Genomic DNA, 57,671 nt, shown 5'->3' on the forward strand with positions numbered 1-57,671 from the left:
GATCAACCACATAGCCTTTGACTTCTTTACGCACTGGCTCGTACACGGTGGAGTGAGCCACGATCAGCGCCGGAGCCTGGTCGTGCATCACGACCTGAGCCTGTTTGTAGAGTTCAATACGCTTGTTGTGATCGTCGGTCGCACGCGCCGGTTGAATCAGATCTTCAAACGGCTTGTAGCACCAGCGAGAGTAGTTGGAACCGTCTTTTGCCGCCGCGCAGCTGAACAGGGTGGCGAAGAAGTTATCCGGATCCCCATTGTCGCCGGTCCAGCCCATCATAACGGCCTGGTGTTCACCCGCCTTGGCGCGTTTCAGATACTCGCCCCACTCGTAGGTCACAATCTTGGCCTGAACGCCAATCTTCGCCCAGTCAGCCTGAACCATCTCGGCCATACGGCGAGCGTTCGGGTTGTACGGACGCTGTACTGGCATTGCCCACAGCTCAACGGTAAAGCCTTTATCCTGGCCGGCTTCTTTCAGCAGGGCTTTCGCTTTCTCAGGATCGTAGGTGTAGTCCTTAACGTCGTCGTTATAGCCCCACATAGTTGGCGGGATCAGGTTTTTGGCTGCTACGCCAGCGCCCTGGTAAACGGCTTTGATAATCGCGTCTTTGTTTACCGCGTAGGTCAGCGCCTGACGCACTTTGACGTCATCAAACGGTTTCTTCTCGGTATTGAAAGAGAGGTAGCCGACGTTCAGACCCGCCTGCTCCAGCAGGTTGATGTTTTTGTCCTGCTTCATGCGCGCGATATCAGCCGGGTTCGGATACGGCATCACCTGGCATTCGTTCTTCTGCAGTTTGGCGTAACGCACGGACGCGTCAGGCGTGATGGAGAAAACCAGACGGTCGATCTGCGGCTTGGTACCCCAGTAACCTTCGAACGCTTTGTAGAGAATACGGGAGTCTTTCTGATACTGCTGCAACTGGAACGGACCGGTACCGATTGGGTTCAGATCCACTTTTTCCGGCGTACCGGCTTTCAGCATGTTGTCAGCATATTCTTTAGAAAGAATAGAGGCGAAGTCCATCGCCAGGTCGGCAAGGAATGGCGCTTCCGGACGCGTCAGCACGAATTGAACGGTATTATCGTCCACTTTCTTCACTTCACTGATCAGGTCCTGCAGGCCCATGCCTTCAAAGTATTCATAGCTGCCGCCAGAAACTTTATGGTACGGGTTTTGCGCATTTTTCTGACGATCGAAAGAGAACACCACGTCATCGGCGTTCAAATCGCGCGTCGGTTTAAATTCTTTATTGTCCTGCCACTTCACGCCCTGACGCAGGTGGAAAGTGTAGGTTTTACCATCTTCACTGATTTCCCACTTCTCAGCGAGGCCCGGAATCACTTCCGTCGTCCCGGTTTTAAATTCCACCAGACGGTTATAGATAGGTACTGAGCTGGCGTCATAGGTTGTGCCAGAGGTAAACAGCTGCGGGTTGAACCCTTCAGGTGAACCTTCTGAACAATAAACCAGAGTTTTAGCTTGTACACTTGCTGCGACAGTCATAGCCACAAGGCTCAGACCAAGCTTCAGCATCCCTGACTTCTTCAAGGAAATACTCATTCTTCTGCTCCAAATGTGATGTTGTTGTTTTACCCTTTGCAGTGGGTTTGCACCGCCTGGCCTTTTTTCTTTTTTAACCGGCCGGGTCGGCGTTAAGAGGTGGGGATTCCGTTCACATAAACGACTGAGTTGCAGCGCGGATTCTCCATGAAATGCCCCTCATGCCCTACAATCTGTCAACAGAATGTGAAAACGTCAATACAGGCAACCATGATTTACAACAACGGTGAGAATTCGCAAACAAAGATTAAAAAAACTTCAGACGGGTATTTTCAGCAGAGAAATTTATGCTACGCCCTGAATGCCAGAATAAACACCTTAATATTTCGCAACAATTAGTGATTAACAAACGTGCGGAATAGGTAAAATTTCTGACGAAATGCTGCATATCTGAGCGATAAATCCCACGAACGTTAAAACGCACAGCGGAAAATGCTAGCGCCAGCCATAAGTAACGCAAAAAAAGATTTATGCATAGATAAAAAAAGACAATGGAATATGTCACAAAATCGTTAACAGATAGTGAGAAGTGATGCGCACTTTTTTGTTGATGTTCCGTAGGCCGGATAAGGCGTATGCCGCCATCAGGCAATACCCGTAATTATGCACCGAATGCCTGATGACGCTTCGCTTATCAGGCCTACAAATGCAAAAAACCCTGCTCGTTGAGCAGGGTTTTAAATTTGGTCGGTGATAGAGGATGACTCGCCACGTCGTGGCTCGCCCTGCGGGCCGTTGCTGTCGCAACGTTCTCTCGCTTCGCTCGGGTCGAACCTCTTACCCCCGGAGGTTCTCATCCTCTCAGGCGCTGAATGCAAAAAACCCTGCTCGTTGAGCAGGGTTTTAAATTTGGTCGGTGATAGAGGATTCGAACCTCCGACCCCTTCGTCCCGAACGAAGTGCGCTACCAGGCTGCGCCAATCACCGAATGCGGGGCGCATCTTACTGCGCAGGTGCGCGCCCGTCAATCCCTTAGTATCAAAATGCCCTTTGATCGGCGAGAAAGTCGTCAGCCCGCTTACTGCGCGACGCTTTTCTGTCCGTCAGGGATATGACACCAGTTGTTGTTCTCATTAATTCCGCCATCTGGCGAAGAATAACCGAGACAACCCATGATGGTGTCGTACAGCTCCACATGACGGCGCGGCACCTTCATTTCCGCTTCTTTCTTCAGGTGCGCGAACGCCTGGGCGTTGGCCGGGTTCTCCAGGTATTTATCCGACATCCAGACCATCATTGGCACGCGGAACTGCTCCGGGGGTGCCATCTTACGCGGCGTACCGTGCAGGTGCTCACGCTCATTGATTGACTCACCGTGGTCGGCAGCGTAGAACACAATCGCCTTCTTATCGCGCACCTTATCAATCACCGTATCGATAAAATGGTCGACGTAGGTAATCGAGTTATCGTACGAATTAATCATCAGGTCTTTCGGACACTTACGATCGATGGCGTAGCATTCGGGTTTCCACTGGGCAAACTCACGCGGGTAACGCTGGGTGTAGTTGTAGTGAGACCCTTTGGTGTGCAGCACAATCAAATGCTTACCCTGCGGATTTTCCTGCAGCGAACGGTCAACCTCATTGACCAGCAACATGTCGTCCACCGCTTTCCCCCGGTTACGCGGCTCGGCGGCAATTTGCTCACGATAGGCAATGTTGTCAGCCATTGTGTTGCTGTAGAACCACATCTCACTCTGCATTGCGTAGAGATCGGAACTAAAGCCTAACTGCTTGAGCACCGCGAAAACGTTCTGTTCTTTCAGTGTCCGCTGCGGGTTGTCCTCGGCCCCGCCCTGACGAACGAACATGCAGCGCAGCGACAGTTTGGTCGCGGTATCGCAGGAATAACCACGATACATCACCAGGTTCTTCTCTTTGGCGAGCTTCGGCGTGGTGTCACGCTCATAGCCCAACATTCCCATATGGTCCCAGCGCGTGGTTTCACCAATAATGAAAATTACGTAAGTGTCATCCAGATTTTGCGTCGGGGTATATGTGAATTTTTTCGCCGGGTTGAGGAGCGATTTGTTATCAGACGATTCATCCACCTGAGCCCAGGCATACAGGCCCAGTGCAGACAGCCAGTTTGACGGCAGATAAGAGTTCGCCAGAACGCCGCCGTAGCTCGGCATGTCGACGCCGGCAAGACGATCGGCACGCTTCTGATGCATCTCAAGAAGGCGAATCGGCACCCACACCAGCAGGCCTGCCATCAGCACAATCAGCGCGCTGCGCCAGCGCACTTTTGGCGTACAGAGTTGACGCCAGAAGGTGTCCGTCGAGCGGTTAAACCAGATAAAGATCAGCGGGATTATACTCACCGCGACCAGCCAGAGAACAAACGTCCAGCCGACCACCTCTTTGGAGAGGTCGATGTCGGTAGTCATGACCGAGGCGACGATACCGTATCCGATCATCACGTTCATAAAGGTCATGTAATAGCTTGCGCCCGCTGAAATCAGCACCAGTAACGAAGCCAGAACACGCCATACTGCTCTGCCGGACAGTGACAGGAGACGTAAAAAGAAAAACGTTGCCAGCACCGTGCCAGCCAGTTCAACCACCGCAGCGATTCCATTCCAGACGGTAAAATTTTGCGCGTAACCGTCAAACCGACGGAGGTAAACCGCACCATTCATAAACAGACCGATATAGATCGCGAGCAAAAAACTCAGCTTTTGCTGCGACATCGACGTAATGTATTTCATGCAAGCAAGCCCTGGAAATCGAGGGGTTAACACCGCCTGCGCAACGGCGACATCCGCCGGGCAGGTGAAAATGCGAAGGTAGTCAAATAGTAAAATCGACACGCGCGGCTAAGTAGACCACAAGCTGCAAAGAAAGTGGCAACAGAGAATGTGATCGAAAGAGATATTTACAAAAAATCAAGTTTGAAAGCAGACTATTCACAGCAGATATAACAAAAAAAGGCCAGCTCATCGGCTGGCCTGTAGAAAATTTTACCGGATATCAGGCGTGTGCCATTTCCAGTGCTTCACGTGTTGGCTGACGAATGGTAGTAGAGAGCGCCAGTGAAAGAATCAACAGTGCGAAGATAACGCAGAAGGTCACGTAGAACCCGCCGAACAGCGACGCAATAATCGAACCGCAGATGCTGCCAATTCCAAAGCCGAGATAAATCACACCGTAGTTTTTCGCCAGATTATTCAGACCGAAGAACTCGCTGACCAGTGACGGGAAGACGGTGATCGTCCCGCCAAAGTTAAAAGCGATGCAGGCAATGGCAGCAAAGAAAGTCAGCGCATTCAGTGGCGCAAACAGTAGTGCGGCCATTCCTACCAGCGACACCACCTGACCAATGGTGATCACACGGATACGGGCAATTTTGTCGGACAGAATTCCCAGCACCAGACGCCCGGAGAGGTTTGCGATAGAAATCACCGTCACTGCGTTAGCCGCCGACGCCACGTCCATATGCGCCAGCCCCTGGGCGATATCTTTCGCCACACCAATCACATACAGCCCGCTCATGCACGCCGTAAGGAACATCACCGCCAGCATCCAGTATTGCGGTTTACGCATAGACTGCGCCAGGGTGTAGTCATTTTCTACCACGCCATTTTGCGTGTTGACTTCCTGATTGGGTGCATCTTTCATCAGCGTAGAGCCGAAGACGATCATCACCAGCACAATCGCGCCCCAAATCACAAAGGTGTTTTCCAGACCGACGGTCGCCAGAAGTTGGCTGTCGATAAATTTGAAACCCAGGCTTCCCAGGCCATAAGAGCCAATGGCAAAGGCGGAGATCAACCCTTTACGCTCCGGGAACCACTTCACGCAATTAGACAGCGTTAACAGATAGCCCGCGCCATCGGCCAGGCCCACCAGCACGCCCGCGCTCAGCCACAGCATCATCAGATTACTGGAGTGTGCAGTCAGGAAGAACCCCAGCCCGAGCAGAATACCGGACGCCATGGTGACGCGTTTCACGCCAAAACGTTCCTGTAGCTTTCCGGCGACAGAAGAGGAGATCGCCAGGCCTAAGCTCAACAGGCCGAAGGAAAAAGCCACCTGGCTGACGGGCTCGCCTAATTTCTCGGAAAGCACGCCATTGAACAGGCTCCAGGTATACACAGAACCTAAGGCAAATTGCGTAATGATAGTACCGATGAGGGTCAACCAACGGGTGCGCTGATACGATGCGGTTTTCATGGCAGTCTTCCTGCATAAGCAAAAGGGGAAATTCTCTGCCGACAACCATAACGAAATGCATTTTATGCAGGGAAAAAACGGCATGAAGTGCCATCAGAACGGAATGAAATGCCTGGAATGCGGAATGAATGACGAGACAAATATTCATTGAATGAATTTTTACCCCGTGAGTTAGTGCGTACTATCGCCACAGATACTGTTATCAGTGCGTTTAAATTGTAAATCGCTGGTTAAAACCTGGCGCTTACCCCCATCGTATAAAGATAGTCAGTGTTGTTGGTCGTATTTTCCGCCTGTGAGAGCACAGCATAGGCTGCCATGTGCTGATTGAGCAGTACATCTGCGCCTACGGTCACGTCCAGCCAGTTACTGTCCTGCGTGGTCGCCGTCATTCGGCTGAGTCCCGACTGCGCCTTCCAGATATTTTCGCCAAACTGCTGGTTGTAGCTGATTTGCGCCCACGGTCGCAGATCGCCAAATTGCGAATTCAACCGCCAGCCCAGCGTACTGATGCTGGCATGCCATAACGGGTCGGATGACGGACTGCTCACACTGTCGCCAAATTCGTTGTACATGGAGAGGGAAGTGCCATCGTAATGCAACGCCGCAACAGGGCCGGTCGTGACATCGCCCGAAACAGGGAAATTCCAGCCCATGCTCATGCCACTGGTCGCCTCCGTCGGCGAAGCCTGTTCAAGATTCACCGCCAGCCCCGGCACACTTTGTGTCGTCCTGATACGTTCAGCCAGAATGTCGTCATAACGTGGTTGGTGATCGCTGTCCCATGTATAGCGTTCAGTCGTATATCCAGGCGTGTTATCAACGATATATTCTTGCTGCCAGGCGTAGGCTGTGTTGATGTAAAGCGAACAGACCACTACGCTCGCCAGGAGAATAATATCCCGGCGACCACTGCGTTTTTTTATCATCATCAATGCGACTCCAGAAGAGAGCCGAAATCGGCGATATTATTGTCATTGTAATTAAGGATGACAGGCGAAAGCCCTGTATTAAATATTGTCTTTTTCGCTGGCGCGTCAAGGCGCCCGGAACGATATTTTTATGGCAAGTCTAACAGCGAGGGAAAGTATGGAACGTTGCGGCTGGGTCAGTCAGGACCCGCTTTATATTGCCTACCATGATGCCGAGTGGGGCGTGCCCGAGCACGACGGAAAAAAACTGTTCGAAATGATCTGCCTGGAAGGTCAGCAGGCCGGTCTTTCATGGATTACCGTCCTTAAAAAACGCGACAATTATCGTAAAAACTTCCACCAGTTCGATCCCGTCCGCGTGGCAGCCATGCAGGAAGACGATGTGGAAAGATTGCTGCTTGATGCCGGTATCATCCGCCATCGGGGGAAAATACAGGCCATCATCGGTAATGCCCGGGCATATCTGGCGATGGAGCAAAACGGCGAACCATTTGCCGATTTCGTCTGGTCATTCGTGGATAACCAGCCGCAGATCACCTGCGCCGCCGTGTTGGGCGAAATCCCGACCTCCACGCCGGCCTCCGACGCCCTGTCGAAAGCGTTAAAAAAACGGGGATTTAAATTCGTCGGCACAACTATTTGCTACTCCTTCATGCAGGCCTGCGGACTGGTCAATGACCATATCACCGGCTGCTTCTGTCATCCGGGAAATAAAAATGATTCGTGAGTTTCGACACACTGACATGGAGCCACTGCTGGCGCTATGGCTGGAAAGCACCATCTGTGCACACCCTTTCATCCCCGAAAGTTACTGGTACGAGAGCGAGGCGGTTGTGCGTGATGTTTACCTGCCCGCCGCCACAACCTGGGTCTGGGAGGAAGAAGGGGCACTGAAAGGATTTGTCAGCGTTATGGAACAGCGCTTTTTAGGGGCGCTGTTTGTCGCCCCGGACACGTTACGTAGAGGGATAGGGAAAGCGCTGGTACAGCATGTTCAGCGGCGTTTTGACGTGCTGAGCCTAGAGGTCTATCAAAAAAACCAGAATGCGGTGAATTTCTACCACGCGCTGGGGTTTCGGATTGAAGACAGCGCCTGGCAGGAAGATACCCAACATCCCACCTGGATTATGGGCTGGCGGGCGGATCAAACGCAGTAAGCGTAAGCGCTGGCCCGCCGTATTTCTCCAGCCATGCCAGCGCGGTATTGCCCGCGCAGCCGTTCCCCAGACGCGAACTGGGCAGGTCTTTGGTCAGCACGTTTACCGCGCCGTTTTTACAGATGCCCCCCGCGGCAGGCTCAAGGTCCGGCCATGCCCCTTCATGAATGCAGATCACGCCGGGTTTGATACCGTCAGTGACCACGGCGCCTGCAAGGATCTGACCACGGTGATTCCAGATGCGTACCACATCACCCTCCCGGATGCCGCGCGCCTGTGCATCCTGCGGGTGAATCGTCACCGGCTCGCGGTCCGCCACCGCATACCGTTCACGCAGGTGGCTGTAATTAAGCTGGCTGTGCAGACGATGTGCCGGATGCGCCGACACAATCTGTAGCTGCTCCGGTTCAGCATTGCCGTGCCACTCATCCGGTTCCAGCCACATCGGGTGTCCGGGGCAATCCGCATAGCCGTAACCGGCAATTCGCTGTGAGTAAATCTCGATCTTCCCGCTGTCAGTTTTCAGCGGATAGGCGTCCGGGTCACGACGAAAATCCGCAAAGCGGGTAAACTGCGCATTGGCCGGATTTTCGGGCATTTCAATCAGTTGATTCGCTTCCCAGAATTCGGCAAACGGCGGCAACGTCACCTGTTGGCTGGCTCCCCGCTGCCCGGCAATCGTATAAAACGTTTCCAGCCATTCCCGTTCGCTCTTCCCTTCGGTAAAGCGTTGATAACCGCCCTGCTCCCAGCGCTCGCTCAGCGCGGCAAAAACATCGAAATCATTGCGCGCTTCGTACTGCGGCGGCACGACCTGCTTCATGGGCACCAGATGCTGGTTACTGTAATCCCCGGTCATGGTGAGATCATTACGCTCGAAGGAGGTCGTCGCAGGCAGCACAATATCGGCGTGCTTCGCCGCCGCGGTCCAGAAGCATTCGGAAATCACCACCAGCTCCGGTTTTTGCCAGGCGCGAATCAGACGATTGGTGTCCTGGTGATGGGTAAAATTCGCCCCGCCCGCCCACCAGATAAAGCGGATATCCGGGAAGTGACGGTTCATACCGTTATGCTGATACGGCGCTCCGGGGTTTTCCAGCGCTTCAACAATGCGCGCCACCGGAATTTTCTCCACCGCGTCGGTCCCGCCTTGCAGGCTGCCCTGCATTGATGCCAGTACGGCAGAACGGCGCGTCGGGTTTCCACCATTGGCAAAATGATACGAAAGGCCAAAACCACCGCCAGGTATGCCAGGCTGTCCCAGCATGGCGGACAGAGTGACAATCATCCAGTGCTTTTGTTCGCCAAACTGCTGACGTTGCATGCCCCAGCCGGCCATCAACATCGTTGTATTTTTATGGAACAACTCGGCCAGTTCACGGATTTTTGCCGCCGGAACGCCGCAAATCGGCTCCGCCCACTCTGCCGTTTTGGCAATACCGTCGCTCACGCCCAACAGATAGTCTGAAAAGATCTCATAGCCGGTGGTACAGCGGGCAAGAAACGCCTCGTCATGCCAGCCATTTTCCACCAGCGTATGCGCGATGCCGAGCATCAGCGCCACGTCGGTCCCCATGTGCGGCGCAATCCATTCCATTTTGTCGCCAAAGAAATCAACGGTTTCCGATCGCATGGGATCAATACAGATCAGCCGTTTCCCACTTTCGCGCAGCGCATCAAAATAAGGGATCCCCTGTTCATCAGACGCATTCCAGGCGATTTTCAGGGTATTCAGCGGGTTGGCGCTCCACAACACCACCACCTCGCTGTGTTCCAGAATCACCGGCCAGCTGGTTTGCTGTTGGTAAACCTCACTGCCGCCCACCACGTACGGCATGATGGCCTGCGCCGCACCGGTGGAGTAATCCCCCAGATGGCCGGTATAGCCGCCTGCCAGCGCCATATAACGTTGTAATAACGTCGCCGATTTGTGCAGGACACCGTTGGAACGCCAGCCGTAAGAACCGGCAAAAATGGAGGCGGGACCATACGTATCGCGAATGCGTTTATGCTGTGCATGAATCAACGCCAGCGCCTCGTCCCAGCTTACGCGCACATACTCATCCTGCCCGCGCACACCCTGCGGTTGTTCCGGCGAAGCCAGAAACCCTTTACGCACCATCGGATAGCGTACCCGGCTTTGACTGTGTACTTGATCGCGAACCGCGCTTTGCAGTGAATTGGGATACGAGGTGGGCAGTGCCCCCCGGGAAGAGAGCACTTTTTCTCCGTCCGTCTCGACAAGAATGGGACCCCAGTGGGCGGCGGTTAACACTGAATGATGCGTCGTCAAGCTGGCACTCCTGCTGATGGGCTGAGGTATAACGGCGTTCAATGTTACTTACAAATTTCAGAGAGATCCCTGGAATTTTCTTCATCTTCACACGTCATAATCAACCGCCACGGTCGCTGTGGCAAAAAATAAGAATGTCATTAAGGAATTAAGATGAAGAAACGTGTTTTAGTCATTGCCGCTATCGTGAGCGGCGCCCTGGCGGTTTCTGGCTGCACAACCAACCCTTACACCGGCGAACGCGAAGCGGGTAAATCCGGCATTGGCGCGGGCATTGGATCGCTGGTGGGCGCGGGTATCGGCGCCCTCTCCTCCTCGAAGAAAGATCGCGGCAAAGGCGCACTGATTGGTGCAGCGGCGGGAGCAGCCCTTGGCGGCGGTGTCGGTTATTATATGGACGTACAGGAAGCAAAACTGCGCGGCAAAATGCAGGGAACGGGCGTGAGCGTGACGCGAAGTGGCGATAACATCATTTTAAATATGCCGAATAACGTTACCTTTGACAGCAGCAGCGCGACCCTGAAACCGGCGGGTGCAAACACGCTGACCGGCGTGGCGATGGTGCTGAAGGAATACGAAAAAACGGCCGTCAATGTCATCGGGTATACCGACAGTACCGGCGGCCAGGACCTGAATATGCGTCTGTCGCAACAGCGTGCGGACAGCGTGGCCAGCGCACTGATCACCCAGGGCGTTGCCTCCAACCGCATCCGCACCAGCGGCATGGGTCCGGCAAATCCGATCGCCAGCAACAGCACGGCGGAAGGGAAAGCCCAGAACCGCCGTGTCGAAATTACGTTAAGCCCGATTCAGTAACGGTTGCGCCGGGCGGCGGCTCCGCCTTCCCCGGCTTTAAACCCACCAACAGGCCCGGTAAGCGTAGCGTCGCCGGGTCTTTTCGCGCTAAGGTATGCTCACCCAAAGCAAGGAATTCAGCGATGAGCAAATCAGCACGCCCCACCATCAGTGATGTCGCGAAGGCGGCAAAAACCGGTAAAACCAGCATTTCACGTTATCTCAACGGCGAAAAACACCTGCTCTCCGATGCCCTGCTGGCGCGTATTGAAAAAGCCATTGCCGACCTCGACTATCGCCCAAGCCTGATGGCACGCGGCCTGAAACGCGGCCGCACCCGCCTGATTGGTCTTATCATCGCGGATATCACCAACCCCTATTCCGTTCACGTGTTAAGCGGTATCGAGGCCGCCTGTCGCGAGAAAGGCTTCACGCCCCTGGTCTGTAACACCAATAACGAGGTGAACCAGGAACTGCACTATCTCGATTTGCTGCGCAGTTATCAGGTCGAAGGCATTGTGGTCAACGCCGTGGGAATGCGCGAAGAGGGGTTAAACCGCCTGCAACAGTCTGCGTTACCGATGGTACTGATCGATCGCAAAATCCCTGATTTCGCCTGCGACGTTGTCGGACTGGACAACACCCAGGCCGCCACGACCGCCACCGAGCACCTGATTGAACAAGGCTTTGAGGCACTACTGTTTCTCAGCGAGCCGCTGGGCATGGTCAATACCCGTCGCGAACGCCTGAGCGCTTTTCGGGCTACGCTTGCGCGCTATCCGGGCATCGTCGCCGAGAACGCCGAAGTCCCGCTCAGCGAGAATACGCAGCTCGATAACACCCTGCGCCAGTTCCACCAGCAGCATCGAGGGATGCGCAAGGCGGTGATCTCCGCTAACGGCGCACTCACCCTTCAGGTCGCCCGCTCGCTAAAACGCATTGGCCTCAACTGGGGCAGCGACATCGGTCTGCTGGGGTTTGATGAGCTGGAATGGGCCGAACTGGCAGGGGTCGGGATCACGACCCTGAAACAACCCACGTGGCAGATTGGTTATGCTGCGGTTGAGCAGGTGGTTCGCCGGATTGAAGGCGGCAGCGATGCCATTCATGAACAGGTTTTTTCCGGCGAGCTGATTGTTCGCGGTTCTACCGCCCGTTAATTTTCCTTCGTGATGGTGATCATAATTTCGACACGTCGCCCTTTTCTTTGGAACCGGTTCCATCTAGCGTAATACTATAAGCGTTAGAACTGGAGTCCCCATGCAGAGAAAAATTATGGTGGTCACCGCCGCCTATGGCTATGACACTGTCCGCGCTGCCGGCGGACAAACCGCGATGCTGCCGGTGATTGCCGGTGCGGGTGCAGACGGCGTCGAAATTCGCCGCGAACTGTTTACTGACGCTGAACACAGCGCCCTGACCACACTGGCTTCAGCCATTGAATGCTTCGATCTCCTGGCCTGCTATTCCGCACCACAACCGCTGTTCATAGAAGACGGCAGTCTCAATCCACAACTCCCGTCGCTGCTTCAGGAAGCGCAAACGCTGCACGCACTGTGGCTTAAAGTTTCACTGGGTCATTTTGTCCACACCGAACAATTCGACACCCTGCGCGACTGGCTGGAAAGCAGCGGTATGGCGCTGGTGGTTGAAAACGACCAGACCCTCTGTGGTCGGCTTGAACCGATGCAACGTTTTAACGCCGCCTGTCAGCAACATGCGCTACCTGTACATCTGACCTTTGATATGGGCAACTGGCTGTGGGTAGGCGATTCGCCGGAAGAGGCCGCTCGCCAACTGGCAGCGTCTGTCGGTTATGTTCACGTCAAAGCCGCCACCGCGCACCACGATAGCTATCGGGCGGTTCCCCCGGACGGCGCCGATCCACGCTGGCTTACACTGCTCAACGCATTGCCTGGCGACGTTCCCCGCGGTATTGAGTTTCCACTGGAAGGGGCCGATCTGACGGCGGTTACCCGTCACTACGTCGATTTGTTACGTAAGGAATAAGTCATGAAACACTCACTGGATGTCATCACAATCGGCGAAGCGATGGCGATGTTTGTGGCAACGCAGACCGGCGATCTGGCCGAGGTCGAACAGTTTATCAAGCGCGTTGCCGGTGCCGAACTGAATGTTGCCACGGGCCTGGCGCGACTGGGTCTGAAGGTGGGCTGGGTAAGCCGCGTGGGTAACGACAGCTTTGGTCGATTTGTCCTGAACTCGCTGAAAGAAGAGGGGATTGATGCACAGGGCGTTACGCTGGATGAACGCTACGCAACCGGCTTTCAGTTAAAATCTAAAGTTGAAAATGGAACCGATCCCATTGTGGAATATTTCCGTAAAGGCTCCGCCGCCAGCCATCTGTCCGTTGCGGACTACCACGACGCGTATTTCTCCAGCGCCCGGCATCTGCATCTGAGCGGCGTCGCCGCGGCGCTTTCCGCCAGCTCCTATGAACTGCTGGCACACACGGCGCGCACGATGAAAGCCCAGGGCAAGACGATCTCCTTTGACCCCAACCTGCGCCCGGTGCTGTGGAAAAGTGAAGCCGAGATGGTTGAGAAACTGAATCGTCTCGCGTTCCAGGCAGACTGGGTATTACCGGGTCTGAAGGAAGGGATGATTTTAACCGGACAACAGACGCCAGAAGGGATTGCGGATTTCTATCTCCGTCACGGCGTGAAAGCCGTGGTGCTGAAAACAGGCGCAGACGGCGCCTGGTATAAAACCGCCGACGGCGAAAAAGGCAGCGTTGCCCCGGTCAAAGTGGACAACGTGGTCGATACGGTCGGCGCCGGCGATGGCTTTGCAGTCGGCGTCATCAGCGCCCTACTGGAAGGTCGTTCATTGCATCAGGCCGTCACACGCGGCAACAAAATTGGCGCACTGGCCATTCAGGTACAGGGCGACAGTGAAGGCTTACCCACACGTGAAGCGTTAGGCGAATAACCTTACGTAATGATAACAGCCCCCTGTACCCTACAGACAGCGGCGGCAACACAACAGAGGTTGACTATGGCAAGCTCAACAAATGCAGCAAAACGCTGGTGGTACATCATGCCTATCGTGTTTATCACGTACAGCCTGGCGTATCTTGATCGCGCAAACTTCAGCTTCGCGTCCGCCGCGGGGATTAACGAAGACCTCGGCATCACCAAAGGGATCTCCTCTCTGCTGGGTGCTCTGTTCTTCCTCGGCTATTTCTTCTTTCAGATCCCCGGCGCGGTGTACGCCGAACGCCGGAGCGTGCGCAAACTGATTTTTGTCTGCCTGATTTTATGGGGCGGCTGCGCGTCGCTGACCGGGATGGTCAGCAATATCCCGGCGCTGGCGGCTATCCGCTTTATTCTCGGGGTAGTGGAAGCTGCCGTGATGCCCGCCATGCTGATTTACATCAGTAACTGGTTTACCAAATCGGAGCGCTCACGAGCGAACACGTTCCTGATCCTCGGTAACCCGGTGACGGTTCTGTGGATGTCGGTCGTGTCCGGTTACCTGATCCAGGCGCTCGGCTGGCGTGAGATGTTCATCATCGAAGGGGTTCCCGCCATTTTGTGGGCCTTCTGCTGGTGGGTGCTGGTGAAAGATAAACCGGCACAGGTCGGCTGGCTGACCGAATCAGAAAAAACAGCGCTGCAAACGCAGCTCGAACAAGAGCAGCAGGGCATTAAGGCGGTACGCAACTACGGCGAAGCGTTCCGTTCACGAAATGTGATCCTGTTATGCATGCAGTATTTCACCTGGAGTATTGGCGTCTACGGCTTCGTGCTGTGGCTGCCGTCAATCATCCGCGAAGGCGGCGCGAATCTGGGAATGGTTGAAGTGGGCTGGCTCTCTTCCGTACCGTATCTGGCGGCTACCGTGGCGATGATTGTCGCGTCCTGGGCCTCGGATAAATTACAGAACCGTAAGCTGTTCGTCTGGCCTCTGCTGCTGATTGCCGCATGTGCTTTTATCGGTTCCTGGGCCGTCGGCGCGAATAACTTCTGGGCCTCTTATACCCTGCTGGTCATTGCGGGCGCGGCGATGTATGCCCCCTATGGCCCGTTTTTCGCCATCATTCCAGAGATGTTGCCACGCAACGTTGCCGGCGGCGCGATGGCGCTGATCAACAGTATGGGCGCGCTGGGTTCGTTCCTCGGCTCGTGGTTTGTCGGTTACCTCAACGGCGCCACCGGTAGCCCGTCCGCCTCGTACATTTTTATGGGGGTGGCGCTTTTCGCCTCCGTATGGCTAACTTTAGTGGTTAAGCCCGCGAATAATCAGCACGTCCCGGTTGGCGCACGCCACGCGTAAATTTTAACTCACGGAGAGTCGCATGAAGCCGTCCATTATTCTCTACAAAGCGTTACCTGACGATTTACTGCATCGCCTGGAAGAACATTTCACCGTCACGCAGGTGCCGAACCTGAGCCCGGAAACGGTTGAACAACATGCGCAAGCCTTTGCCAGTGCCGAAGGTCTGCTGGGCTCCAGCCAAACCGTCGATACCGCGCTGCTGGAGAAAATGCCGAAGCTTCGTGCCACCTCCACCATCTCCGTGGGGTATGACAATTTCGATGTGGATGCGTTGAACGCACGTAAGGTACTGCTGATGCATACGCCCACCGTGCTGACGGAAACCGTTGCCGATACGATCATGGCGCTGGTGCTATCGACCGCTCGCCGCGTCGTGGAAGTGGCCGAGCGCGTGAAGGTCGGGGAATGGACCTCCAGCATTGGCCCTGACTGGTTTGGGATCGATGTGCACCACAAAACGCTGGGCATTGTCGGGATGGGACGCATTGGCCTTGAGCTGGCACAGCGCGCGCATTTCGGCTTCAACATGCCGATTCTCTACAACGCCCGCCGCCACCATCAGGAAGCGGAAGAGCGCTTCAATGCCCGCTACTGCGACCTTGATACGCTGCTGCAGGAATCGGACTTTGTCTGCCTGATCCTGCCGCTGACCGACGAGACGCATCATCTGTTTGGCGCAGAGCAGTTCGCTAAGATGAAGTCCTCTGCCATCTTCATTAACGCCGGCCGCGGTCCGGTGGTCGATGAAAACGCGCTGATTGCCGCACTGCAAAAAGGCGAGATTCACGCTGCCGGTCTGGATGTATTTGAGCAAGAGCCGCTGCCGGTTGATTCACCGTTGTTGTCACTAAACAACGTGGTGGCAGTACCGCACATCGGCTCAGCGACACATGAGACACGCTACAATATGGCGGCCTGCGCGGTAGATAATCTGATTGATGCGCTGCAAGGGAAGGTCGAGAAGAACTGCGTGAACCCGCAGGTTGCGGGGTAATAAAAATAGCCGGGAGGCGCTATCGCCTGCCCGGCAACTTCATCACTGGATAGCGTTTACCGCCGCAGTCCAGGCCTGATTAAATGCCTGATGCTGCGAGGCCAGCGGCCCAATCAATGTGTTGTACTGACTTGCCTGTTGCGAAGTCGGGAACTGAATACCGTTCGCCACAAAGCTCACCTGCGTATCCTGCTGCGCGACAAAGTCACCCACCTGGACCAGTTGCTGGGTGAAGATCTGTGCGGCCGGGATCAGCGGCTGCAACGCGTCTGCTGGCGTGGTCACCACTTTCTTGTACACCTGGTCAAATACCGGCTTCAGGTCATCGGCCTGTTTCAACGCGCCATGCGCCGCGTCCGCCTGCAGTTTCGCATTTTGCAGTTGCTGACCCAGTACGCCGAGAGAGCCGTTCAGATCGCGCAGGGGCCCACGTTGCGTCACATAATCTTGTGGCGCCCGGATGGCGTTAACGCTATCCACAACCGGACGCAGAGTAGAATCCATCGCCTGGTTCACCTGCTGCGAGTAGCCATACAGAATCGCGTAATCAGAAACAAACGGACCAAACTGTTTTTTCTGATCGGCAGTCAGGGTGGGTAGACGCTCACCGCTACGCATTACCGTATTCTGTAGAAAATCGACAAACGCTTTACGCTGATCGCCTTCTTTATCAAAACACCCACTCAGGCTAACTACCATTAATAACGCCGCAAGTGGCGCAAACCAGCGAGAGCAGGACTTTCCTGTCGCCATTTCAATACTCCTTTCACCCAAAAATGCGCACAGCGCAATACGCGTGCCTTACGGCTTACAAGGATAGTCCAGGTCAGGCTCGCAGGATACCCCTTGTGCATAATCTTGTGGCGGAAATTCGCAGGGCGTAACGATGATAACCAGCTTGTTACTTTATTGTTAATTGCATCACATTTACCGCCTCTGCATCGCGGGCAGGAGCGGGAAGTAGTTCTATGATTTTAATAGAGTTTCATTGCTCATACAGTCAGTGAAGAGGCAATTCGTACGATTATCGCACGTTAACCACGGTGGGATGATTGCCGAACCAGGGCTTCAATGTTTTGATTAATTGAACGATTAACGAATAAACGTTCGATAATCGCACAATTAATTCTAACGCTTGCGGTGACGAAAATAAAAATATCCTCTGTCCCCGCTTCGCTTTTGCAGGAATGACCCATGACAAACAGAACGACTGATATTCAAGCGTTTATTAACGAGCATCCCTTTTCCAGATACCAGTGGATGATTCTCGTGCTGTGCTTTGTGACCGTCGCGATGGACGGGTTCGATACCGCGATTATCGGCTTTATCGCCTCCGATCTCGTCCAGGAGTGGGGGGTGGAAAAATCCGCCCTCGGCCCGGTCATGAGTGCTGCGCTGGTAGGGCTCGCGGTGGGGGCGCTGACTGCGGGTCCAATGGCTGACCGCATCGGTCGCAAAAAAGTCCTGATCATGTCGATTCTGGTGTTTGGCGGCTTCAGCCTGCTCACTGCCTTTGCCAGCACGCTGAATCAACTGACGGCGCTGCGCTTTTTAACCGGCTTAGGACTGGGGGCGGCGATGCCCAATGCCGCGACCCTGATGAGCGAATATGCGCCGGAACGCCGTCGCGCGCTGCTGGTGAATCTGATGTTCGTCGGATTCCCTATTGGTTCGTCGATGGGCGGGTTTGTCTCCGCCTGGCTGATCCCGCACTACGGCTGGCAAAGCGTGCTAATCCTCGGTGGCGTGATGCCGCTGGCGCTGGCCGTGGTGTTGATCTTTCTGCTGCCAGAGTCTGCCCGATATCTGGTTGTAAAGAACAAATCACAGCAGCAGATTGGCACCATTCTGCGCCGTATCGCCCCGCTGCCAGAAACCACACATTTTGTACTGCACGAAACCGGTCAGGTTCAAGAGAAGTCCGCGCTGGGCGTGATCTTCTCGCCGCGTTACGCGCTGGGTACGGTGATGTTGTGCCTGACTTACTTTATGGGGTTACTGATCTTCTATCTGCTGACCAGTTGGCTGCCGCTGCTGATCCGTGAAACAGGGGCTACGCTTAGTCAGGCATCCATCATTACCGCCCTGTTCCCGTTGGGCGGCGGAATTGGTGTGCTGGCGCTGGGCGCGCTGATGGACAAGTTGAATCCGAACAAAGTGGTGGCGGTTGGCTGGTTGCTGACCGGGGTGTTCGTCTGCCTGGTCGGGTTCTCCACCAATAATCTGCTACTCATGGGGGTAATGGTCTTTATCGCCGGAACGATCATGAACGGCGCCCAATCGTCTATGCCCGCGCTGGCGGCGGGTTTTTACCCCACCCAGGGGCGTGCGACCGGCGTAGCATGGATGTTAGGCCTGGGTCGTTTTGGCGGCATTCTCGGCGCGTTTAGCGGTGCCTTCCTGATGCAGGCGCAGCTCGCATTCGAAACCATCTTTACACTTCTGGCGATCCCGGCCCTGGTTTCCGCCTTTGCTTTAATGGTGAAATACTGGGCTGGTAAACGACAGTTCTCTGGCGGTACTACACCAGCAGAATCGCCGACTCCCGGCGTGCAAAAAGCCTGATGCCCCTCCTGGCAGGTATTGGCCTGCCAGGAAATAGTCAGATTTTCGTAATCTTTACAATTTTTTTACGACGCGGGATATAGTGCTCGTTTTCAAATCCTTAGCAGGCTACAAATCCGCGACCTGCTTGTCGCTGAAACGAGTCTTGTTCCCCTCTTAAACTGTGACGCCCTCCATACTTTCTCATTTGCGACTATTCTTAACTGGCTTCGATGAAATTCACGATCCCGCTGTGTGATTTAGAGGAGTTCTCAATGGAATCTAAAGATCCGATGTTTGAGCTGCTGAGCAGCCTGGAACAAATTGTTTTTAAAGAAGAATCATCAAGAATAACCCTGACACATAAGCCAAGCCCCTTTAGCGAATATGAACAGTTGCGACGGGGGAGTGGTCTGGAAACAGATGATTTCGCCAGAGTGTTAGGCGTATCGGTTGCACTGGTACATGAGTGGGAATCAAAACGCGTTAAACCCTCCAGTACCGAATTGAAGCTGATGCGCCTGATACACGCTAACCCGACGTTGAGCAAACAGTTGATGGAATAACCGACAATTTTTGATTAACGGTCCTGATACAGGGCCGTTTTTTGACCACTTAACCCATCGGGTGAAAAATAACAGTTGCATCACCCGGCGTTACATGAGTTAATGCGCTCCACGGTTTGACGTACAGACCATTAAAGCAGTTTAGTAAGGCAGTCCCCTTCAAGAGTTATCGTTGATACCCCTCGTAGTGCGCATTTCCTTAACGCTTAAAAAATCTGTAGAGCACGCCATCTCGCCGAAAGGCACACTTATTTTTTAAAAGGTAATACACTATGTCCGGTAAAATGACTGGTATCGTAAAATGGTTCAACGCTGACAAAGGCTTCGGCTTCATCACTCCTGACGATGGCTCTAAAGACGTGTTTGTACACTTCTCTGCTATCCAGAATGATGGCTACAAATCTCTGGACGAAGGTCAGAAAGTTTCCTTCACCATCGAAAGCGGCGCTAAAGGCCCGGCAGCTGGCAACGTAACCAGCCTGTAAGCTTAAATAAGCTCAGAATTCAAGATCCCTGCCAGACGGCGGGGATTTTTTTTATCTCTTACCCGCCTTAATTATCTCAGTTTCCCTTCTTTGCATTACTTTACCTGGCCAGGCTTTGACCTTTCCCTAAGGGTAAGCTTTATAGTGAAGACCCTGTTTTTCACATGGAATTGACGCTATGTCCAGACTTCCTTTGTTCTTCACTCTAGGTTTACTCACCAGCGGCGCCGCGTTTGCTGCATCGCCAGAAGCCACATTCCTTGCCGAACATGGTCTTGCCGGTAAGTCAGTCGAGCAGATCGTGGATACCATCGATCAAACGCCACAATCCCGTCCACTACCGTATTCGGCTTCCATCACCAGTACCGAGTTGAAACTCGCTTCTGATGGGCAGATGTATACCCTGCCGTTAGGTGAAAAGTTCTATCTCTCCTTTGCGCCTTACCAACAACAGACGCACCCGTGCTTTAACCACAGCTTGTCCGGCTGCCAGGGTGAAATGCCGGAGACCACGTTCAACGTTAAAGTGACGGATAAAAAAGGCGATGTGCTGATTCAGAAACCACTCAAAAGCTATCAGAACGGGTTTATCGGCGTCTGGTTACCGCGCAACATCGAAGGGACAATAGAAGTGAGCTACAACGGCAAAACGGCATCACACGCGATTGCCACGATGGATGACAGCCAGACTTGCCTGACGGAATTGCAGTTGCAGTAATCCTTTCTGTTCCGTCCATAAAAAAACCTGCCCGGGGGCAGGTTTCAGAGTCTTGAAAACGCATACGGTAGTTTTTGCCGGATGACGGCTGACGCCTTATCCGGCCTACACGATATTCTGTAGGCCCGATAAGCTTGCGCCATCGGGCACTTCAGCGTTTGTCTGCGATAGCGACTTGCTTATTGCAACAGCGAAATATCCGCCACGCGCAGGAAAAGCTCGCGCAGTTTTTCCAGCATCGAGAGGCGGTTAATGCGCAACTCTTTATCCTCGACGTTCACCATCACTTTTTCGAAGAACAAATCGACCGGCTCGCGCAGTTCAGCCAGTTCCACCAGCGCGTCCTGGTAGCGACCTTCGGCAAAGTACGGTTCGAGCTTGTCACGCAGTACCACAACCTGCATCGCCAGCGCGATCTCTTCTGGCTCTTTCAACGTTGAGGCATTAACACGCTCGTTCAGCGTCTCGTCGGATTTCGCGAGGATGTTAGAGACACGCTTGTTGGCTGCCGCCAGCGCAGATGACGCTTCCAGCGTGCGGAAGTGCGAGACCGCCTTCATACGCGCATCGAAATCAGCCGGACGGGTCGGACGACGTGCCAGCACCGCCTGGATGGTATCCACGGTGTAACCTTCATCCTGATACCAGGCACGGAAACGACCGAGCATAAAGTCGATAACGTCATCAACGACCTTCGCGTTGGTCAGCTTGTCGCCGTAAAGACGCACCGCTTCTTCCGTCAGGGTCTGCAGGTCGAGGTTCAGGTTCTTCTCAACGATAATACGCAGTACGCCCAGCGCCGCACGACGCAGCGCAAACGGGTCTTTATCGCCTTTCGGATGCTGACCAATACCAAAGATACCCGCCAGAGTGTCCATTTTGTCCGCAATCGCCAGCGCGCAGGCAACCGGGTTAGACGGCAGATCATCACCGGCAAAACGCGGCTGATACTGTTCGTTCAGGGCAACGGCAACATCTTCCGCTTCGCCATCGTGGCGAGCATAGTGCATGCCCATTACGCCCTGGGTGTCGGTGAATTCGAACACCATGTTGGTCATCAGGTCACATTTCGACAGCAGGCCCGCGCGAGTCGCGTGGTTAACGTCTGCGCCAATCTGACCGGCAATCCAGCCCGCCAGCGCCTGAATACGATCGGTCTTGTCGCGCAACGTGCCCAGTTGCTGTTGGAACAGCACGGTTTGCAGACGCGGCAGGTTGTCTTCCAGACGTTTTTTACGGTCGGTGTTAAAGAAGAATTCTGCATCCGCCAGGCGCGGGCGCACCACTTTCTCGTTACCGGAGATGATTTGCTGCGGATCTTTCGATTCGATGTTCGCAACGAAGATGAAGTTCGGCAGCAGTTTTCCATCGTTAGCGTAGACCGGGAAGTATTTCTGGTCACCTTTCATGGTGTACACCAGCGCTTCAGATGGCACCGCGAGAAATTTCTCTTCGAATTTCGCCGTCAGTACCACCGGCCATTCCACCAGCGAGGTCACTTCCTCCAGCAGACTTTCGCTCAGATCGGCATTACCGCCAATAGTACGTGCTGCTTCTTCGGCGTCCGCTTTGATTTTGGCTTTACGCTGTTCGTAGTCGGCAATGACCTTACCGCGCTCCAGCAGGATTTCAGGATACTGATCGGCATTGTCGATGGTGAACTCCGGCTCGCCCATAAAGCGATGGCCGCGAATGATGCGATCGGACTGAATACCCAGAATGGTCGCCGGAATGACTTTGTCACCCAGCAGCAGGGTTACCGTATGAACCGGACGCACGAAATGCACGTCGCTTGCGCCCCAGCGCATTAGTTTCGGAATAGGCAGTTTTGCCAGCGAGGTCGCAATCATGTCTGGCAGCAGCGCTTCGGCGCTTTCGCCTTTCACATGCGCGCGATACAGCAGCCATTCGCCTTTATCGGTGGTCAGACGCTCGGCCTGGTCAACGGTAATCCCGCAACCCCGCGCCCAGCCTTCTGCCGCTTTGCTCGGTTTGCCTTCGGCGTCAAAGGCCTGGGCAATCGCCGGACCGCGTTTTTCAACTTCGCGATCGGGCTGGGATTCAGCCAGATTAGCAATTTTCAGCGCCAGACGACGCGGCGCCGCAAACCATTTAACATTGCCGTGTGCGATGCCGGCGTTGTCCAGCTCCGCAGTCACATTCGCAGCAAAGGATTCCGCCAGGCTGCGCAGGGCTTTTGGTGGCAGCTCTTCAGTGCCGATTTCCACCAGGAAAGTTTTCTCAGACATGGCCGCCTCTTATTTGTCTTTATTGCACATCGGGAAGCCGAGGGCTTCACGGGAAGCATAGTAAGCTTCTGCCACTGCTTTGGTCAGGGTACGAATACGCAGAATGTAGCGCTGACGTTCGGTGACGGAGATGGCTTTACGCGCATCCAGCAGGTTGAAGCTGTGGGCGGCCTTCAGAATACGCTCGTAAGCGGGCAATGGCAGCGGATTTTCCAGCGCCAGCAGCTGCTGCGCTTCTTTTTCATACTGCTCAAAGCAGGTGAACAGGAAGTCCACATCCGCGTATTCGAAGTTGTAGGTGGATTGCTCCACTTCGTTCTGATGGAAAACGTCGCCGTACGTGGTTTTACCCAACGGGCCGTCGCTCCAGACCAGGTCATAAACGCTGTCTACGCCCTGAATGTACATGGCCAGACGTTCCAGACCATAGGTGATTTCACCGGTGATTGGCTTACATTCCAGTCCGCCAACCTGCTGGAAGTAAGTGAACTGCGTCACTTCCATCCCGTTCAGCCACACTTCCCAGCCCAGCCCCCAGGCACCCAGCGTTGGGTTTTCCCAGTTATCTTCCACGAAACGAATGTCGTGAATGGTCGGGTCCATCCCCAGCTCTTTCAGCGACCCGAGATACAGCTCCTGGATATTGTCCGGAGAGGGCTTAATCACCACCTGGAACTGATAGTAGTGCTGTAAACGGTTTGGGTTTTCGCCATAGCGTCCATCGGTCGGACGACGAGAAGGTTGCACATACGCGGTTGCCATCGGCTCTGGCCCCAACGCACGCAGGCTGGTCATCGGGTGCGAGGTGCCTGCGCCCACTTCCATGTCCAAAGGTTGAACAATGGTGCAGCCCTGACGAGCCCAGTAATCCTGTAATGTCAGGATCAGGCCCTGGAAGGTCTTGGTATCAAACTTTTGCATAGTATTTCGTGCTGGATACGTGTGGTTTTAAAAGGAAGGGATCAGTATACCCGCTGACTGCAAGATAAACAGTACGTAACGGGAAAAAGGCAGGACTTAACGCATGGAAAGATGTAAAAACTGCCCATCCGCGTCAAAAGAGCAGACAAAACTCTCTTTACGGAAGGTATAGCCACGCATCTCGTAGCTTCCCTGAAATTGTTCAAAGCCTGTTACATCAATTTTCTGCGTGCCAGTGTTATAGCGCCGAGCGGCCTGGTCTTTGCACAATACTTCCATGTCCAGCGTGCGCGTGGGGCTCACTTTCACTTTCTGCGCCTTTTGCGGCGGCGATGGCTGGGAGGATGTACATCCAGCCAGCAGCAGAATGACCATTGCCGGGAAGAAAGATTTCATCATCATTTTATTACCGCCTAATTAACTGATCAGTCTTATTATTATTACATTCGGTATGGCAGACGCATTTTGCGAATCTCATCGGACCATCACAAGCTTTAGTGTAAAAACTCAGATTAATCCAGCGAGACAGGCTGACGAAATGTGAGTCAGACCATTTTTAAACGAAAACAGAGGAACTGATGCAGCCCAAAATTTACTGGATTGATAACCTGCGAGGGATCGCCTGTCTGATGGTGGTGATGATTCACACCACCACCTGGTACATCACCAATGCACAGAGTGTCAGCCCCGTTAACTGGGATCTTGCCAACGTACTGAATTCAGCTTCACGCGTCAGCGTACCGCTATTTTTTATGATTTCAGGCTATCTCTTTTTTGGCGAGCGCAGCGCCCAGCCGCGTCATTTTTTGCGCATCGCGCTGTGCCTGCTGTTTTACAGCGCCGTCGCCCTGCTCTACATCACGTTATTTACCTCGATTAACGCCGGGCTCTCCTTAAAAAATTTGCTACAAAAGCCGGTGTTCTATCACCTGTGGTTTTTCTTCGCGATTGCGGTGATCTACCTGGTCTCCCCGCTTATTCAGGTAAAAAGCATCAGTGGTAAAATGCTGCTGGTGCTGATGGTCGTTATTGGTATCCTCGCCAATCCGAATACCGTGCCGCAAAAAGTGGACGGGTTCGAATGGCTACCGATCAATTTGTATATTAACGGCGATACCTTTTACTACATTTTGTATGGGATGCTGGGCCGCGCCATCGGCATGATGGAGACACAGAAACGCGCACTTTCCTGGCTAAGCGCGGGGATTTTCATCATCGCTGTTGTTGTGATTTCCAGAGGGACACTACATGAATTGCAGTGGCGTGGTAATTTTGCCGATACCTGGTATCTCTATTGCGGCCCTATGGTCTTTATCTGTGCCGTTGCGCTGCTGACGCTGGTCAAGAACACGTTGAACACGCAAACCGTTCCAGGGCTGGGACTGATCTCCCAACATTCGCTCGGTATTTACGGTTTTCACGCGCTTATTATTCATGCGTTGCGCACCAGTGGCCTTGAAATCAAGCGCTGGCCGCCGCTGGATATGCTATGGATTTTTAGCGCCACCCTCGCGGGCAGTTTACTGCTTTCGATGCTGTTACAACGGGTTGATACGCGCAGGCTGGTCAGTTGAAAATAAAATGCCCGGTTCAGAAGACCGGGCATTTTATTTTAAATTATCGTTCAGCACGTCGTCGCCGACGTCTCAGCAAATAGTAAGCCAGGCAGCCCCAGAGCAACGTTATCTCCTTTTTAATTATCCGATGCGCGAACTACACGTGCTAATCCCCACAATCCGACAAAAAGCGCCGCAGGATAAAGCCCCTTCTCAACCGGCGTTAGTGGTGCATTAATGACGCCGACACAAAGCAGCCCGAGGGTCATGATGGCAACTATTCGACATACGGCGATGAAGCGATCGTCGAGTTGCCCGAACATCATCTCGCGCAGGTATATCCAGGTCACAAACATCGCCAACACCAGAACCCCGAGAAAATAGCCCTTTCCACTCAGTAACGGACATGCCATCTCTAAGCCGATAACGTAAGTCAATGTGCCTGATATGAGCAACAACCATGAAATTAACGTTGAGCTTTTCATTGGGCTCTCCTTATCCAACAGAAGCAGAGTAGGGACAACCTTCTGAAGACAACAATGAAAATTGCAAGTGAGATGGAATTTCAGAATAAATCCATATATTTAATTTATTGATCAATTATTTATATATTTCGAATTAATCCCTCCTGCAAAACAGGAGGGATTCAGCCTCAGGACATGAGTGGAAGGAGCTGCTGATACAGACGACGGAAGGTCTCGCGACGCTGTTGATAAACAGTATGACGTTGTGCATCTGGCTGGTGCGTCTGCTCAAGCGGGAGCTGCGGCAGTAACCCGGCTAACGACTTCTGCGGATTCATCGCAATTTGTGCCAGCCGAGCAGCACCCAGTGCCGGCCCTACATCACCGCCGGTGCGATAATCGAGTTGCAGACCGCTGATATCCGCCAGCATCTGCCGCCAGTACGTGCTACGCGCCCCTCCGCCGATCAATGTGACGCTTTGCGGCTTCACACCGCAGGCGTGTACCACGTCCATCCCGTCAGCCAACGCATAGCCCACGCCTTCCAGCACCGCCCGCGCCAGTTCAGCCGGCCCATGCTGGTGGGTCAGGCCAAAGAAAACCCCCTTCGCCTGCGGATTATTATGCGGCGTACGTTCACCGGAAAGGTACGGCAGGAACCAGACAGGATCGGCAGCAACATTAGCCTGTTGCGCCGCATCAATCAGCGCCGGGACTGTCACCAGCCCGGTGAGGTTTGCAGCCCAGTCCAGACAGGAGGCCGCACTTAGCATCACTGACATCAGATGCCAGCGCTCAGGCAACGCATGGCAAAAACTGTGTACCGCGCTTTCAGGTTTACTCAGGAAACCCTCGCTGACGGCAAAATAGACGCCGGAGGTTCCCAGTGACAGCATGGCCTGATCGGCATTCACCATCCCCACACCAACCGCACCTGCGGCATTGTCGCCGCCTCCCGCGACGACAGAAACCGCAGGCATATCCCACGCCATCGCCACATCAGGTAGCAACCTGCCGGTAATCTCACTCCCTTCAAACAGCGCGGGCATATGGTCACGGGTCAGCCCGCAGGCATTCAGCATCACGTCACTCCAGTCACGTTTTTCCACATCCAGCCACATTGTTCCCGCCGCGTCTGACATATCGCTGGCAAACTCACCCGTCATACGTAAACGCAAATAATCTTTCGGTAGCAGTACCTTCGCCACCTTGCGAAACACCTCCGGTTCGTGGCGCTGTACCCATAACAGCTTTGGTGCTGTGAATCCGGGCATCATCAGGTTACCCGTGATGACCCGCGACTGCGGTACCATTGATTCCAGCAACGCACACTCTTCGCCACAGCGCCCGTCATTCCACAGAATGGCCGGTCGCAGCACCTGTTGCTGGCTGTCGAGCAACGTCGCGCCGTGCATCTGCCCGGCAATGCCCAGCGCTTTCACTTCACTTAGCGAATGTTGCTTGCTGAGTGCCTTCATGGCGCGATCCGTCGTCTGCCACCACTGTTCGGGATCTTGCTCCGACCAGAGCGGATGAGGACGGGAGACGGTGAGTTTTTCCGTTTGCGATGCGACCACCTCGCCTTGCTCATTGAGCAAAATTGCTTTCACGCCCGAGGTGCCTAGATCGATCCCGATATACATAACGTGGGTTCCTTAAACTGAAAATGCCCGGTAGCGCAACGCTCACCGGGCCTGTAAAACGATCGACCGGGAAAACGTTGCGTCACCCGGCGATGTCGATTACTTATCGAACAGGTAATGGTTCACCAGGTTTTCCAGTTGTTCCTGATGGCCACTCTGATGTACCGGCGCCAGGTTATGCTGCTCAGCATAATGCGCCAGTTCGCTTAACGACATCTGTCCTTTCAGGATCTGCTGGCCCAACTCGCTATTCCACCCGGCATAACGCTTCGCCACGCGTTTATCCAGTTCACCCTCTTCGATCATGCGCGCCGCAATTTTCAGTGACAGCGCCATGGTGTCCATCGCGCCGATATGACCGTAGAACAGATCGTATTTATCGGTGCTCTGACGGCGAACTTTCGCGTCAAAGTTCAGGCCACCGGTGGTGAAGCCGCCCGCTTTGAGGATTTCGTACATCACCAGGGCGTTCTCTTCCACGCTGTTCGGGAACTGGTCGGTATCCCAGCCCAGCTGTGCGTCGCCCCGGTTGGCATCCACAGAACCGAACAGGCCCAGCGCAATCGCCGTGGCGATTTCGTGGTGGAATGAGTGACCCGCCAGCGTTGCGTGGTTAGCTTCGATATTCAGTTTGATCTCTTTTTCCAGACCGAACTGTTTGAGGAAGCCGTAGACGGTGGAGGCGTCGTAATCATATTGGTGCTTGGTTGGCTCCTGCGGTTTTGGTTCGATCAGCAGCGTGCCCTGGAAGCCCGTTTTGTGCTTGTGCTCTACGACCATCTGCATAAAGCGGCCAATCTGCTCGCGTTCCTGACGCAGATCGGTATTCAGCAAGGTTTCGTACCCTTCGCGACCGCCCCACAGCACGTAGTTTTCACCGCCCAGTTTGTGCGTGGCGTCCATCGCCGTCACCACCTGAGTAGCCGCCCAACTGAACACTTCCGGATCCGGGTTCGTTGCTGCACCCGCACCATAGCGTGGATTGGTGAAGCAGTTTGCCGTACCCCATAACAGCTTCACACCGCTCTGCTCTTGCTTCTCAGCCAGCACATCGACCATTTGAGCAAAGTTGTTTTTGTACTCTTTCAGCGACGCGCCTTCCGGCGACACATCGACATCGTGGAAGCAATAGAACGGAACGTGCAGCTTGTGGAAAAACTCAAACGCGACGTCCGCTTTACGTTTTGCCAGCGCCAGCGCATCGCCCGGTTGCTGCCACGGACGATCAAACGCCCCGACACCAAACATATCAGCGCCGTTCCAGCAGAAGGTATGCCAATAGCAGGCCGCAAAACGCAGATGATCTTCCATCCGTTTGCCCATGACGATCTCATCAGGATTGTAATGACGGAATGCTAACGGATTAGTGGATCGTGGACCTTCATAACGAACGCGATCGAGTTGGTCAAAATATGCCTGCATAATGAACTCCATAATCAAGGAATACGGCGGAAATAGGTTATGCCGTAATATTGAGCACTCCCTTACCGTTGCTCAATTATGTTATTTCACACTGCTATTGAGATAATTCACAAGTGTGCGCCACCTCGCAAAATAAAAATATCCATTTGCAAAAAATGGAGGCTCTGCTGGTATAAGTGCAACTTTCAATACCCACGATAAAAAGTAAGATCCCGGTCATAATTCGGGAAATAAACCAAATTTCGTAACCGCAAGATAAAAATCTGTAATTGTCTTCCCCGTATGAATTGCTAAATTCTGCAACGTCTTATGCTGTGATTGTTACTTTTATTGTTACTCCCTCTAACAAAAGGCATCACGATTATGAAGATGAAGAATCTCTTACTCACCATCTGTACCTCCCTTTTGCTTACCAGCGTAGCAGGACATGCCAAAGAAATAAAAATCGGCATGGCGATTGATGACCTGCGGCTCGAGCGCTGGCAGAAAGATCGCGATATTTTCGTCAGTAAGGCTGAATCTCTTGGTGCAAAAGTCTTTGTCCAGTCCGCGAATGGGAATGAAGAAACCCAGATGTCGCAGATTGAAAATATGATCAACCGAGGAGTGGATGTCCTTGTCATTATTCCTTATAACGGACAAGTATTAAGTAACGTAGTCAAAGAGGCGAAACAGGAAGGTATTAAAGTTTTAGCTTACGACCGTATGATCAATGATGCTGACATCGATTTTTATATTTCATTTGATAACGAAAAGGTCGGCGAATTACAGGCCCAGGCATTAGTTGAGCGCGTTCCTCAGGGGAATTATTTTCTGATGGGCGGTTCCCCCGTAGATAATAACGCTAAACTCTTCCGCGCCGGACAGATGAAAGTCTTAAAACCCTATATCGATTCCGGGAAAATAAAAGTGGTTGGCGATCAGTGGGTAGACGGCTGGCTGCCGGAAAATGCGTTGAAAATTATGGAAAATGCCTTGACCGCAAACAATAACAACATTGATGCCGTTGTCGCCTCCAATGACGCGACGGCAGGCGGAGCGGTTCAGGCGCTCAGTGCGCAGGGGCTTTCAGGGAAAGTGGCAATTTCAGGCCAGGATGCTGACCTAGCGGGAATTAAGCGCATTGTCGCGGGAACACAAACAATGACCGTTTATAAACCGATTACGCTGCTGGCCAATACCGCCGCCGAAATCGCCGTTGAACTGGGCAACGGACAGCAACCAAAAGCCGACGCCACGTTAAACAACGGTCTGAAAGATGTTCCCTCCCGCTTATTGACGCCAATTGACGTTAATAAAAACAACATCAATGAGACCGTGATTAAAGACGGATTCCATAAGCAGAGCGAACTGTAAGCGCTGCGCCCTGGCAACCGCTGAGGGCGCGCATTTCCCACTACGCCCGGTTCTCTCATTGGCTACTGCGGAGTCGCTATGTCCTGTCTACTTGAAATGAAGAACATCACCAAAACCTTCGGTGTCGTCAAGGCGATTGATAACGTCAGCCTCAGACTGAATGCCGGTGAAATTATTTCATTATGCGGCGAGAATGGCTCAGGTAAATCGACGCTGATGAAAGTACTGTGCGGTATTTATCCCTATGGCAGTTATGAAGGTGAAATTGTTTTTGCGGGAGAAACGCTGCAGGCCAACCATATTCGTGATACCGAACGCAAAGGGATTGCCATCATCCATCAGGAGTTAGCGCTGGTTAAACATTTAACCGTGCTGGAGAATATTTTCCTCGGAAGTGAAATAAACCGTCATGGTGTGCTTGATTACGACATGATGACCCTGCGCTGCCAAAAATTGCTCAGGCAGGTCAGTCTGGCGATTTCTCCCGATACCCGGGTGGGTGAGCTGGGCCTTGGTCAGCAACAGCTGGTTGAAATTGCGAAAGCGCTGAATAAACAGGTGCGCCTGCTGATTCTGGATGAACCGACAGCGTCACTCACCGAACAGGAAACAACCGTGCTGCTGGAGATCATTCGCGATCTGCAACAGCACGATATCGCCTGCATCTACATTTCACACAAGCTGAACGAAGTGAAAGCCATTTCCGACACGATCTGCGTGATCCGTGATGGCAAGCATATTGGTACCCGCGAGGCGGCTGGCATGAGCGAAGACGATATCATCACCATGATGGTGGGTCGCGAGCTCACCGCGCTCTACCCCAGCGAACCACACACCGCAGGTGAAGAAATTTTACGCGTTGAGCATCTCACCGCCTGGCATCCCGTCAATCGTCATATCCGGCGCGTGAATGACGTTTCCTTCTCACTAAAGCGCGGCGAAATCCTGGGTATTGCCGGTCTGGTAGGCGCAGGGCGCACGGAGCTTGTCCAGTGTCTGTTTGGCGTCTGGCCCGGACGTTGGGAAGGAGAAGTGGTGATTGACGGCCAGCCCGTCAACATCCGCAACTGTCAGCAGGCTATTGCTCACGGGATCGCCATGGTCCCGGAGGACCGTAAACGCGATGGCATTGTGCCAGTTATGGCGGTGGGGAAAAACATTACCCTCGCCGCGCTTGATCAGTTCACTGGCAAGGTAAGCCAGTTAGACGATGCCGCCGAATACAAATGCATTCTGGAATCCCTGCAACGCCTGAAAGTCAAAACCTCCTCTCCGGAGCTGGCGATCGGACGTCTGAGCGGTGGGAACCAGCAAAAAGCCATTCTGGCACGCTGCCTGTTGCTCAACCCGCAAATTCTCATCCTCGATGAGCCTACCCGGGGCATTGATATCGGCGCGAAATATGAAATCTACAAACTCATTAACCAGCTCGTTCAGCAGGGTATCGCCGTGATCGTCATCTCGTCGGAATTGCCCGAAGTGTTAGGGCTCAGCGACCGTATTCTGGTGATGCATGAAGGAAAACTGAAAGCCAACCTGGTCAATCATAATCTGACGCAAGAGCAGGTGATGGAAGCCGCTTTGAGGAGCGAACAACATGTCGAAAAACAATCCGTCTGAAGCTAAACTCACCGCCCCACTGACGGGCGTTTTTCCTGGGATTAAATCGCTGAATCTACAGGTGTTCGTGATGATCGCGGCCATCATCGTGATCATGCTGTTCTTTACCTGGACCACGGACGGTGCGTATCTCAGCGCACGTAACGTCTCTAACCTGCTTCGCCAGACCGCGATTACGGGGATCCTGGCGGTCGGTATGGTGTTTGTCATCATCTCAGCGGAAATCGATCTCTCCGTCGGTTCGATGATGGGACTGCTGGGCGGCGTCGCGGCTATCTGCGACGTCTGGCTGGGCTGGCCATTGCCGTTTACCATTATCGTCACGCTGGCGCTGGGATTGCTGCTCGGCGCCTGGAATGGCTGGTGGGTCGCTTACCGCAAAGTTCCCTCATTTATTGTGACTCTGGCCGGGATGCTGGCGTTTCGCGGTATCCTCATCGGCATCACCAATGGTACAACCGTATCGCCGACCAGTTCTGCCATGTCGCAGATTGGGCAAAGCTACTTATCCAATGGATTGGGCTTTACCCTCGGCGCGATCGGTTTGATGGCGTTTATCGGCTGGCAGTGGCGCGGGCGCATGCGCCGGCAGTCTTTGGGTCTTGACGCCCCGGCGTCAACCAGCGTAGTGGGCCGCCAGGCATTAACTGCCGTTATTGTGTTAGGCGCCATCTGGCTGCTGAATGATTATCGCGGTGTGCCGACACCTGTTCTGCTGCTGGTATTTTTGCTGCTCGCGGGGATGTTTATGGCGACACGAACGGCATTTGGCCGGCGTATTTACGCCATCGGGGGCAATCTGGAGGCCGCCCGTCTTTCCGGCATTAACGTCGCGCGGACCAAACTGGCAGTGTTCGCCATCAATGGTCTGATGGTGGCGATTGCCGGGTTGATCCTCAGTTCGCGTCTCGGTGCCGGCTCGCCTTCTGCGGGAAACATCGCCGAACTGGATGCCATTGCCGCCTGTGTCATTGGCGGAACCAGCCTGGCGGGTGGCATCGGTAGCGTTGCCGGCGCAGTGATGGGCGCATTTATTATGGCTTCTCTGGATAACGGAATGAGTATGATGGATGTCCCAACGTTCTGGCAGTATATCGTGAAGGGCGCGATTCTGTTGCTGGCAGTATGGATGGATTCAGCGACAAAACGCCGCGTCTGATCTACTGAAAAATAGGGCTATTTTTTATGCCGGTCACTCCTGTCCGGCATTGTCGTTTATGAAAGAGTGAGCAGAGACAGAACCATGTTTGATAAACGTCACCGTATTACCCTGTTATTTAATGCCAATAAAGCCTACGACCGTCAGGTGGTGGAAGGGGTCGGTGAATATCTACAAGCCTCGCAATCCGAATGGGACATCTTCATCGAGGAGGACTTTCGCGCCCGCATTGATAATATCAAAGAGTGGTTAGGTGACGGCGTGATTGCTGACTATGACGACGATGAGATCGCACGGTTGTTAGTGGATGTGCATGTGCCCATCGTCGGTGTCGGAGGCTCCTATCATCTGGCGGAAAATTATCCTCCTGTCCATTACATTGCCACTGATAATCATGCGCTCGTTGAGAGCGCCTTTCTGCACCTGAAAGAAAAAGGCGTTAATCGTTTTGCCTTCTACGGCCTGCCCGCCTCCAGCGGAAAGCGCTGGGCGGCGGAACGCGAGTATGCCTTCCGCCAGTTAGTTGCGGAGGAGAAGTATCGTGGCGTGGTGTATCAGGGACTGGAAACCGCGCCTGAACTCTGGCAACACGCGCAAAATCGACTGGCGGACTGGCTGCAAACCCTGCCGCCGCAGACGGGTATTATCGCGGTCACTGACGCCCGCGCCCGCCATGTTCTTCAGGTCTGTGAGCACCTGCATATTCCGGTACCCGAAAAGTTGTGCGTCATTGGTATTGATAATGAGGAACTGACCCGCTATCTGTCACGGGTTGCGCTGTCGTCGGTGGCTCAGGGCGCGAGGCAAATGGGCTATCAGGCGGCAAAGCTGCTGCACCGCCTGCTGGCCAATGAGGAATTGCCGCTCCAGCGTATTCTGGTGCCTCCGGTGCGCGTCGTTGAACGCCGTTCGACAGACTACCGCTCCCTCTCCGACCCCGCCGTTATTCAGGCGATGCATTATATCCGTAACCACGCCTGCAAAGGCATCAAGGTAGATCAGGTACTGGATGCGGTCGGGATTTCACGTTCCAATCTGGAAAAGCGCTTTAAAGAAGAAGTGGGAGAGACCATTCACGCGGTGATCCACGCTGAAAAGCTGGAGAAAGCGCGCAGCCTGTTGATTTCCACGACGCTGTCGATCAACGAAATCTCGCAGATGTGCGGTTATCCGTCGCTGCAGTATTTCTATTCCGTCTTTAAGAAAGAGTACGACACGACCCCAAAAGAGTATCGCGATCTGAACAGTGAAGTATTAGTGTGATGCACCAGGACCGAAACAAAAACGCCTTCTTTGCAGAAGGCGTTCGGGGATTACATATGGGCTGCGATTAATCGCTGGTTATCCTGGTACATCGCGAACAGATAGTTGTTGTAACTCTGCCCCTTTGTTGAATAACCCTTCAGCTTATGAATCATCGCCGTCGCCGTTACTTCCTGATCCGCTTTGCGCAGTTGCGCGCGCGATTTACGGAAGGAGGCGTAAGCCGGATGCGTGTTCAGGTTAATCACATAGGCGCTGACCGACTCTTTAACGGAGTCAAACTGAGAGTACCCTTTCACTTTACCTGGCGCATTGTTACAACTTCCTTTCGCGCACTTCATGCCGAACAGGTTGTTATTGCTACGCGCAAGCTTAGAGGTACCCCAACCGCTTTCTGCCGCAGCCATCGTCGCCACCATACTGGTCGGGATGATGTCTACGCGCTCCAGCAACGTATTCCACGGAATACTCCGGGTGTTGCCAGACCACTTCACCTTGTAGCGCGTCGCAATATCTTTCATGCGCTTACGCTCAGTCGGTGACCAGCGATTCTGATACTGCTTTGAGATCAGCCAGTTACGATCGGCAGTGATCGCCGCATTTTGACTGGTAATATAAGGCATAACCGTCCGGAGAAACGCTTTTTTCCTTGGTGTTCCGGAAGGGTATTTTCGCAAATCAGGAAGTGAACTGCTCTTTGCACTATTGCGAGAATACTCTTGTTTACTGCTTACCTGTTTATTACTGGTCTTGGTTACGTGGGACTTTTGACTCGATGTTGATGTGTGCGTCTTTGCCAGCACCTCACCCGAAAATACGATGGTGAGTAACATAAGAATCATTGCCCCATATCGTCGTATGGGAGTCAATATCATTAGGTCTCCTGGTCGGATTGAATCATTCCAACACCTTTTATTTTTCACAATTTTGAGAGTTGAATCTCAAATCATATCAAAAATAGCGTTCAAGAGCACCCTAAGGAATAGGCCAATTCCGAAACCATGTCACGCATAAACTATTCCGCGAGGAACTAATTCGAAAGATTTGTGGTGGTTATCGCAAAATAAGGCTATTTTTTGCCCAAAATCACTCATCCGTATTCCTCATCCTCGTTGAGTGCGGTCAAAGGATGAGTTTTGTCAGCAGGTTCTCAGGCAAACTGGTTAAAATCGCCGCAAAAAGGACCGCACAATGAAGCTTGCCGCCATTGCTCTCGCGCTGTTGCCCGCTATCACGAGCGCCGCGACATGGACCTCTCAGGGTTTCCCCACCTTCACCGCCGAAGGAACGGGTAAGTTTACCAGCCATGCTGAGTTGACGAAGGGTACTCGTTCCTTAACGTTAAATTTTGACCAACAGTGCTGGCAGCCGGCTAACGCGATAAAACTCAATCAGATGCTGTCGCTCGTCCCGTGCGAAGGGACTCCGCCGCAGTGGCGTCTGTTCAAAGATGGCCGTTACACGCTGGAAATCGATACCCGCTCTGGCACGCCAACGTTAATAATTACGGTGCCGCGTGAGGCCGAACCTACCGCCAATGTGGTACGCCAGTGTCCAAAGTGGGATGGAAAGCCGCTGACGATAGCGGTCGCGCAGACTTTCCCGGAAGGGAGCGTGGTACGTGATTTTTACAGCGGACAGACCGCCACGGTGAAAAATGGACGGATAACGCTGCAACCCGCACCTGCCAGCAATGGCCTGCTACTGCTGGAACGGGCGCAGACCAACGCATCCGCGCCGTTCGACTGGCACAACGCCACGGTCTATTTTGTGCTCACCGACCGCTTCGAAAACGGCGATCCCTCCAATGACCAGAGTTATGGTCGCCATAAAGACGGTATGGAGGAAATCGGCACGTTTCACGGAGGCGATTTGCGTGGCCTGACCGGCAAACTGGATTATCTGCAGCAACTGGGGGTGAATGCACTGTGGATAAGCGCGCCGTTCGAACAAATCCATGGCTGGGTGGGCGGCGGCACGAAAGGCGACTTCCCGCACTATGCCTATCACGGTTATTACACGCAGGACTGGACAACCCTTGATGCCAACATGGGCAGCGAAGCCGACCTGCGCGCGCTGATTGACGGCGCGCACCAGCGCGGGATCCGTATCCTTTTTGATATTGTAATGAACCATACTGGTTACGCCACGCTGGCGGACATGCAGGAATATCAGTTCGGCGCGCTCTACCTTTCTGGCGATGAGTTGAAAAAAACGCTCGGTGAGCGCTGGACGGACTGGAAACCCGCCGCCGGGCAGAGCTGGCACAGCTTCAATGATTACATCAACTTTAGCGATAAGGTCGCCTGGGAAAAATGGTGGGGGGAAGCATGGATCCGCACTGACATTGGCGATTACGACAACCCTGGCTTTGACGATCTCACGATGTCGCTGGCTTTTCTACCGGATCTAAAGACCGAGTCGACCACCCCATCGGGCCTGCCGGTGTTTTACCAACATAAAGCCGATACGCGCGCGAAAGCCATTGAAGGCTACACGCCCCGGGATTACCTGACCCACTGGCTGAGTCAATGGGTGCGCGATTACGGTGTCGATGGATTTCGCGTCGACACGGCGAAACACGTCGAACTTCCGGCCTGGCAACAGTTAAAAGTGCAGGCCAGCGCAGCGCTGGTGGAATGGAAAAAAGCGAATCCGGACAAAGCGCTTGACGATAAGCCGTTCTGGATGACCGGTGAAGCCTGGGGACACGGCGTGATGCAGAGCGACTACTACCGCCACGGCTTTGACGCCATGATTAACTTTGACTATCAGGAGCAGGCCGCAAAAGCCGTCGATTGCCTGGCGAGTATGGATCTCGTCTGGCAGCAAATGGCGGAGAAGTTACAGGGGTTCAATGTGCTGAGCTACCTCTCGTCGCACGATACTCGTCTGTTCCGCGAAGGCGGTGATAAGGCGGCTGAGTTGCTGCTGTTAGCCCCCGGCGCCGTGCAAATATTCTATGGCGATGAATCCGCACGACCTTTCGGCCCCACTGGTTCCGACCCGCTACAGGGCACCCGCTCTGATATGAACTGGCAGGATGTCAGCGGTAAGTCAGCCGACAACGTTGCCCACTGGCAGCGCCTCGGTCAGTTCAGAGCGCGACATCCGGCCATCGGCGCAGGGCAGCAAACCACGCTCTCGCTCAAGCAGGGGTACGGTTTTGTGCGCCAGCACGGTGACGACACCGTGATGGTCATCTGGGCGGGTCAACGTTAACCTGAACCGGCGTCTGATGGCCAAAGCGCCTCAGACGCTGCAAAATAAAACACCACCCTGAATAAAATTATAAGCATAAAACGTCAAAGCCGTCGTTTCAGCTCGATTTGCACCCTGCCAGTGCTAGCGTTAAGGTAACCCCCTTCGACTCAGCGTTTGACAGACCATCCGTTATGACATTTTCACTTTTTGGCGACAAATTCACCCGCCATTCAGGCATTACCCGCCTGATGGAGGACCTCAACGACGGCTTACGCACCCCAGGCGCAATCATGCTGGGCGGTGGTAATCCAGCGCAAATTCCGGCGATGCAGGATTACTTCCAAACGCTCCTGACAGAGATGCTGGAAAACGGCAAACTCACTGATGCGCTATGCAATTATGACGGTCCGCAAGGGAAAACCGAACTGCTGGACGCGCTCGCTTCGCTACTGCGTGAGAATCTGGGTTGGGATATTGAACCGCAGAATATTGCGCTAACAAACGGCAGTCAGAGCGCATTTTTCTACTTGTTTAACCTCTTTGCTGGCCGCCGCGCTGACGGGACCGCCAAAAAGGTACTCTTCCCTCTCGCGCCGGAGTATATCGGCTATGCGGATTCCGGGCTGGAAGAGGATTTATTCGTTTCGGCGCGTCCCAATATTGAGCTGCTGCCAGAGGGCCAGTTCAAGTATCACGTTGACTTCGAACACCTGCACATTGGCGAAGAGACCGGGATGATCTGCGTCTCACGACCCACCAATCCGACGGGGAATGTTATCACCGATGAAGAGCTGATAAAACTCGATACGCTTGCCAACCAGCACGGTATTCCGTTGGTCATTGATAATGCCTATGGCGTGCCGTTCCCGAGCATTATTTTTAGCGAAGCGCGCCCGTTGTGGAATCCCAACATTGTCCTGTGTATGAGCCTCTCCAAACTGGGGTTACCCGGCTCGCGCTGCGGCATTATCATCGCCAACGAAAAAATCATCACCGCCATCGCCAATATGAACGGCATCATCAGTCTTGCGCCTGGCGGGATTGGACCGGCCATGATGTGCGAGATGATCAAGCGTAACGACCTGATGCGGCTGTCAGAAACGGTTATCAAGCCGTTCTATTTTCAGCGCGTTCAGCAAACCATTGCGATCATCCGCCGTTATTTACCTGAAAATCGCTGCTTAATTCACAAACCTGAAGGGGCAATTTTCCTTTGGCTGTGGTTCCAGGATCTGCCCATCACCACCGAGTTGCTCTACCAGCGTTTGAAAGCGCGTGGTGTATTGATGGTGCCAGGACACTACTTCTTCCCTGGACTCGACAAGCCCTGGCCGCACACGCACCAGTGTATGCGCATGAACTATGTGCCCGATCCGCAGAAAATTGAAGCTGGGGTGAAAATTCTGGCTGAAGAGGTAGAACGCGCCTGGGCGGAAAATCAGTAACGTTGTCCCGGCCTGAGCTGGCCGGGTAACGTGGTTATAAAGGCTGAGCGTGAAGGCGCTGACGCTGCACGCTCGCCGCATCCAGACAATTCAAAGCCCCCGTCGGGCAAGCCTCGACGCAGGCTGGTCCCGTATCACGATGCCAACAGAGATCGCATTTCACCGCCTGAACGCGTGAAGTTTGGGTCACGACGTTCATTGCGCCGAACGGGCACGCCAGCATGCAGCTTTTGCAGCCAATACAGCGCGTCTGCTCTACAAAAATGTGTCCCCTGTCGCGGCGAATGGCCTGTGTCGGGCAGACGTTGGCGCACGGTGCGTCTTCACACTGGTGACAGGCTACGGCGGTGGTAAAGGTATTTTCCTTAATGACCCGAATGCGTGAGACAAAGTGTCCCGCAGACACCGCGGCACAGTCCTGATTTTCCTGATGCGAGACCACGCAGGCGACTTCGCAGGTACGACAGCCTATACACTTTGCCGCATCTGCCATGATAAACCGGTTCATTGCACCCTCCCTCGCCGTAAAACCACAGAGTGCCAGAGAGGATGTTACGGCTGCCTTGATCAAACAGGGGAAATGGTCAAATTTTGTCAGATGCCTGAAGCGTTCAGGAGATTCGCCTAATACTGGCGGCCATTTCCCAGCCTGACGCAGAAAAAAAACCCTGGACGTTGACGACCAGGGGAATAATCCGCAGGCGACATCACGCTACGGAATAAGCTGACACCCGATTGAGTGATATCTATATTTGATAATCTGCCTCATCGACCACACTGTAGAGCGGTTGAATATTATCCAGTGCCAGTATGTATCCGCTTCCTTTTACGCTGACGATGGAATGCTGAGGTAACCCCAGCAAATATAATTTGTTGTTGAGATTTTTTACCATCGTGGACAAACGTTGTGTGGAAGCACTTAATTCATTTTTTTCCCAGATGTTGACGAGTAACTCATCTTTTGAAACATAATGGGTCCGGGCGTTCAGTAAAAGATAAACGAACAACCGTAGCATCGTACGGTTAAAAAAAACGCCGCCAAATGCAATAACACTGTCCATTTTATTTACCGGAAGCCTGAAAATTCTCGACTCATTGATGTCAAAAAATATTTCCCGACCTATCATAAATCCATGTAACTGGTATTCCATCATTACATACTCACGTTTTACTGAACTATCGATAGCTAAACATGTGTAAGTCCTTGTAGATATTGTCTTACGCAAGTTTAAAAAAAACTGAATTAATTTCAATAGATACCTGAAGCGATCATTTTCATCTCGCCGCAGCGTCAGTGTAGAGTGTATATCTGAAGGATAAATCCAGGCGCTGTTAAATAACCTCTAAAAACAAATTATCAGAGCGTTACTCTATTTCAGTATGAATATTCGATAGCGCAAGTTAAACGGGCATATTTATCACAAATTACAGCTTAAAATGCTGCAGCGTTTAATAATACTTCATCGAGAGGGGAATGTGACGCCCGGCAACAGACCGCTGCGGGGCCATCATCATTACAGTGTCGTTCTCTTATCAAAGTCGCAATAGAAATGGGCCGAACAACGACAGACCTGTGGATTAAATCCATCCCAGGCCGGGACAATGGTCGTTATCCGGCAATTTTTCTCACATCGTTAGAAACGCCAGCTCGTACCTGATATGAAGGTGAAGCTATCATCACGGTCGATCATCGAGCTGTCTTTGATTTCATCCGGCAGCACGCTATAGGCCGCGCTCGCCATCAAAACGATATTGTCAGTGACAGGGTATTTTGCAGTCAGGCTGACGTAAGGAACCCAACTGTCCTGCGCGGTATAGCGGTTCAGGCCGCTGCGACGGGATTCGCTGCCTGACACGCCGTAATAGTAGTCGTTGAAATTTTCATCGTAATAGAACACGCCAACAGACGGGATCAGAGCAAACTGGCCGACTGGAATTTTACGAAACAGTGACAATTCCCCCATCCAGCCATTGTTGTTATCCAGAACATCGGCGGCGGCTGCAGCTTTCACGCTGCCCCAACGCTCGTGGTGATACCACGCCGCGCCCGCCATCATTGTACTGTCACGCTGGTCGAGTTTCTTCATGGCATGGTCGTCGTTATCGGAAGGATCAAATTCCAACGGCATCCAGGAGGCAGTCAGGCTAAATTCATTTTGTTCACTTTTAGACAAAATGTAGCCCAGCGTGGTTTGCCGGACATAGAATGATTCGCCTTCATAACTAATGAGGGGAATCGCATGGGTATTTTCATTATATCCGCGATAAGGGGATTCATTATATATCGCCCCCGCACCGAGGGATAATTCCGAAGCTGATGCGCTGGCGATAAAGGAAAGAGCGAATAGCGTTATTATATTGCACTTAATATTACGTTTACTATTTCGTTTAATTAACATGCCCGACGTTCCATTTTAAACAAGCCAAAAATTCGTCGGCATAATAATGCTTACAAATTCGTCGGTGCAAGGCACGTATTTATATAGTAATATATAAAAACTTATATATATTAGGCTGCTGCGATGAATAAATTACAACTCAAGCATCGGGAATTAAAGATTATCTCGGTCATTGCTGCCAGTGAAAACATCAGTCATGCGGCGACCATTCTCGGCATCGCGCAGGCCAATGTCAGCAAGTATCTTGCTGATTTCGAATCAAAAGTCGGTCTTAAGGTTTTTGACAGGACGACCCGGCAACTGACTCTGACGCCTTTTGGTACGGCGCTTCTGCCCTACATTAATGACATGCTCGACAGAAATGAGCAGCTTAACCATTTCATTGCGGATTATAAGCACGAAAAGCGGGGACGGGTAACGGTATACGCGCCGACAGGCATCATTGCTTACTTATCGAAACAAGTGATCGCCAGAATTAAAGATATTGGCGATATCTCTTTGTCGCTGAAAACCTGCAACCTTGAGCCAAAAGCCTTTTATGAAGGCGTTGAATTTCCTGACGACTGTGACGTGTTAATCACCTATGCCCATCCGAAAGATGAATCACTGGTTGCCAGTTTTATTACCAAATACGCAGTGACGGCCTTTGCCAGCCAAACCTACCTTGAAAAGCACCCGCTAAGTCGACCTGAAGACCTCGAGCATCACTCCTGCATCCTGATTGATTCCATGATGATTGATGATGCTAACATCTGGCGCTTCAACAGCGCCGGCAGTAAAGAGATGCGGGACTATCGCGTGACGGGGAATTACGTTTGCGACAATACCCTGTCGGCGCTGGAACTGGCGCGTAATCATCTGGGTATTGTATTTGCGCCAAACGAAAGCGTGCAAAACGACCTGCAGGCCGGGACGTTAGTCCCCTGTTTTTCAGAACAGCACGAGTGGTGGCTGGACCTGGTCGCAATCTTTCGCAAGCGGGAGTACCAGCCCTGGCGAGTGCAGTATGTCCTGGATGAGATGCTACGTGAAATCCGCAACCAGCTTGCCCAGGCGCAACTGTTGCGTCCCGGGCAAGACTCAATCATCGACAATTAGTGATCGAGATAAAGGTAATGTACCCAACTTGTCATGCGTAATAGCACCTTACGCATGACCGAGACATGGCTGAAATGGTCGGAGTAGACCGCGACCTGTGCATAAATTCCATCCGGTAATGCGCTTAAATCAGCATGCTCGTTCAGCTCGATCGTCGCAATAACACCTTCCGACCCCGGTACCGTATTCAACGACTGTAACGTTCCGGTCGACTGGTAAGTTCCGCCAGGCACCGCCGGACTGATCGCAGCCAACTTACCGCTGAACACCTTGCCCGGTAAGGCATTGAATACCACTTCCGCGTCATCGCCGGGTTCCAGTCGCAGCAACGAATTCTGGCGAAATTGCGCGATGATTTGCCGCTTCTGAGCAGGAATAAACACCATCACCGGACGCAGTGGCAACGAGGCCGCATAGGTTCCTGGGCGAATCAGCACCTGGGTTACGTAACCGTCACTCGGCGCGCGAACGATAGTTTGTTCAAGGTTATATTCCGCCTCGGCCAGTTGCGCTTTCAGACTGGCGATCTGCGAGTGTTCGCCCATGACCAGGCTGTCTAACTGGCTTTGAATCTGCTGTTGTTCCGCCGCCGACGATTTCACTGAAGCCTCTTGCGCCAGGTAGTTCTGCCGTGCGACGTCGATGTCGCGCTCAGAGAACGGATTCACCTTCGCCCGGCTCCCCTGCGCATAACGCTGATATTCTTTCGCGAACTTATCTCGCGTGGCTTTTGCCTGCTGCGTATTGGCGACCATTTCATTCAGTTCGGCACCCAGCGCATGTTGCTTATACTGCGCCGTCACGATATCCGCCTGCAGACGATCTACCCTGGCCTGATAGCGCGTGGGATCCAGCCTGAACAGCACTTCACCTTTTTTAATCAGCGTATTTTTCTTGTCCGTCACTTCAATCACCACACCGGTGACCTGCGGAACCACGGGAACAGACACCACCGCTTTTTGCGCTTTAAACGTATAAGGATGGTTATAATTCATTAATAAGATTAAACCGCTGACAATAAATATGCCGCCCAGCGCCGCTGTCGGTATCGTCCATTTATTAACGGGGATTTTGAAGATTTTAAAAATCGCCCATGCGAAAGCCACATAGGTCAGGATAATCAGTAAATCCATAATAATTACTCGCCAGAAGAGGATTTCAGTTCGGCCAGTTGTTTTTCCAACCCGGCAACGCGCTCCTGGAGTTGCATAACGCCAGGTTCAGGGCTTTGCATGCCCCACCCCCGCTCTGGACGATAGAGCGTGGCCCAAATCCATAAAAAAGGCCAGATAACATGTAATGTAAACAAACTGACCCAACCCGCAACGTGAATGGCATCGGCATGAGGGTGATTGCGTTTTTTCGCAATTAAATAGGGAATATCATGTAAAACAATAATTCCGTAGAAAACAACCAAAAACACAAAAATAAGCACCCCAAGTGCAAAATAATCGAGAAACATACTCCCCCAGAGAATAATATTTAAAAATGGATGTTAAGAATGATAGTGGAATGACCAGATGTCGTGCAATTGTCATATTTATATATCGACATATGGTTTTTTATATACTGTACATTTTCGTATATTGTTTTTTAGGCAAGTCACGGTTTATTATGTTTTAACATCTAAACAGCGGGAAATAAAATGAACAACGCGGAAGTCTCATCCACCATTACCCTCAAGCGCATCAAAGCGGCCACTATCTACCGTTTATTACTCATTGGCTTAGGTATCCCAATGATATCTTTCAGTTTTATTTGCGGTGTGCTGAGCCTCTTCGGCTTCAACCTGGTGAAATGGAACGATCAACCCGTGCATGGTGTAATGGCGATTCCTGCCGCGCTGTTCAGCGGCGTGTTTATCACGGTACTGTTCACCGTTTTCATCGGCTCGATTGCTTGTCTGGGATTGTGGGTCTACAGCCGTTTCCGTCCATTGCAGGTTAAAGTGATGGATTAATCGTTATGCCCGATAAGCCACAAGCGCCATCGGGCATAACGCCGTCAGTTAAAAGAGTCCCAGCGGTTTATCAGAGTAGCTCACCAGTAAACATTTCGTCTGCTGATAGTGCTCCAGCATCATTTTGTGGGTTTCACGTCCAATCCCCGACTGCTTATAGCCGCCAAAGGCTGCGTGGGCCGGATAAGCATGGTAGCAGTTGGTCCATACGCGCCCCGCCTGAATACCGCGTCCCATTTTATACGCCAGGTTACCGTTACGGCTCCAGACGCCCGCTCCGAGACCGTACTGGGTATCGTTGGCTAACTCCAGCGCCTCGTCCATTGTTTTGAACGTGGTCACCGCCAGTACCGGGCCAAAGATCTCCTCCTGGAACACACGCATAGTATTCTGACCAAACAGGATAGTCGGTTCGAGGTAATAGCCGTCTTTCAGTTCACCTTCAAGCTGCTTACGCCGCCCGCCGGTCAGGACGTCCGCCCCTTCTTTCTTACCGATATCAATGTAATTGAGGATAGTTTCCATCTGCCCGTGAGAGACCTGTGCCCCCATTTGCGTCACGCTGTCCAACGGGTTACCGCTGCGGATGCTTTCGACGCGGCGTATGGCGCGCTCCATAAAGCGTTCATAGATGGATTCCTGCACCAGCGCGCGACTCGGACAAGTGCAAACCTCACCCTGGTTAAAGGCAAACAGCGCAAAGCCTTCCAGCGCTTTATCGAAAAAGGCATCTTCTTCGTCCATTACGTCAGCAAAGAAAATGTTGGGCGATTTCCCACCCAGCTCCAGAGTGACGGGAATGATGTTCTGTGTAGCATATTGCATGATCTGCTGCCCGACTTCCGTCGAGCCAGTGAATGCCACTTTGGCAATGCGCTTCGAGGTCGCCAGATACTCACCAATCTCACCGCCCGCACCGTTCACTACGTTCACCACGCCTGGCGGGAGGAGATCGCCAATCACTTCCATCAGCAGTAAAACGGACAGCGGCGTCAGACGAGCGGGCTTAAGCACCACGCAGTTTCCTGCCGCCAATGCGGGCGCCATTTTCCAGCTCGCCATCAATAAGGGGAAGTTCCACGGGATAATTTGTCCAACGACACCGAGCGGTTCGTGGAAGTGATAGGCCACAGTATCGCTATCCACTTCACTGATTCCGCCTTCCTGGGCGCGAATACAGGAAGCGAAATAGCGGAAATGGTCGATTGCCAGCGGGACATCTGCCGCGCTGGTTTCACGGATCGGCTTACCGTTATCCCAGGTTTCCGCCGTTGCCAGCAGTTCAAGGTTCTGCTCCATACGATCGGCAATTTTGAACAGAACCGCCGCCCGATCCTGAACAGAGGTATGTGCCCACTGATCTTTTACCTTGTGGGCCGCGTCAAGCGCCAGGTCAATGTCCCTTTTACCGGAAGAAGCCACTTCGCATAACAGTTGCCCGGTAACGGGCGTCAGGTTCTGGTAATATTCGCCGTCACTCGGGGCAACCCAGTCGCCACCGATAAAATTGTCGTAACGGGCCTTTAACTTCAGGGGAAAACCATACTCGCCGGGCTGAATACGGGGGGGATTATTCGTCATGATCGTCTCCTTGCTACAGGGGTATAACAAGGGTAGTCGGCGCTGGCGATTTTCTCGCCAGGGTGTGATAGCTTTACGACTACGGTCACGTTATCTGTATGGCTATTTCAAGGAGTGAGCATGAAGAATGAACATCCCGGTGTAGATGTGCTGTTTGTTGCCGGTTTTGGCCCGATTACGCGCAACACAGAAGCCAGTTCTGCTTTCTATGAATCGACGCTGGGCCTGCCGGTTAAGCCGATGGAAGGCAATGAACAGTATCTGTTTACCGAACTCGACACATTGGATGGCGTGAAGCATTTCGCACTCTGGCCCCTCGCGCAGGCGGCCTTCTCCTGCTTTGGTCATGAACAGTGGCCGTCTGACCTGCCAGTGCCTCAGGCATGGGTGGAGTTTGAGGTGAGGGATATCGACACAGCAACACAAGCGCTGCTGGATCAAGGTTATACGCTGCTGGTCGCCAGCCGGATGGAACCGTGGGGACAAAAAGTCACGCGCTTGTTGAGTCCGGAAGGCATTCTGACCGGCGTGACGATTACCCCGTGGCTGCGCAGTAAGGTGACGTGATCAACTCATCGGATGATATTATCTGGCCTGCAAACCCCGTCCGATCGGCAAGCCAGATAATCAATTAAACGAATTACATCGCCGCGCGATAGATAGCCATAATCTCGTCGTGTGTGGCCTGGATGGGGTTAGTCAGACCGCAGGCATCTTTCAGCGCATTGGTCGCCAGCACCGGAATATCGTCTTCTTTCACGCCCAGATCGCGCAGGCCCGCAGGGATGTTGACCTGCTGCGCCAGCGCACGGATCGCCTCGATACAGGCTTCTGCTCCTTCGGCATCGGTCATCCCCGCAACGTGTACGCCCATTGCTGCCGCACAATCACGCAGACGCGCTGCGGCCACCTGACTGTTGAATACCTGAACGTGCGGCAGCAGGACGGCATTACACACGCCGTGCGGCAGGTCATAGAAACCGCCTAACTGGTGCGCCATTGCGTGGACATAGCCTAATGAGGCGTTATTAAAGGCCATACCCGCCAGGAACTGCGCATAAGCCATCGCTTCACGCGCATGCACATTACCACCCGATTCCACAGCGATGCTCAGATTGTCAGAAATCATGGTCACCGCTTTCAGCGCGCAGGCATCGGTGATCGGCGTGGCGGCCACAGAGACATAGGCTTCAATCGCATGGGTCAGCGCATCCATGCCGGTTGCCGCCGTCAGCGATTTTGGCATGCCGATCATCAGCGACGCGTCATTTACGGAGAGCAACGGCGTGACGTGTTTATCCACAATCGCCATTTTGATATGACGATCGACGTCTGTGATGATGCAAAAACGCGTCATTTCAGAGGCGGTTCCTGCCGTGGTGTTAATGGCAATCATCGGCAACTGGGGTTTTGCCGAGCGATCGACACCTTCATAATCACGAATATCGCCCCCATTCGCAGCCACCAGCGCAATCCCTTTGGCGCAATCATGTGGAGAACCGCCGCCCAGCGAAATAACGCTGTCACAATCATTTTCTTTCAGGATCTTCAGGCCGTCGGCGACATTAATTGTCGTCGGATTAGGGTGTGTGCCATCAAATATGACGCTGAAAATATCATGTTCCTGCAATGCTTTTTGAATATCACCCGCCATGCCGAGCTTCGTTAGCACACTGTCCGTAACAATTAACGTCCGACGAAAGCCATATTCTGCCATAGCATTCATTGCATCTTTTAATGAATCAGTCCCGATTATATTCACTGAAGGAATATAAAATGTTGAAGCAGCCATATGCTCAATCCTTAATAGTTTTAGAAGGGGTTGCAGCATACGAACGAATCTCTGAAGAAAATATGATCGTAGTGGTATTTATTTAATGAAAAAATAAAAGAGCACATTAGGCTACAAATTAATGGGCTCTTTTCGTCTCAACCTATTTATTAGGTCAATTCATTCTTATTTTTAATAAATTGTATTATTTCTTTTCCGGAAATAATAATGCATCACGTAACAGGTGATCGTTTCCACGGCGACGCGTAAAGCCAATGCGGTCGAAATATTCCAGAATCTGAATCGCCAGCTTTCGGCCTACGCCCAACCGATCGCGAAAATCCGCAGCGCAGGTTGAGCCTTTCTCCTGATCCAGTTCGCGGATCATGCTGGCGAAAGCCACAATGCGATCGTTACGGTAGTAACGATCTTTTACGATCGCCGTAATCATCCCCTGCTGTGCTGCCTGCCGCAGTACCAGTCGCATGGTCTGTTCCTCGGTTGCGGTTTCGCGGGCAAGATCGCGGACCCACCAGGGCTCGTCACCAAACAACGGCGCGGCCTTAAGCCAGGTAGCTTGCTGTTCGTCCGTGAATCCGGCTTTATGATCCGGCAGATGCAGCCAGCCATGATGGCTGTGAATATCACCGCTGTCGCGCATTTGTTCAATCAGCAACAGCACCAGCGCTTCATCTTCCATCGGCAGCGCCATGCGGCGCAGGCGTTCGCGCCCCGGTCCTGGCTCATCGCGATGCTGTTCATGATAAGTCGCCAGCGTGTCGAGGATTTTGCGCTGCCAGCGAGCGGCAACTTCCGCATTCAGCAGGCTGTAACCCGCCTGAATAAAACCATGCTGGTGAACAAGCGAACGCATACCGTCGCCATTCAGCTGACGTGCCCACGCGAAGTCCGGTAAATTAACCGCCCCACGTTGCAGATGAATAGCCAGCGCGGCACCGTCATCTTTCGCCGCCGCCAGCGACGCCAGCCATTGCAAATACTCTGGTTTACGTTTACCGCGACGTGGCGGATTAAGGGCAACGACCCGCGCTCCGGCAAGGGTGGCGCGCGCGGAGATATCGCGCAGCACCAGGCGGTCGTTATCGGCCAGCAGCAGTGGCGTATCAAACACCAGCTCCGCCAGGTTATCTTCCAGCAGCGATACGCGCCCGGTTACATGGCTCGCCGCATGGTGAATGTGTAGCGGCTGCCACTGCGTAAGCGGAACGTGGCTTTCCAGCGCGACAATCACCCGAGTGAACGGCTCAGGCGGGGCGTCTGAAAGCAACCAGTCCCCCCGGTTTAGCTGTTCTTTCTCGGCATCACCGACGATATTCAGCGCGATACGCTGCCCGGCGTGGGCATGTTCGCTCGCCTGGTTTTGCGCGTGAAGTCCGCGCACGCGCACAGATGAGTTCACGCCGGTCAGCCACAGCGTATCCCCAACGTTTACTTCACCGCTCAGCGCGGTGCCGGTCACCACCAGCCCGGCGCCTTTTACGGTAAAGGCACGATCGATAGCCAGCCGGAACGTCTGATTCCGGGCGTGTTCGCGGGCGGGCAGTTGCTGCAAGTGTTCGCGTAATGCGTCAATTCCACGGCCTTCATTCGCGGCCGTCACAAATAGCGTCGCCTGTGCAAAGCCGTACTCGCGCAGGACATCCTCCACCTGCTGTTGGACCTCCTGCACCCGCGCCTCATCCACACGATCGGCTTTGGTCAGCGCCACAGTCAGCGTCGGATTCCCGGTCAATTGCAGGATAGCCAGGTGTTCACGCGTTTGCGCCATCATGCCATCGTCGCAGGCTACCACCAGCAATGCATGATCGATACCGCCCACGCCCGCCAGCATGTTTGAAAGAAACTTCTCGTGACCGGGAACATCAATAAAGCCCAGCACGCGCCCGTCCGGCTGCGGCCAGTAGGCATAGCCCAGGTCAATCGTCATGCCGCGCTTTTTCTCTTCCGGCAGGCGGTCGGCATTCACACCGGTAATGGCCTGCAGCAACGTCGTTTTTCCGTGATCGACATGTCCGGCGGTCGCAATAATCATTTCAACAGCATCTCCATAAACCGGGTCTCATCTTCAAGACAGCGTAAATCCAGCCACAGGCGGCCCTCGTAAATCCGACCGATAACGGGAATCGGCAGCCCACGCCAGCGGGCCGCCAGCGCTTCAAGATGGCTTCCGCGACCGTCGTGCGGTGTAAAGGTTAATGCCGCGCTGGGGAGCCTATCAACCGGCAAAGAGCCACTGCCGATTTGCGACAGGCAGGGCAGCACTTTTACCGCAAACTCCGCGCCATAGTGCGCGGTCAGCGGTGCCAGAAGCCGCTCCGCCTGAGCCTGAACCGCCTCTTTGCTTCGGGTTAATAACCGCAACGTCGGCAATTTCTCAACCAGCGCTTCCGGATGCAGATACAGACGCAACGTCGCTTCCAGCGCCGCCAGGGTCATTTTATCCGCCCGCAGCGCGCGTTTGAGCGGATGGCTTTGCAATCGTGCGATCATCTCTTTTTTACCGACGATAATCCCGGCCTGCGGACCGCCTAACAGCTTGTCGCCCGAGAAACTCACCAGACTGACGCCCGCCGCAATCAACTGCTGCGGCATTGGCTCTTTTGGCAGACCGTACTGGCTCAAATCAACCAGTGAACCGCTGCCAAGATCGGCCACGACCGGAATATCCAGCGCCTGGCCAAGCTGGCCCAGTTCCGTTTCATCAACAGAGTGAGTGAAACCTTCGATACTGTAATTACTGGTATGCACCTTCATCAGCAATGCGGTGTTTTCATTCACAGCCTGGCGGTAGTCGTCGGTATGCGTCCGGTTAGTGGTGCCGACTTCATGCAGCGTACACCCCGCCTGGCGCATGACATCCGGGATACGAAACGCGCCGCCAATCTCCACCAGCTCACCGCGTGAAACCACCACCTCTTTACCGGCGGCGGTAGCAGCCAGCATTAGCAGCACCGCCGCGGCGTTGTTATTCACGATACAGGCATCTTCCGCCCCGGTGATGCGGCACAGCAAATCGGCCAGCGCGCGATCGCGATGCCCCCGTCCCGCACCGTCCAGATCATACTCCAGCGTCACCGGCGAGCGCATGGCCTGTGCCACTGCCGCAACCGCCTCTTCGGCCTGTAAGGCGCGCCCCAGGTTGGTGTGCAACACCGTCCCCGTCAGGTTGATAACCGGACGCAGCGCACTCCGGGCCTCCTTTTCCAGCCGGAGATTCACTTCCTGCGCCCAGTTATCACACCACGCAGGCAACGTCTGCGTATCGCGAATCACCTCTCTCGCTTCATCAAGCAGTTGACGAAGCAGATCAACGATACGGGTATGCCCGTGGGTTTCACGCAGGGTAAGAAAATCATCTTCACGCAATAAGCGATCAATGGCGGGTAGCTGACTGTAGAGCGAACGCGTTTCGGTCGTCATGAAAAGGCCTGGCTGTGGGTGGCCCTCTCCACAACAGAGAGGGATATCGACATAGGGGGGATTGTAACGTGAGATCGCTCAGACGGACAGAATGTACATCAAGCCTTTGGTGGTTCCGTACGGGCAAAGCTTTCGCGCTGGAACAGGGTTTCCACCAGTTTGACCAGATTGGGCCGGTCGACGCACCAGCCAGGCGACACGCGACGGAAGTTGAGATATCCCACCGCACACGCAATCGCGATAGTGGCCAGATTAACCGTGTCAGGTTTAATCGTCCCGTCCACCAGGTACGCTTCCAGTGCATCCAGGCTGCGGTTGATTTTCTCACGCTGGCGCAACAGCTCGGTTTCAGATTGTTGCGCGGCGGGGCGTGCCTGCTCACGCACGGACACCAGGCCAGCATCCATGATGCCATCGGCGAGCGCCTCAAGTTGTCGGACTTTCAGCGAAGCCAGCGGTTCACGCGGCAGCATCGCCGGTGCAATATCCAGCAACTCTATGTATTCCGCAATAATGGGCGAATCGAACCAGTACTCTCCCTCGTCAGTCACCAGCGCCGGTACTTTTCCTAGCGGGTTATACTGCGCCACGCCGTTTTCCGCGTTGTAGGGCAGTTCATTCACAAATTCGAACGTGATGCCTTTTTCCAGCAGCAGGATCGAAATTTTACGTACAAACGGGCTGGTGTAGCTACCAATGAGTTTCATGATCAGTCCTTTTCGCCAACACAAAACAATGAGTATGGCTCACGCAGCGGGAAAAGGCAGGTGACATCGCTCTCAATGATCTAAATAAAGATAGTGCATCCAACTGGTCATACGCAGGAGTACCTTACGCATCACCGAAACATGGGAGAAATGGTCAGAATAGACCGCCACCTGCGCGTAGATACCGTCGGGCAAGGCATCCACATCGGCATTGGGATCCAGTTCAATCGTCGCCAGGACGCCGTCGGTTCCTGGCACCACCGTCAGGGACTGTAATGCCCCCTGAGCCTGATACGAACCGCCCGGCACCACGGGCAATATGCTGGTCAACTTACCGTGAAAAACTTGCCCTGGAAGCGCGTTGAATACCACTTCCGCGTCGTCGCCGGGTTCAAGACGAAGCAGCGAGTTCTGCCGGAACTGAGCGACAATCTGCCGTTTTTGTTCGGGGATAAAGACCATCACCGGACGCAATGGCAGCGCGGCGGCGTAAGTACCGGGTCGAATCAACACCTGGGTGACATAGCCGTTGCTGGGCGCACGAATAATGGTTTGATCGAGGTTGTATTTGGCTTCTGCCAGTTGCGCCCGCAGGCTGACAATCTGCGACTGTTCGCCGTTGACCATGCTGTCTAACTGGCTTTGAATTTGCGCCTGCTCGGCCACCGAACCTTTTACCAGCGCATCCTGCGCCAGATAGTTTTGCCGGGCGTTATCAATATCGCTTTCTGAGAAGGGGTTCACCCGCGCCTGACTGCCCTTGAGGTAACGTTGATAATCTTTATACAACCGATCGCGCTCCGCAGAGACACGCGTGGTATTGGCCTGCGCTTCTGAGAGCTGGGCTTTCAGCGTCTGGATATTATGCGTGGCGGTGACCAGATCGGCCTGTAGCCTGTCCACACGCGCCTGATAGCGAACCGGGTCGAGTTTAAATAGCACTTCGCCCTTTTTAATCAGTTGGTTATTTTTATCCGTTACCTCACTGACAATTCCGGTAACCTGCGGCGTAACAGGAATGGAAATAACCGCTTTTTGCGCGGTAAAGGTGTACGGATGGTTATAGTTCATTAACAGGATCAGACCGCTTACCAGAAATACGCCGCCTAATGCCGCTGTTGCCAGCGTCCATTGATTGACCGGAATACGGAATATTTTGAAGACTGCCCACGCCAGCGCGACGTAGGTTAATACAATCAACAGATCCATGATTAAATCTCCGGAAACGTCGTATTGTCAGCCGTTTTAACCTCGGCCAGTTTTTTCTCGAGTTGTGTAATACGCGCGGATAACGCGTCAATTTCCGGATCAGGGGCCCGGGCTGGCAAGGTGGCGTGAGGCTGCATGCCCCAGCCGCGTTCCGGTTGGTAGAGGGTTGCCCAAATCCACAAAAACGGCCAGATCACATGGAGCGTAAACAGGCTTACCCAGCCTGCGGTATGTATCGCATCAGCATGCGGATGGTTGCGCTTCTTAGCAATTAAATAGGGAATATCATGAATAGCGATAATGCCGTAGAAAATGACCAGAAAAACGAAGATCAGCACACCCAACGCGAAATAATTCAGAAACATATCTGCCTCGGCTTCACGCTAATTCAAATTTGAGATAGTGGGCAGCCGAAAGCAATTTGGCTGATGATTTGAACATAATTCGAGTTCTGCATTTTCGCCATCAGGCCAGAAAATATTTTTCCCTCTTCGCGGTTACTTAATGACATCCTGCAATAACGTGCGCATGGGAATCGGCGCAGGATCACATTGAGAAAAATTCGGATGACGATTTATTGTGATTTAAGTCTCAAATTTCCAACAAACCACCCGAAGCAAAACGTGAAACTCATCACAAATTAATGCCATTAATGGTTTAAAACGAAGGTTTGTTGTTTTTCTACACAATGATTTTGTGATGCAAATCACATCAATTACCTCCCTACCCCCTATATTTATGTGATTTAAATCACAATAAGTTTCACTGACTGGACAGTTTAACGATTCAGTGCCAGATTTCGCAGTATCTACAGGGTCCGGCTACCTCTGCCGCTACATTAACAAAACCTCGGGCTTCCAGCCTGCGCGACAGCAAACATAAGAAGGGGTGTTTTTATGTCATCCGATATTAAGATCAAGGTGCAAAGCTTTGGTCGATTCCTCAGCAATATGGTGATGCCAAATATCGGCGCGTTTATCGCGTGGGGTATTATCACCGCACTATTTATTCCGACAGGGTGGTTGCCAAACGAAACGCTGGCGAAGCTGGTCGGCCCGATGATCACTTATCTCCTGCCGCTGCTGATCGGTTATACCGGCGGTAGACTGGTGGGCGGCGAACGCGGCGGCGTGGTGGGGGCAATCACCACCATGGGCGTTATCGTCGGCGCAGACATGCCGATGTTCCTCGGCGCGATGATTGCCGGTCCGCTGGGCGGCTGGGCAATCAAACATTTCGATGGTTGGGTAGACGGTAAGATCAAATCCGGTTTTGAGATGCTGGTGAATAACTTCTCCGCTGGCATTATCGGCATGATCCTCGCCATTCTGGCGTTCCTCGGCATTGGTCCGGCGGTTGAAGTACTGTCGAAAGTGCTGGCAGCGGGCGTTAACTTCATGGTTGTCCATGACATGCTGCCGCTGGCGTCTATCTTCGTTGAACCGGCGAAAATCCTGTTCCTGAACAACGCCATCAACCACGGTATCTTCTCACCGCTGGGTATTCAGCAGTCCCATGAGATGGGTAAATCCATCTTCTTCCTGATTGAAGCCAACCCGGGTCCGGGGATGGGCGTGCTGCTGGCGTACATGTTCTTCGGCCGTGGTAGCGCTAAACAGTCTGCGGGTGGTGCGGCAATCATCCACTTCCTGGGCGGTATCCACGAAATTTACTTCCCGTATGTGCTCATGAACCCGCGTCTGATCCTCGCCGTTATCCTTGGCGGTATGACGGGCGTGTTTACGCTGACTATCCTCAACGGCGGTCTGGTTTCTCCGGCATCTCCGGGTTCTATCCTGGCCGTGCTGGCGATGACGCCAAAAGGCGCCTACTTCGCTAACCTCGCGGCAATCTTCGCGGCGATGGCGGTTTCCTTTGTTGTCTCAGCCATTCTGCTGAAAACCAGCAAAGTGAAAGAAGAAGACGACATTGAAGCGGCGACCCGTCGTATGCAGGATATGAAAGCCGAATCCAAAGGCGGCACCCCGCTGTCTGCTGGCGATGTCACCAACGATCTGAGCCACGTGCGTAAAATCATCGTTGCCTGTGATGCCGGTATGGGTTCCAGCGCAATGGGTGCCGGCGTACTGCGTAAGAAAGTGCAGGATGCAGGCCTGAGCCATATCTCTGTCACCAACAGCGCCATTAACAACCTGCCGCCGGATGTTGACCTGGTCATCACCCACCGTGACCTGACCGAACGTGCAATGCGTCAGGTGCCGCAGGCGCAGCATATTTCGCTGACCAACTTCCTCGACAGCGGTCTTTATTCCAGCCTCACCGAGCGTCTGGTTGCCGCTCAGCGCCACACGGACAACGAAGTCAAAGTTCGCGACAGCCTGAAAGACAGCTTTGATGAAGGGGATAACAACCTGTTTAAACTGGGTGCGGAAAATATCTTCCTCGGCCGTACGGCTGCAACGAAAGAAGAGGCGATTCGCTTCGCCGGTGAGCAACTGGTGAAAGGCGGTTATGTTGAGCCGGAATACGTCGATGCGATGCTGGAACGTGAAAAGCTGACCCCGACCTATCTGGGCGAGTCTATCGCGGTTCCACACGGTACGGTTGACGCGAAAGATCGCGTCCTGAAAACGGGTGTCGTGTTCTGTCAGTATCCGCAAGGTGTGCGTTTCGGTGAAGAAGAAGACGACATCGCCCGACTGGTGATTGGTATCGCTGCCCGTAACAACGAGCATATTCAGGTGATCACCAGCCTGACCAATGCGCTGGATGACGAATCGGTCATCGAACGCCTGGCTAACACCACCAGCGTGGATGAAGTACTGACGCTGCTGGCAGGTCGTAAGTAAACCCTTTAGCCCGATGGCGCTGCATTTATCGGGCTACAAAATCCTCTCCCTTGTGGAGAGGGTTTGGGTGAGGGAACATCCGGTTACCCCTCACCCCAGCCCTCTTGGGTAAAAACATTAATGAAGGTTACTACTATGAAAGCATTACATTTTGGCGCAGGTAATATCGGTCGTGGCTTTATCGGCAAACTGCTGGCGGACGCGGGGATACAACTGACATTCGCTGATGTAAATCAGGTCGTGCTCGACGCCCTGAATGCCCGTCATAGCTACCAGGTTCACGTTGTGGGTGAAAATGAGCAGGTGGATACCGTGACTGGCGTCAACGCGGTAAGCAGCATTGGCGACGATGTTGTTGAGCTGATCGCCCAGGTTGATCTGATCACCACTGCGGTTGGCCCGGTGGTGCTTGAGCGCATTGCGCCTGCCATCGCTAAAGGCCTGGTCAAACGCAAAGCGCAAGGCATTACCACCCCGCTGAATATCATCGCTTGTGAAAACATGGTGCGCGGCACCACGCAGTTGAAAGGCCACGTGATGAATGCGCTGGCCGAAGATGATAAAGCCTGGGTTGACGCCCATATCGGTTTCGTGGATTCCGCGGTTGACCGCATCGTGCCGCCTTCCGCCTCGGCCACTCACGATCCGCTGGAAGTGACCGTCGAAACCTTCAGCGAGTGGATCGTTGATAAAACCCAGTTCAAAGGCGAGTTGCCGAACATCCCGGGAATGGAATTAACCGATAACCTGATGGCATTTGTCGAACGTAAACTCTTCACGCTGAACACCGGTCATGCTATAACCGCGTACCTCGGTAAATTGACCGGTCATCAGACCATCCGTGACGCGATTCTCGACGAGAAAATCCGCGCTGTGGTAAAAGGGGCAATGGAAGAGAGCGGCGCGGTATTGATTAAACGCTACGGTTTTGATGCCGACAAACATGCGGCATACATTCAGAAAATCCTCGGTCGTTTTGAAAACCCGTACCTGAAAGATGACGTTGAGCGCGTTGGCCGTCAGCCGCTGCGTAAGCTGAGCGCGGGCGACCGTTTGATCAAACCGCTGTTAGGTACGCTGGAATACGGCCTGCCGCACGTGAATCTGGTCAAAGGAATTGCTGCCGCGATGCACTTCCGTAGCGAAGAGGATCCGCAGGCGCAAGAACTGGCCACGCTGATTGCCGATAAAGGCCCACAGGCTGCGCTTGCGCAGGTTTCGGGACTGGATATCGACAGCGAGGTCGTTGCTGAGGCCGTAAGCGCATATAACGCGAAGTAATGCTGCAGGAACTGGCGCAGGAGCCCCTGCGCCTGATTAATGAATTGTCAGATATGCAGGCAATAATGGAACAAACCCAGGCCTTTGAAAATCGTGTGCTTGAGCGTCTGAATGCTGGCAAAACCGTACGAAGCTTCCTGATCACCGCCGTGGAGTTACTTACCGAGGCGGTAAACATTCTGGTGCTTCAGGTGTTTCGCAAAGATGATTACGCAGTAAAGTACGCTGTAGAACCGTTACTCGACGGCGACGGACCGCTGGGCGATCTGTCTGTGCGTCTGAAGTTAATCTACGGGCTGGGCGTGCTGAGTCGTCCTGAGTATGAAGACGCGGAATTGCTGATGGCGATGCGTGAAGAGATGAATCATGACGGCAATGAATATGCCTTCACGGATGATGAGATTCTCGGGCCGTTTGCAGAACTCCATTGCGTCGTCGCGTTACCACCACCACCACAATTTGACGTCACCGACCCCAGCCTGTACGCGATGCAAACCCAGCGCTACCAGCAAGCGGTGCGATCAACGATGGTTCTTTCCCTGACTGAGCTGATTTCTAAAATCAGCTTAAAAAAGGCCTTCCAG

The 57,671-nt window shown here is 53.3% G+C and carries 50 protein-coding genes, 1 tRNA gene and 1 other RNA gene (2 of these 52 cut by a window edge); 25 read left to right on the plus strand and 27 right to left on the minus strand.

Annotated features, from left to right (window positions below; translation table 11 throughout):
• The 6 genes from dppA to QNN88_RS15945 all read right to left on the minus strand — a co-directional run.
• Positions 1-1,567 carry the 5' portion of a dipeptide ABC transporter periplasmic-binding protein DppA gene (gene dppA, locus QNN88_RS15920; protein ID WP_414241071.1) on the minus strand. It extends 41 nt beyond the left edge of the window, so 1,567 of the gene's 1,608 nt are visible here — the first part of the coding sequence; the start codon lies at positions 1,565-1,567; the stop codon falls past the left edge of the window.
• A 684-nt stretch (positions 1,568-2,251) separates the two neighbouring features.
• Positions 2,252-2,385: non-coding RNA, RtT sRNA (locus QNN88_RS15925), on the minus strand.
• 32 nt (positions 2,386-2,417) lie between these two features.
• Positions 2,418-2,494: transfer RNA gene (locus QNN88_RS15930), tRNA-Pro, on the minus strand.
• A 91-nt stretch (positions 2,495-2,585) separates the two neighbouring features.
• Positions 2,586-4,277 carry a kdo(2)-lipid A phosphoethanolamine 7''-transferase gene (gene eptB, locus QNN88_RS15935; RefSeq protein ID WP_414241072.1) on the minus strand — a complete coding sequence of 564 codons (1,692 nt, stop codon included), beginning with the start codon at positions 4,275-4,277 and terminating at the stop codon, positions 2,586-2,588.
• A gap of 262 nt (positions 4,278-4,539) precedes the next feature.
• Entirely contained in the window at positions 4,540-5,742 is a 1,203-nt protein-coding gene (locus tag QNN88_RS15940; protein WP_414241073.1) for an MFS transporter, read from the minus strand.
• Between the two features lie 230 nt (positions 5,743-5,972).
• Positions 5,973-6,674, minus strand: a complete 702-nt coding sequence (locus QNN88_RS15945) for an autotransporter domain-containing protein (RefSeq protein WP_414241074.1) — start codon at positions 6,672-6,674, stop codon at positions 5,973-5,975.
• A 157-nt stretch (positions 6,675-6,831) separates the two neighbouring features.
• Between QNN88_RS15945 and tag the strand changes: the two genes are divergently transcribed.
• The gene (tag, locus tag QNN88_RS15950) at positions 6,832-7,401 is read left to right on the plus strand and encodes a DNA-3-methyladenine glycosylase I (protein ID WP_414241211.1); all 570 of its coding nucleotides are present in this window, start codon (positions 6,832-6,834) and stop codon (positions 7,399-7,401) included.
• The gene (locus QNN88_RS15955) at positions 7,391-7,831 is read left to right on the plus strand and encodes an N-acetyltransferase (RefSeq protein ID WP_414241075.1); all 441 of its coding nucleotides are present in this window, start codon (positions 7,391-7,393) and stop codon (positions 7,829-7,831) included. Before tag ends, QNN88_RS15955 begins: the two co-directional genes overlap by 11 nt.
• On the opposite strand, the gene QNN88_RS15960 is transcribed toward QNN88_RS15955, so the two are convergent.
• Positions 7,800-10,124: a molybdopterin guanine dinucleotide-containing S/N-oxide reductase gene (locus QNN88_RS15960; protein ID WP_414241076.1), complete on the minus strand. Its 2,325-nt coding sequence runs from the start codon at positions 10,122-10,124 to the stop codon at positions 7,800-7,802. The two genes, QNN88_RS15955 and QNN88_RS15960, sit on opposite strands and share 32 nt — an antisense overlap.
• A 153-nt stretch (positions 10,125-10,277) precedes the next feature.
• Here QNN88_RS15960 and QNN88_RS15965 point away from each other — a divergent pair, with 153 nt between their 5' ends.
• The 6 genes from QNN88_RS15965 to ghrB all read left to right on the plus strand — a co-directional run bounded on the left by QNN88_RS15965 (position 10,278) and on the right by ghrB (position 16,215).
• The gene (locus QNN88_RS15965) at positions 10,278-10,940 is read left to right on the plus strand and encodes an OmpA family lipoprotein (RefSeq protein WP_414241077.1); all 663 of its coding nucleotides are present in this window, start codon (positions 10,278-10,280) and stop codon (positions 10,938-10,940) included.
• Positions 10,941-11,062: 122 nt separating this feature from the next.
• Complete coding sequence (locus tag QNN88_RS15970; protein ID WP_414241078.1) at positions 11,063-12,079, plus strand: LacI family DNA-binding transcriptional regulator; 1,017 nt, start codon at positions 11,063-11,065, stop codon at positions 12,077-12,079.
• Positions 12,080-12,179: 100 nt separating this feature from the next.
• Positions 12,180-12,929, plus strand: a complete 750-nt coding sequence (locus QNN88_RS15975) for a sugar phosphate isomerase/epimerase family protein (protein WP_414241079.1) — start codon at positions 12,180-12,182, stop codon at positions 12,927-12,929.
• Positions 12,930-12,932: 3 nt separating this feature from the next.
• Positions 12,933-13,871, plus strand: a complete 939-nt coding sequence (locus QNN88_RS15980) for a sugar kinase (protein ID WP_414241080.1) — start codon at positions 12,933-12,935, stop codon at positions 13,869-13,871.
• Between the two features lie 66 nt (positions 13,872-13,937).
• Positions 13,938-15,218, plus strand: coding sequence for an MFS transporter (locus QNN88_RS15985; protein WP_414241081.1), 1,281 nt, complete (start codon positions 13,938-13,940; stop codon positions 15,216-15,218).
• Between the two features lie 22 nt (positions 15,219-15,240).
• Positions 15,241-16,215 (plus strand): glyoxylate/hydroxypyruvate reductase GhrB, encoded by a 975-nt coding sequence (gene ghrB / locus QNN88_RS15990; protein ID WP_414241082.1) that lies wholly within the window; start codon positions 15,241-15,243, stop codon positions 16,213-16,215.
• A gap of 42 nt (positions 16,216-16,257) precedes the next feature.
• On the opposite strand, the gene QNN88_RS15995 is transcribed toward ghrB, so the two are convergent.
• Positions 16,258-16,968 (minus strand): DUF3053 domain-containing protein, encoded by a 711-nt coding sequence (locus QNN88_RS15995; protein WP_414241083.1) that lies wholly within the window; start codon positions 16,966-16,968, stop codon positions 16,258-16,260.
• A gap of 441 nt (positions 16,969-17,409) precedes the next feature.
• Between QNN88_RS15995 and QNN88_RS16000 the strand changes: the two genes are divergently transcribed.
• The 4 genes from QNN88_RS16000 to cueP all read left to right on the plus strand — a co-directional run bounded on the left by QNN88_RS16000 (position 17,410) and on the right by cueP (position 20,528).
• Positions 17,410-18,780, plus strand: a complete 1,371-nt coding sequence (locus QNN88_RS16000) for an MFS transporter (RefSeq protein ID WP_414241084.1) — start codon at positions 17,410-17,412, stop codon at positions 18,778-18,780.
• Between the two features lie 254 nt (positions 18,781-19,034).
• Positions 19,035-19,325 carry an HTH-type transcriptional regulator gene (locus tag QNN88_RS16005; RefSeq protein ID WP_414241085.1) on the plus strand — a complete coding sequence of 97 codons (291 nt, stop codon included), beginning with the start codon at positions 19,035-19,037 and terminating at the stop codon, positions 19,323-19,325.
• Between the two features lie 272 nt (positions 19,326-19,597).
• Positions 19,598-19,810 carry an RNA chaperone/antiterminator CspA gene (cspA, locus tag QNN88_RS16010; RefSeq protein ID WP_000014594.1) on the plus strand — a complete coding sequence of 71 codons (213 nt, stop codon included), beginning with the start codon at positions 19,598-19,600 and terminating at the stop codon, positions 19,808-19,810.
• A 178-nt stretch (positions 19,811-19,988) separates the two neighbouring features.
• Entirely contained in the window at positions 19,989-20,528 is a 540-nt protein-coding gene (gene cueP, locus QNN88_RS16015; RefSeq protein ID WP_414241086.1) for a copper-binding periplasmic metallochaperone CueP, read from the plus strand.
• 179 nt (positions 20,529-20,707) lie between these two features.
• Here cueP and glyS read toward each other — a convergent pair whose 3' ends face one another.
• The 3 genes from glyS to QNN88_RS16030 all read right to left on the minus strand — a co-directional run bounded on the left by glyS (position 20,708) and on the right by QNN88_RS16030 (position 24,100).
• A complete protein-coding gene (gene glyS / locus QNN88_RS16020; protein ID WP_414241087.1) occupies positions 20,708-22,777 on the minus strand; it encodes a glycine--tRNA ligase subunit beta in 2,070 nt (689 codons plus the stop codon).
• Between the two features lie 9 nt (positions 22,778-22,786).
• On the minus strand, positions 22,787-23,698 hold the full coding sequence (gene glyQ, locus QNN88_RS16025; protein WP_102603165.1) for a glycine--tRNA ligase subunit alpha: 912 nt from the start codon (positions 23,696-23,698) through the stop codon (positions 22,787-22,789).
• A gap of 96 nt (positions 23,699-23,794) precedes the next feature.
• A complete protein-coding gene (locus QNN88_RS16030; RefSeq protein WP_414241088.1) occupies positions 23,795-24,100 on the minus strand; it encodes a YsaB family lipoprotein in 306 nt (101 codons plus the stop codon).
• Between the two features lie 176 nt (positions 24,101-24,276).
• Here QNN88_RS16030 and QNN88_RS16035 point away from each other — a divergent pair, with 176 nt between their 5' ends.
• Positions 24,277-25,272 (plus strand): acyltransferase, encoded by a 996-nt coding sequence (locus QNN88_RS16035; RefSeq protein ID WP_414241089.1) that lies wholly within the window; start codon positions 24,277-24,279, stop codon positions 25,270-25,272.
• A gap of 119 nt (positions 25,273-25,391) precedes the next feature.
• Here QNN88_RS16035 and yiaB read toward each other — a convergent pair whose 3' ends face one another.
• The 3 genes from yiaB to xylA all read right to left on the minus strand — a co-directional run bounded on the left by yiaB (position 25,392) and on the right by xylA (position 28,783).
• Positions 25,392-25,739 carry an inner membrane protein YiaB gene (gene yiaB / locus QNN88_RS16040; protein ID WP_414241090.1) on the minus strand — a complete coding sequence of 116 codons (348 nt, stop codon included), beginning with the start codon at positions 25,737-25,739 and terminating at the stop codon, positions 25,392-25,394.
• Positions 25,740-25,906: 167 nt separating this feature from the next.
• Entirely contained in the window at positions 25,907-27,361 is a 1,455-nt protein-coding gene (gene xylB, locus QNN88_RS16045) for a xylulokinase (protein WP_414241091.1), read from the minus strand.
• A 99-nt stretch (positions 27,362-27,460) separates the two neighbouring features.
• Positions 27,461-28,783, minus strand: a complete 1,323-nt coding sequence (gene xylA / locus QNN88_RS16050) for a xylose isomerase (protein ID WP_414241092.1) — start codon at positions 28,781-28,783, stop codon at positions 27,461-27,463.
• A gap of 363 nt (positions 28,784-29,146) precedes the next feature.
• Here xylA and xylF point away from each other — a divergent pair, with 363 nt between their 5' ends.
• From xylF to xylR, 4 genes are all read left to right on the plus strand, one after another.
• The gene (xylF, locus tag QNN88_RS16055; protein ID WP_414241093.1) at positions 29,147-30,139 is read left to right on the plus strand and encodes a D-xylose ABC transporter substrate-binding protein; all 993 of its coding nucleotides are present in this window, start codon (positions 29,147-29,149) and stop codon (positions 30,137-30,139) included.
• 78 nt (positions 30,140-30,217) lie between these two features.
• A complete protein-coding gene (locus tag QNN88_RS16060) occupies positions 30,218-31,759 on the plus strand; it encodes a xylose ABC transporter ATP-binding protein (protein WP_414241094.1) in 1,542 nt (513 codons plus the stop codon).
• Complete coding sequence (xylH, locus tag QNN88_RS16065) at positions 31,737-32,918, plus strand: xylose ABC transporter permease XylH (RefSeq protein WP_414241095.1); 1,182 nt, start codon at positions 31,737-31,739, stop codon at positions 32,916-32,918. Before QNN88_RS16060 ends, xylH begins: the two co-directional genes overlap by 23 nt.
• An 84-nt stretch (positions 32,919-33,002) precedes the next feature.
• Positions 33,003-34,181, plus strand: a complete 1,179-nt coding sequence (xylR, locus tag QNN88_RS16070; protein ID WP_414241096.1) for a D-xylose utilization transcriptional activator XylR — start codon at positions 33,003-33,005, stop codon at positions 34,179-34,181.
• 50 nt (positions 34,182-34,231) lie between these two features.
• On the opposite strand, the gene QNN88_RS16075 is transcribed toward xylR, so the two are convergent.
• Positions 34,232-35,056, minus strand: coding sequence for a protein bax (locus QNN88_RS16075; RefSeq protein WP_414241097.1), 825 nt, complete (start codon positions 35,054-35,056; stop codon positions 34,232-34,234).
• A 316-nt stretch (positions 35,057-35,372) separates the two neighbouring features.
• Between QNN88_RS16075 and malS the strand changes: the two genes are divergently transcribed.
• Positions 35,373-37,403, plus strand: coding sequence for an alpha-amylase (gene malS, locus QNN88_RS16080; RefSeq protein ID WP_414241098.1), 2,031 nt, complete (start codon positions 35,373-35,375; stop codon positions 37,401-37,403).
• Positions 37,404-37,576: 173 nt separating this feature from the next.
• Positions 37,577-38,830, plus strand: a complete 1,254-nt coding sequence (gene avtA, locus QNN88_RS16085) for a valine--pyruvate transaminase (protein ID WP_414241099.1) — start codon at positions 37,577-37,579, stop codon at positions 38,828-38,830.
• A gap of 34 nt (positions 38,831-38,864) precedes the next feature.
• Here the strand turns inward: avtA and QNN88_RS16090 are convergent, their stop codons facing one another.
• The 3 genes from QNN88_RS16090 to QNN88_RS16100 all read right to left on the minus strand — a co-directional run bounded on the left by QNN88_RS16090 (position 38,865) and on the right by QNN88_RS16100 (position 41,229).
• The gene (locus tag QNN88_RS16090) at positions 38,865-39,338 is read right to left on the minus strand and encodes a 4Fe-4S dicluster domain-containing protein (protein WP_414241100.1); all 474 of its coding nucleotides are present in this window, start codon (positions 39,336-39,338) and stop codon (positions 38,865-38,867) included.
• Positions 39,339-39,576: 238 nt separating this feature from the next.
• Positions 39,577-39,984, minus strand: a complete 408-nt coding sequence (locus tag QNN88_RS16095; RefSeq protein WP_241029915.1) for a helix-turn-helix domain-containing protein — start codon at positions 39,982-39,984, stop codon at positions 39,577-39,579.
• Positions 39,985-40,464: 480 nt separating this feature from the next.
• A complete protein-coding gene (locus QNN88_RS16100; RefSeq protein WP_414241101.1) occupies positions 40,465-41,229 on the minus strand; it encodes a MipA/OmpV family protein in 765 nt (254 codons plus the stop codon).
• Between the two features lie 123 nt (positions 41,230-41,352).
• On the opposite strand from QNN88_RS16100, the gene QNN88_RS16105 reads away from it, so the two are divergent.
• Positions 41,353-42,327 (plus strand): LysR family transcriptional regulator, encoded by a 975-nt coding sequence (locus QNN88_RS16105; RefSeq protein ID WP_414241102.1) that lies wholly within the window; start codon positions 41,353-41,355, stop codon positions 42,325-42,327.
• Here the strand turns inward: QNN88_RS16105 and QNN88_RS16110 are convergent.
• The gene (locus QNN88_RS16110) at positions 42,324-43,460 is read right to left on the minus strand and encodes an HlyD family secretion protein (protein WP_414241103.1); all 1,137 of its coding nucleotides are present in this window, start codon (positions 43,458-43,460) and stop codon (positions 42,324-42,326) included. The two genes, QNN88_RS16105 and QNN88_RS16110, sit on opposite strands and share 4 nt — an antisense overlap.
• A gap of 5 nt (positions 43,461-43,465) precedes the next feature.
• The gene (locus tag QNN88_RS16115; RefSeq protein ID WP_414241104.1) at positions 43,466-43,789 is read right to left on the minus strand and encodes a DUF3302 domain-containing protein; all 324 of its coding nucleotides are present in this window, start codon (positions 43,787-43,789) and stop codon (positions 43,466-43,468) included.
• Between the two features lie 183 nt (positions 43,790-43,972).
• Here QNN88_RS16115 and QNN88_RS16120 point away from each other — a divergent pair, with 183 nt between their 5' ends.
• Positions 43,973-44,287 carry a hypothetical protein gene (locus tag QNN88_RS16120; RefSeq protein ID WP_414241105.1) on the plus strand — a complete coding sequence of 105 codons (315 nt, stop codon included), beginning with the start codon at positions 43,973-43,975 and terminating at the stop codon, positions 44,285-44,287.
• A gap of 48 nt (positions 44,288-44,335) precedes the next feature.
• On the opposite strand, the gene aldB is transcribed toward QNN88_RS16120, so the two are convergent.
• Entirely contained in the window at positions 44,336-45,868 is a 1,533-nt protein-coding gene (gene aldB, locus QNN88_RS16125; RefSeq protein WP_414241106.1) for an aldehyde dehydrogenase AldB, read from the minus strand.
• Between the two features lie 120 nt (positions 45,869-45,988).
• Between aldB and QNN88_RS16130 the strand changes: the two genes are divergently transcribed.
• Positions 45,989-46,435, plus strand: coding sequence for a glyoxalase (locus QNN88_RS16130; RefSeq protein WP_414241107.1), 447 nt, complete (start codon positions 45,989-45,991; stop codon positions 46,433-46,435).
• 73 nt (positions 46,436-46,508) lie between these two features.
• Here QNN88_RS16130 and yiaY read toward each other — a convergent pair whose 3' ends face one another.
• The 6 genes from yiaY to QNN88_RS16160 all read right to left on the minus strand — a co-directional run bounded on the left by yiaY (position 46,509) and on the right by QNN88_RS16160 (position 53,361).
• Positions 46,509-47,660, minus strand: coding sequence for an L-threonine dehydrogenase (gene yiaY, locus QNN88_RS16135; protein ID WP_414241108.1), 1,152 nt, complete (start codon positions 47,658-47,660; stop codon positions 46,509-46,511).
• A 184-nt stretch (positions 47,661-47,844) separates the two neighbouring features.
• Positions 47,845-49,692, minus strand: coding sequence for a selenocysteine-specific translation elongation factor (gene selB / locus QNN88_RS16140; RefSeq protein ID WP_414241109.1), 1,848 nt, complete (start codon positions 49,690-49,692; stop codon positions 47,845-47,847).
• Positions 49,689-51,080: an L-seryl-tRNA(Sec) selenium transferase gene (selA, locus tag QNN88_RS16145; protein WP_414241110.1), complete on the minus strand. Its 1,392-nt coding sequence runs from the start codon at positions 51,078-51,080 to the stop codon at positions 49,689-49,691. The genes selB and selA overlap by 4 nt, the downstream gene beginning before the upstream one ends.
• Positions 51,081-51,178: 98 nt before the next feature.
• Positions 51,179-51,787 (minus strand): glutathione S-transferase, encoded by a 609-nt coding sequence (locus tag QNN88_RS16150; RefSeq protein ID WP_414241111.1) that lies wholly within the window; start codon positions 51,785-51,787, stop codon positions 51,179-51,181.
• Positions 51,788-51,859: 72 nt separating this feature from the next.
• Complete coding sequence (locus QNN88_RS16155) at positions 51,860-52,996, minus strand: HlyD family secretion protein (RefSeq protein WP_414241112.1); 1,137 nt, start codon at positions 52,994-52,996, stop codon at positions 51,860-51,862.
• Positions 52,997-52,998: 2 nt separating this feature from the next.
• Positions 52,999-53,361 (minus strand): DUF3302 domain-containing protein, encoded by a 363-nt coding sequence (locus QNN88_RS16160; protein WP_414241113.1) that lies wholly within the window; start codon positions 53,359-53,361, stop codon positions 52,999-53,001.
• A gap of 531 nt (positions 53,362-53,892) precedes the next feature.
• Between QNN88_RS16160 and mtlA the strand changes: the two genes are divergently transcribed.
• The 3 genes from mtlA to mtlR form a co-directional block, all read left to right on the plus strand.
• Complete coding sequence (mtlA, locus tag QNN88_RS16165; protein ID WP_414241114.1) at positions 53,893-55,806, plus strand: PTS mannitol transporter subunit IICBA; 1,914 nt, start codon at positions 53,893-53,895, stop codon at positions 55,804-55,806.
• Positions 55,807-55,941: 135 nt separating this feature from the next.
• Positions 55,942-57,087, plus strand: a complete 1,146-nt coding sequence (gene mtlD / locus QNN88_RS16170) for a mannitol-1-phosphate 5-dehydrogenase (RefSeq protein WP_414241115.1) — start codon at positions 55,942-55,944, stop codon at positions 57,085-57,087.
• Positions 57,087-57,671, plus strand: the 5' portion of a protein-coding gene (gene mtlR / locus QNN88_RS16175) for a mannitol operon repressor MtlR (protein WP_414241116.1). It continues 6 nt past the right edge of the window; 585 of the gene's 591 nt are visible here — the first part of the coding sequence; the start codon lies at positions 57,087-57,089; its stop codon lies beyond the right edge, outside the window. The genes mtlD and mtlR overlap by 1 nt, the downstream gene beginning before the upstream one ends.

The organism is Citrobacter sp. ANG330 (assembly GCF_047467925.1).
Classification (GTDB): Bacteria; Pseudomonadota; Gammaproteobacteria; order Enterobacterales; family Enterobacteriaceae; genus Citrobacter_A; species Citrobacter_A amalonaticus_G.

Coding starts and splice junctions, on each gene's coding strand:
- QNN88_RS15965 (WP_414241077.1), top strand. CDS start 10,278: ATGAAGAAACGTGTTTTAGTCATTGCCGCTATCGTGAGCGGCGCCCTG.
- glyS (WP_414241087.1), bottom strand. CDS start 22,777: ATGTCTGAGAAAACTTTCCTGGTGGAAATCGGCACTGAAGAGCTGCCA.
- QNN88_RS16115 (WP_414241104.1), bottom strand. CDS start 43,789: ATGTTTCTCGATTATTTTGCACTTGGGGTGCTTATTTTTGTGTTTTTG.
- avtA (WP_414241099.1), top strand. CDS start 37,577: ATGACATTTTCACTTTTTGGCGACAAATTCACCCGCCATTCAGGCATT.
- QNN88_RS15955 (WP_414241075.1), top strand. CDS start 7,391: ATGATTCGTGAGTTTCGACACACTGACATGGAGCCACTGCTGGCGCTA.
- QNN88_RS16105 (WP_414241102.1), top strand. CDS start 41,353: ATGAATAAATTACAACTCAAGCATCGGGAATTAAAGATTATCTCGGTC.
- QNN88_RS16100 (WP_414241101.1), bottom strand. CDS start 41,229: ATGTTAATTAAACGAAATAGTAAACGTAATATTAAGTGCAATATAATA.
- glyQ (WP_102603165.1), bottom strand. CDS start 23,698: ATGCAAAAGTTTGATACCAAGACCTTCCAGGGCCTGATCCTGACATTA.
- QNN88_RS16005 (WP_414241085.1), top strand. CDS start 19,035: ATGGAATCTAAAGATCCGATGTTTGAGCTGCTGAGCAGCCTGGAACAA.
- QNN88_RS16095 (WP_241029915.1), bottom strand. CDS start 39,984: ATGATGGAATACCAGTTACATGGATTTATGATAGGTCGGGAAATATTT.
- eptB (WP_414241072.1), bottom strand. CDS start 4,277: ATGAAATACATTACGTCGATGTCGCAGCAAAAGCTGAGTTTTTTGCTC.
- QNN88_RS16035 (WP_414241089.1), top strand. CDS start 24,277: ATGCAGCCCAAAATTTACTGGATTGATAACCTGCGAGGGATCGCCTGT.
- xylH (WP_414241095.1), top strand. CDS start 31,737: ATGTCGAAAAACAATCCGTCTGAAGCTAAACTCACCGCCCCACTGACG.
- QNN88_RS16060 (WP_414241094.1), top strand. CDS start 30,218: ATGTCCTGTCTACTTGAAATGAAGAACATCACCAAAACCTTCGGTGTC.
- xylA (WP_414241092.1), bottom strand. CDS start 28,783: ATGCAGGCATATTTTGACCAACTCGATCGCGTTCGTTATGAAGGTCCA.
- QNN88_RS15970 (WP_414241078.1), top strand. CDS start 11,063: ATGAGCAAATCAGCACGCCCCACCATCAGTGATGTCGCGAAGGCGGCA.
- QNN88_RS15945 (WP_414241074.1), bottom strand. CDS start 6,674: ATGATGATAAAAAAACGCAGTGGTCGCCGGGATATTATTCTCCTGGCG.
- QNN88_RS15975 (WP_414241079.1), top strand. CDS start 12,180: ATGCAGAGAAAAATTATGGTGGTCACCGCCGCCTATGGCTATGACACT.
- QNN88_RS16150 (WP_414241111.1), bottom strand. CDS start 51,787: ATGAAACTCATTGGTAGCTACACCAGCCCGTTTGTACGTAAAATTTCG.
- QNN88_RS15995 (WP_414241083.1), bottom strand. CDS start 16,968: ATGGCGACAGGAAAGTCCTGCTCTCGCTGGTTTGCGCCACTTGCGGCG.
- QNN88_RS16120 (WP_414241105.1), top strand. CDS start 43,973: ATGAACAACGCGGAAGTCTCATCCACCATTACCCTCAAGCGCATCAAA.
- xylR (WP_414241096.1), top strand. CDS start 33,003: ATGTTTGATAAACGTCACCGTATTACCCTGTTATTTAATGCCAATAAA.
- xylF (WP_414241093.1), top strand. CDS start 29,147: ATGAAGATGAAGAATCTCTTACTCACCATCTGTACCTCCCTTTTGCTT.
- mtlA (WP_414241114.1), top strand. CDS start 53,893: ATGTCATCCGATATTAAGATCAAGGTGCAAAGCTTTGGTCGATTCCTC.
- QNN88_RS16090 (WP_414241100.1), bottom strand. CDS start 39,338: ATGAACCGGTTTATCATGGCAGATGCGGCAAAGTGTATAGGCTGTCGT.
- selA (WP_414241110.1), bottom strand. CDS start 51,080: ATGACGACCGAAACGCGTTCGCTCTACAGTCAGCTACCCGCCATTGAT.
- cueP (WP_414241086.1), top strand. CDS start 19,989: ATGTCCAGACTTCCTTTGTTCTTCACTCTAGGTTTACTCACCAGCGGC.
- QNN88_RS16000 (WP_414241084.1), top strand. CDS start 17,410: ATGACAAACAGAACGACTGATATTCAAGCGTTTATTAACGAGCATCCC.
- malS (WP_414241098.1), top strand. CDS start 35,373: ATGAAGCTTGCCGCCATTGCTCTCGCGCTGTTGCCCGCTATCACGAGC.
- QNN88_RS15980 (WP_414241080.1), top strand. CDS start 12,933: ATGAAACACTCACTGGATGTCATCACAATCGGCGAAGCGATGGCGATG.
- QNN88_RS16155 (WP_414241112.1), bottom strand. CDS start 52,996: ATGGATCTGTTGATTGTATTAACCTACGTCGCGCTGGCGTGGGCAGTC.
- ghrB (WP_414241082.1), top strand. CDS start 15,241: ATGAAGCCGTCCATTATTCTCTACAAAGCGTTACCTGACGATTTACTG.
- cspA (WP_000014594.1), top strand. CDS start 19,598: ATGTCCGGTAAAATGACTGGTATCGTAAAATGGTTCAACGCTGACAAA.
- QNN88_RS16075 (WP_414241097.1), bottom strand. CDS start 35,056: ATGATATTGACTCCCATACGACGATATGGGGCAATGATTCTTATGTTA.
- yiaY (WP_414241108.1), bottom strand. CDS start 47,660: ATGGCTGCTTCAACATTTTATATTCCTTCAGTGAATATAATCGGGACT.
- QNN88_RS16160 (WP_414241113.1), bottom strand. CDS start 53,361: ATGTTTCTGAATTATTTCGCGTTGGGTGTGCTGATCTTCGTTTTTCTG.
- QNN88_RS16030 (WP_414241088.1), bottom strand. CDS start 24,100: ATGATGATGAAATCTTTCTTCCCGGCAATGGTCATTCTGCTGCTGGCT.
- QNN88_RS15985 (WP_414241081.1), top strand. CDS start 13,938: ATGGCAAGCTCAACAAATGCAGCAAAACGCTGGTGGTACATCATGCCT.
- aldB (WP_414241106.1), bottom strand. CDS start 45,868: ATGACGAATAATCCCCCCCGTATTCAGCCCGGCGAGTATGGTTTTCCC.
- tag (WP_414241211.1), top strand. CDS start 6,832: ATGGAACGTTGCGGCTGGGTCAGTCAGGACCCGCTTTATATTGCCTAC.
- selB (WP_414241109.1), bottom strand. CDS start 49,692: ATGATTATTGCGACCGCCGGACATGTCGATCACGGAAAAACGACGTTG.
- mtlD (WP_414241115.1), top strand. CDS start 55,942: ATGAAAGCATTACATTTTGGCGCAGGTAATATCGGTCGTGGCTTTATC.
- yiaB (WP_414241090.1), bottom strand. CDS start 25,739: ATGAAAAGCTCAACGTTAATTTCATGGTTGTTGCTCATATCAGGCACA.
- QNN88_RS16110 (WP_414241103.1), bottom strand. CDS start 43,460: ATGGATTTACTGATTATCCTGACCTATGTGGCTTTCGCATGGGCGATT.
- xylB (WP_414241091.1), bottom strand. CDS start 27,361: ATGTATATCGGGATCGATCTAGGCACCTCGGGCGTGAAAGCAATTTTG.
- QNN88_RS16130 (WP_414241107.1), top strand. CDS start 45,989: ATGAAGAATGAACATCCCGGTGTAGATGTGCTGTTTGTTGCCGGTTTT.
- QNN88_RS15940 (WP_414241073.1), bottom strand. CDS start 5,742: ATGAAAACCGCATCGTATCAGCGCACCCGTTGGTTGACCCTCATCGGT.